This is a genomic window from Sphingomonas sp. 2SG (genome assembly GCF_005503285.1).
GTDB classification, from domain to species: Bacteria; Pseudomonadota; Alphaproteobacteria; order Sphingomonadales; family Sphingomonadaceae; genus Sphingomonas; species Sphingomonas taxi.
Genome location: NZ_SCMZ01000016.1, coordinates 1 through 57671 on the forward strand (window position 1 = coordinate 1; position 57671 = coordinate 57671).

Here is a 57671-nt window from a genome sequence, read left to right on the forward strand (position 1 = left end):
CCGCCACGACGCCGCGCGCATCGGCGCGAGCGCGCCGCGCAGCAGCCCCGCCGCCGGCGTCGCCCCCGCGGCAGCGAGCGGCGGCGCGGCGAATGCGATCGCGATCAACCCGCCATAGGCTGCCGCGCGCAGCAACGGCCACGGCTCGATCGTCAGGTCCGGCACCACCGGCAACGCGCCCGCCAGCGCCTTGCCGAGCAGCGGCACCGCGGCGATGCCGATCGCCAGCCCCCCGGCGATCCCCACCAGCGCCGCCGCGCCTATCTCGATCGCATAGAGGCGGGCGACGTCGGCGGTGGTCGCGCCGAGCACCTTGAGCGTCGCGATGCCGCCGCGCCGTCCGGCGAGGAACGAGGCGACGCCGTTGCCGACGCCGATCCCGGCGATCGCCAGCGCGGCGAGCCCGACCAGCGTCAGGAACTCGCCCATCCGGTCGACGAAGCGCGACGCCCCCGGCGAGGCGCGCTCGCGCGTCTTGCTTTCCCAGCCGGCGGTGGCGAAACGCGCCTCGAACGCTTTGGCGATCCGCCCCGGATCGCTGCCGGCAGACAGCCGCAGGCGATAGCGCGTCTCATAGAGGCTGCCCGGCTGGACCAATTGCGTCGCCGGCAGCGTCGCCAGCGCGATGATCGCCACCGGCCCGAGCGTGAACCCCTCGCCGAGCCGATCGGGCTCGTCGGCGATGATCCCGCCGACGGTCAGCCCCGCCGCCCCCACCATGAAGCGCGCACCGGGCCGCAACCGCAGCCGCTCGGCGAGCGCCGGCGCGATCCACGCCTGCCCCGGCGGCGGTGCCCCGACGCGCCGCCCGCCCATCAGCGTCACCCGGCCGTAGAGCGGATAGGCGGCATCGACCGCCTTCAGCTGGATCGGCGCGGCGCGGCCGCCGGCGACCGCATTGGCCTGCATCCGCACCGTCTGAGAGACGACGCCGGCGCGCGTCATCGCCGCGCGCTCGGCATCGCCCGCCGATCGCTGCGACACCGCGAATTCGACGTCGCCGCCGAGGATCACCGCGCCGCGCGCCGCCAGTTCGCGGCCCACCGCATCGGCAAGGCCGCCGATCGCGGCCAGCGCCGCGACGCCGAGCAACAGGCAGACGACGAGCAGCCGCAGCCCGCGGAACCGCCAGTCGAGCTCGCGCCGCGCCAGCCGCCACGCCGAGGCCCAGCCGCTCAAACGATCCGCCCGTCGGCGAGCGTCACCACCCGGTCGCAGCGTTCGGCGAGGCTGCGGTCGTGGGTGATGACCACCAGCGTCGCGCCGATCGCCGCGCGGCGCGCGAACAGCAGGTCCATGATCGCGCCGCCGGTCGCGGTGTCGAGATTGCCGGTCGGCTCGTCGGCGAAGACCAGCGGCGGCCGCGGCCCGAGCGCGCGCGCGATCGCGACGCGCTGCTGCTCGCCGCCCGACAATTGCGAGGGGTAATGATCGAGCCGGTGGCCGAGCCCGACCGCCGCCAGCTCCGCCGCGGCCCGCTCCCATGCGTCCGCCGCGCCGGCCAATTCCATCGGCACCGCGACATTCTCGCGCGCAGTCATCGTCGGCAGCAGGTGGAAGGCCTGCAGCACGATCCCGATCCGCCCGCGGCGGGCACGCGCCAGCGCATCCTCGTCGAGGCGGCCGAAGTCGAGCCCGTCGACCGTCACGCGTCCGCCGCTCGCCCGCTCCAGCCCGGCGAGCACCGCCATCAGCGACGATTTGCCCGACCCCGAGGTACCGAGCAGCGCGACGCTCTCGCCGCGCCCGACGGAGAGGTCGATGCCGCGCAGGATCGCGGTTTCGCCGAGCGTCAGCGTGACATCGCGCGCGTCGATCACCATAGCGGGTTCGGTCATATCGGGAGGACAAGGCCTTGAAGGGGCTGATGATACGCTATGCGGCAGCGGCCGCGCTCGGCCAAGCCCTGATGCTCGCCGGCTGCGACCGGCCGGCGCCCGCGCCGACCGCGACGCCCGTTGCGACGGCAAGTGCGACGGCGCCGCGCCCTGCCGGCCCCGAACGGCTGGTGCTGGCCTTCGGCGACAGCCTCTATGCCGGTTACGGCCTCGACCGTGGCCAGAGCCTGCCCGACGCGGTGCAGGCACGGCTGCGTCGCGACGGGATCAACGCGACGATCGTCAACGCCGGCGTCTCGGGCGACACCACTGCGGCGGGCCGGCAGCGGCTCGGCTTCGTGCTCGACAATCTGCCCCGCAAGCCCGATCTCGTGCTGCTCGGCCTCGGCGGCAACGACGTGCTGCGCCAGCTCCCCGCCGCCGAGACGCGCGCCAACATGACCGCGATGCTCGACGAATTGCACAAGCGCGGCCTGCCGGTGGTGCTCACCGGCATGAAGGCACCGCCCAATCTCGGCGCGGCGTACGTCACCGCCTTCGACCGCATCTGGCCCGATCTGGCGAAGCGCGACCAGGCCGGCCTCTACCCCTTCGTCCTCGACGGCGTGATCGGCGATCCGCAGCTGATGCAGGCCGACCGCGTCCACCCCAATGCGACCGGCGTCGCGCGCATCGCCGACCGCCTCACCCCGCTGGTCGCCGCGGGACTCAAACCCGCTGGCTGACGGAACGCACGCGACGCTGCCGCGCTATAGCGTGAGGAGACCGGTACAGCCTGAGCCGTTCGCCCTGAGCCTGTCGAAGCCTGTCCTGAGCGACGCCGTATGCGGCGTCGAAGGGGGCAGGTGAGTCCCACGGTGCTTCGACAAGCTCAGCATCAACGGATTTCAGGTTACCTTGCCGTATTTCAGCTACGACCCGAAAGGACCCGACATGGCCGACAGCCGCACCGCAACCTTGTACCGCATGGTCCTGCCCGACCACATCTGCCCGTTCGGCGTCCGCGCCAAGCAGATCTTGCAATCCGAAGGCTTCGAGGTCGACGACCAGATCCTGCGTTCGCGCGAGGAGGTCGAGGCGTTTAAGGCCGAGCATGGCGTCGCCACCACGCCGCTGGTGTTCATCGACGGCGAACAGATCGGCGGCAGCGACGATCTCGAACGCTATCTGGCGCAGGTGGACTGACCGGCACCTTCATCCCGTCACCCCGGACTTGATCCGGGGTGACGAACGAGCGCAGTTTCGAATACCATCATCGTCCGAAAGACGGCGAGGATATAGACGTCGATCCCGCCTAGACCTCGAGCGGCGGACCGAAACATCATCCACAACTTTCGCATTGCCCGGTGAGGAACGTCGTCGCCGACCGGCCGTTCGGCAGCACTCCCCAAAGCGAAAGACACCATAGGTCTATGCCGGCCAAAGCCAGCCCTCCCGCCGACGCGCCCCTGCTGGCTCCCGAACCGCCCGTCGCCGATCCGCTCGGCATCGCCGAAACCGCCGCCGCGCTCGCCGAACGCCTTGCCACCGACGACATCCTCTATGCCGTCGCCGACGAACCACGTGGCGTCGCGCTCAGTCATGCGCTCGCACTCGCGATGCCCGACGCCGAAGTGCTGTTCTGCCCGGGCAGCGATGCCTTGCCCGGCGACGCCGCTCCCGCCTCGCCCGGCAACGTCGGCCAGCGCGTGTCGGCGCTGCGCCGCATCCGGCTGCTGCTCGACGCGGCCGAGCGACCGCGCATCGCCTGCATCACCACCGGCGAGGCGCTCGCCCGCGCCTATCCGGCGCCGCAATCCTTCGCCGCCGCGCCGCCCCGCGTCGATGCCGGCGCGTCGATCGATCTCGAGGCACTGTTCGCCAGCCTGACCGAGATCGGCTACACCCCGGACGAGACCGTCGACGAGCCCGGCGAGATCGCGTTGCGCGGCCAAGTGCTCGACGTCTTCCCCGCCGATGCCGGTCTGCCGCTGCGCGTCGAGGCCGGCGACGGTCGCGTCGTCAGCCTGCGCTGCTTCGACCCCGGCGACCAGCGCACCACCGGCGATATCGACACGCGCGAACTCGGCCGCGTCGCCGAACCGCCGCTCGCCGACGAGGGCGTGCCGCTCTGCGATCATGTGCCCGACGCGCGCATCGGCATTGAGCCTGCCGCCGACGCACGCCGCGCACGCTTCCTCGCGCTCGCCGCCGACGCCGCCAAGCGCCGCCCCACCCGCGCGATCGCCGACACGCTCGGCGACGCCCGCTGGCGCAAGGCGGTCGCCGGCCGCGCGATGCCGCCGCTGGAGCGGGCCGGCGACCCGCCGCCGCGCTTCGTCGAGAGCAAGGCGCCGATGCGTGCCTTCGCCAAGGCGGCGCGCGCCGCGATCGACGCCGGCGACCGACTCGCGATCCTCGGCGGCCCGCGCGATCTGCGCTTCCTGCAACGCCGCATCGCCAAGACGCTCAAGCTCCCGGTCGAAGAGGCTGCGTCATGGCCCGCGATCGTCGCCGCCGCGCCGGGCAGCATCCACCTGCTGGCGCTCGCCGCCGATCGCGGCTTCCATCGTGACGGCGTGCTCGCCATTGCCGCCGCCGATCTGCTCGGCAGCCGTGCCGAACGCGACGATCCCTCCACGCCCGTCGCCGACACCGGCCTGTTCGATTATGGCGAGATCCGCCTCGGCGATGTCGTCGTGCACGAGGATCACGGTCTCGCCGTGGTCAGCGGCCTGCAATCCTTGCCCGACGAGGCCGGCGACGCGATCGCGCTGACCTATGCCGACGACGGCGTCCGTCTCGTCCCCGTCGCCGAGGCCGACCGCATCTGGCGCTACGGCGCCGATGCCGAGGCGGTGACGCTCGACAAGCTGGACGGCGCGAGCTGGCTCAAGCGGCGCGGCGCGATCGACGCCGCCATCGCCGAGAGCGCGCGCGGCCTCACCGCGCTCGCCACCGAGCGCGACCGCCGCGCCGCGCCCAAACTCGTTGCCGACATCGCCGCCTACGAACGCTTCGCGGCGGGCTTCGTTTTCACCGAGACGCCCGATCAGGCGCGCGCCATCGCCGCGGTCCGCGACGACCTCGCCTCGGGCAAGCCGATGGACCGGCTGGTCATCGGCGACGTCGGCTATGGCAAGACCGAGGTCGCGCTGCGCGCCGCCGCGATCGCGGCGCTCGCCGGCCATCAGGTCGCGATCGCCGCGCCGACCACCGTGCTCGCGCGCCAGCATCTCGAAAGCTTCGTTGCGCGGTTCGAGGGCACCGGCATCGTCGTCGCCGGCCTGTCGCGCCTCACCGCCGCCGCCGACCGCAAGCGGATCAAGGCGGGGCTCGCCGACGGATCGGTGCACGTCGTCGTCGGCACCGGCGCGGTCGCCGCCAAGGGCATCGCCTACAAGGACCTCGCGCTCGTCATCATCGACGAGGAACAAAGATTCGGCGCCGCCGACAAGACGCGGCTGCGCGATCTCGGCGCCGGCCACGTACTGACGCTCAGCGCCACGCCGATCCCGCGCACGCTCCAGACCGCGCTGATCGGGCTCCAGCAGCTCTCGGTCATCGCCACCCCGCCGGCGCGGCGCCAGCCGATCCGTACCGTCGTCGGCGCGTTCGACGCGACCGTGGTACGCACCGCATTGCTGCGCGAGCGCACCCGCGGCGGCCAGAGCTTCGTCGTCGTGCCGCGGATCGAGGACATGGCTCCGCTCGCCGAGAAGCTCGCCAAATCGGTGCCCGAGCTCGAGATCGTCCAGGCGCACGGCAAGATGCCCGCCGCCGAGATCGACGAGGCGATGGTGCGTTTCGCCGGCGGTGAGGGCGACGTGCTGCTCGCCACCAACATCATCGAGGCGGGACTGGACGTGCCGCGCGCCAATACGATGGTGATCTGGCGCGCCGACCGCTTCGGCCTGTCGCAGCTCCATCAGTTGCGCGGCCGCGTCGGTCGCGGCATCCGCCGCGGCCAGGTGCTGCTGCTCACCGATCCCGAGGCGACGATCGCGCCGCGCACGCTCAAACGGCTCAAGACACTGGAGGCGTTCGACCGGCTCGGCGCCGGCTTCGCGATCAGCGCGCGCGATCTCGACATGCGCGGCGCCGGCGATCTGCTCGGCGAGACGCAGGCCGGGCATATGAAGCTGATCGGCATCGATTTGTACCAGCATCTGCTCGAAAGCGCGCTGCGCACCGCCCGCGGCGAGACGGTGGAGCGCTGGAGTCCCGAACTGCACCTCGGCATCGACGGCTGTCTGCCCGACGACTGGATGCCGGAGGCGGAGCTGCGCGTCACCACCTACGCCCGGCTCGCGCGGATCGAGGACGTCGACGCCCTCGACGCGCTGACCGACGAGCTGGAGGACCGGTTCGGCGACCTCCCCGAGGCGGTGCGGCTGTTGTTCGCCGTCGCCCGCATCCGCGTCGCCGCGCGCGCGGCGGACATCCAGCGGATCGACGCCGGACCCGGCGCGATCGCGCTGACCCCGCGCAAGCCGATCGCCCCGCCGACGGGCTTCACGGAGAAAAACGGCCGCCTGATCATTGCCGAGCGGATCGAAGACGCCCACGCCCGGCTCGAGCGGATCGAGACGCTGCTGGAGGAATGGGGCTGAACATAGCCCCATAACCGGCACCCGGCCCCATTCCGCGCTTATGGCATGGAGCATTGATGTTGCCCCGCGCTTTCCAAACCCACCCCGTCACCCCGGACTCGTTCCGGGGTCCACCCCGCGGCGAGGAGAAAGTCGTGTAAGGGACCATTCTCTTGCGGCTCGGTGGACCCCGGAACGAGTCCGGGGTGACGGGTGAATGAAGGCAGCCGCTCGAACCGCTCGTCGTATCTGCCCACAGGGACACACCCTTGCCTCGCAATACCTCCCACGCCTAACCCCACCGCAATGCCACTTCCCCCCGCCTTCTTCGACCGCGACGTGGCGACCGTCGCCCGCGATCTCATTGGCGCGACCTTGCTGGTCGATGGCGTCGGCGGCACGATCGTCGAGACCGAGGCCTACGACGCCGACGACCCCGCCTCGCACAGCGCGAACGGGCCGACGGCGCGCAATGCGGCGATGTTCGGCCCCGCCGGCCACGCCTATGTCTACCGCAGCTACGGCATCCACTGGTGCCTCAATGTCGTCTGCCACCCGGGCAGCGCGGTGCTGATCCGCGCGCTCGAACCGACCGACGGCATCGCGACGATGATCGCCCGCCGCGGCCTCGCCGATCCGCGCCTGCTCTGTGCCGGACCGGGGCGGCTCTGCCAGGCGCTGGGCGTCGACAAGACGCTCGACGGTGCGGCGCTCGACCTGCCGCCGTTCGCGCTGGCCGCCGCCGGCGCCGCCGTTTCGACCCATGCCGGCACCCGCATCGGCATCACCCGCGCCGTCGAGACGCCATGGCGCTTCTGCGCGATCGGCTCACGCTTCCTCAGCAAGCCGGCGCGCTGATCCCGAGCTTCGGCGCCGAAAGCCAGATGTTGGCGCGCCACGCGGCGCAAACACCCCCAAAAACACTCGCCGCCCTCCTATGAGGTGTTTGGCATGCATAATGCACTGCTACGGGTACAGCCACATCGGGCTGTGTCCTTGGGAAGAACATCATGCTCATCACCACCATCGCCGCCGCGCTCCTGTCGACCACCGCCGCGCCGCAGCCCGCCTCGACGCCCACCGCATCGGCCACCCCCGTCGCGACCGCGGCAGCAGCTGCCGCCGCGACGATGGCGCGCCCGGACTATAATCCGCGCGTCTGCCTGGTCGACGACGTCACCGGCTCGCACATCCGCCGCCGCGAGTGCAAATCGCTCAGCCAGTGGCGCAGCGCCGGCATCGACCCGCTCGCCAAGCGCTGACCCCGTGCAGGCGCGCCGGCCCGACCGCCGGCGCGCCGCCCGCGTTTTCGCGCGGGAGCTTCCATGCCGCACCTGCGTTTGGCGCAGCGACGATCATCATGGGGGTTTCCAACACGTGCATGCCTTGCCCGACCGGCTCGATCCGGGCTCGCCCTATCCGCTGGGCGCTACGTTCGATGGCCTCGGCGTCAATTTCGCGGTCTTCAGCGCCAATGCCGACCGTATCGAGCTTTGCGTCTTCGATCCCTCCGGCAAGCGCGAGCTGCAGCGGATCACGCTGCCCGAATGTACCGACGAGGTGTTCCACGGCTATCTGCCGGATGCCGCGCCCGGCCTGATCTACGGCTATCGCGCGCATGGCCGCTACGAGCCCGAGAACGGCCATCGCTTCAATCCCAACAAATTGCTGCTCGATCCCTATGCGCGGCGGCTGCACGGCCAGATCAAATGGACCGATGCGCTGCACGGCTACAAGGTCGGCCATGCGCGCGAGGACCTGAGCTTCGACAAGCGCGACAGTGCGCCGGCGATGCCCAAGGCGGTGGTGGTCGACGACCATTGGGACTGGTCGCGCGACACCAAGCCCAACACGCCCTGGTCCGAAACCGTGATCTACGAGGCGCACGTCAAGGGCCTGACCAAGCTGATGGAGCTGGTCCCGCCACGCGAACGCGGGACCTATGCCGCGCTCGGCCATCCCGCGGTGATCGCGCATCTCAAGCGGATCGGCGTCACCGCGCTTGAGCTGCTGCCGATCCACAGCTTCACGCAGGACCGCTTCCTGCAGGAAAAGGGCCTGAAGAATTACTGGGGCTATAACACGCTCGGCTTCTTCGCGCCCGAACAGGCCTATATGTCGACTGACAGCCAGGACGAGCTGCGCCGCGCCGTCCACCGCCTGCACAAGGCGGGGATCGAGGTGATCCTCGACGTCGTCTACAACCACACCTGCGAAGGCTCGGAGAAAGGCCCGACGCTGTCGTGGCGCGGGCTCGACAATGCGAGCTATTACCGGCTGGTCAAGGATCAGCCGCGCTATTCGATCAACGACACCGGCACCGGCAACACGCTCAACCTCAGCAAGGCGCGCGTCATCCAGATGGTGACCGATTCGCTGCGCTATTGGGCGACGAGCTTCGGCATCGACGGTTTCCGCTTCGATCTCGGCCTGACGCTCGGCCGCGAGGACGACGGCTTCGACCCCGGCGCCGCCTTCTTCGACGTGGTGCGGCAGGACCCGGTGCTTGGTCGCCTCAAGCTGATGGCGGAGCCGTGGGACGTCGGCCCCGGCGGCTATCAGCTCGGCAATTTCCCGCCCGGTTTCGCCGAGTGGAACGACAAATATCGCGACACCGTCCGCCAGTTCTGGCGCGGCGACGCCGGCCAGCGCGCCGATCTCGCCGCGCGGCTCGCGGGCTCGGGCGACCTGTTCGACCGCCGCTCGCGCCGGCCGTGGGCGAGCATAAATCTGCTGTCCGCGCACGACGGTTTCACCCTCGCCGACACGGTGACGTACGAGGAGCGCCACAACGAGGCCAATGGCGAGGACAATCGCGACGGCCACGACAACAACCATTCGCGCAACTGGGGCCACGAAGGCCCGACCGACGATCCCGCGATCAACGACGCGCGCGGCCGCGTCCAGCGGTCGATGCTGACGACGCTGCTCGCCTCGCTCGGCACGCCGATGCTCGTCGCCGGCGACGAATTCGGGCGGACGCAGCAGGGCAACAACAACGCCTATTGCCAGGACAACGAGATCAGCTGGCTCGACTGGCAGGCCGCGGCGGGCGAGGCCGGGCAGACGCAGATCGACTATGTCGCGCGGCTGGCCGACCTGCGCCGTCGCTATCCGGTGCTGCGCGCCGCGACCTTCCTCTACGGGCAGGATTCGCCAGGCCACGGCATCAACGACGTCGAATGGTGGGATGAGCGTGGGCAACGGCTGAGCCCCGAGGATTGGCAGAACCCCGAGGGTCGCGCACTGATGATGCGCCGCGCCAGCCGCAACGAGGCGGGCGAGGTCGAGGCGGTGTCGCTGCTCATCAACGGTTCGGCCGATCCGGTGACGTTCCACCTACCGCCGCCGCATGCCGGCCGCACCGTGCTGATCGACAGCGCCAAGCCCGAGCAGGGCGAGCTGGCGATCGAGGACAGCTACGAGGTGGCGCCGCAGGGCGCGGTGCTGGTCACCTGGACGCTGACCTTCGAGGAGGATGCGGCATGAGCCGCCGCTGGGGCGCCGAACTGCTCGACGACGGGCGGACGCGCTTCGCGCTCTGGGCGCCGGCGCGCGACGCGGTGACGCTGGAGATCGACGGCGGCGCATCGATCGCGATGACGGCGGAGGACGACGGCTGGTTCGTCGCCACCGCCGACGCCCCGGCCGGCACCCGCTACCGCTTTCGCCTCGACGATCTCGCAGTGCCCGATCCGGCGAGCCGCGCACAATCGGGCGGCGTCCACGGCTGGAGCCTCGTCATCGATCCCGCCTACGCCTGGACGGTCCCCGACTGGCGCGGCCGGCCGTGGGAGGACACGGTGCTGATCGAACTGCACGCCGGCGTGCTCGGCGGCTTCCGCGGCGTCATGGACCAGATCCCGACGCTCGCCGCGCTCGGCATCACCGCGATCGAGCTGATGCCGGTCAACGCCTTCGGCGGTACGCGCAACTGGGGCTATGACGGCGTCCTGCCCTATGCCCCTGCCGAAGCCTATGGCGCGCCCGCCGAGCTCAAGGCGCTGGTCGACGAGGCGCATGCCTTCGGCCTCTCGGTCTTCCTCGACGTCGTCTACAATCACTTCGGCCCCGACGGGAATTACCTGTCGGCCTACGCCCCCAATTTCTTCGATGCCGATGTCCATACGCCCTGGGGCGGCGCGGTCGCGGTCGAGCGCGACGCGGTGCATCGCTTCTTCGTCGACAATGCGCTGATGTGGCTCGGCGACTATCGCATCGACGGGCTGCGCTTCGACGCGGTCCATGCGATCGACAACACCGACTTCCTCGACGCGATGGCGGCGGAGATCCGCGCGGCCTTCCCCGATCGCCACATCCACCTCGTCCTCGAAAACGAGCGCAACGACGCCGAGCGCCTCCACGACGGCGGCTATGACGCACAGTGGAACGACGATTTCCACAACGTCCTCCACGTGCTGCTCACCGGCGAGACCAGCGCCTATTACAGCGACTTCGCCGACAGGCCCGCCGAGCGGCTGGCACGCTGCCTCGCCGAAGGCTTCATCTATCAGGGCGAACCTTCGGCCAATCACGACGGCACACCGCGCGGTACGCCAAGTGCGCATCTGTCGCCGACGCGCTTCGTCGCCTTTCTCCAGAACCACGATCAGGTCGGCAACCGTGCGCTCGGCGAACGGCTGACCGTGCTGACCGATACCGCACGGCTACGCGCGGCGACCGCGCTGCTGCTACTCGGGCCGCAGGTGCCATTGTTGTTCATGGGCGACACTGAAGGCAGCGAAACGCCGTTCCTGTTCTTCACCGATTTCCACGACGACCTCGCCGACGCGGTGCGCGAGGGGCGGCGCAAGGAATTCGCCAAGTTCGACGCCTTCGCCGACCCGGCGGCGCGCGAGCGCATCCCCGATCCCAATGCGCCCGAGACGTTCGAGCGCTCGCGCCCCGAGCCGGGACCCGATGCGCACGGCTGGCGGACGCTGATCCGCGACTTGATCGCGCTGCGCCGGAGCGCGATCGTGCCGCATCTGGCGGGGGCGACGGCGCTGGGGGCGGAGGCGACCGGCGAGGCGGCGGTCACCGCGCGCTGGCGGCTCGGCGACGGCAGCGTGCTGACGATCGCGCTCGATCTCGCCTATCAGCCGGCGCCGCTGCCGGAAGGCGAGGGCGAGCTGGTTCACGCCGAGGGCGAACGCTTCCGCGCGTGGATCGCGAAATGATGGGCGCGCAGAGGCGCGGAGGACGCAGAGGGATCGGGGCCGGCGGCAGCCCTTTTTACGAAGATGATGGTCACGCGAAGACGCGAAGACGCGAAGGTGTCCCGCACGGGCGGGCTCCCGCCCTTCTTCTTCGCGGCTTCGCGCCTTCGCGTGAATCCCTCTCCATCAGGACGGATCACCGGGCCACGACATCGGCCACGCCGCATGACCCACGCCGCGTTCTCCGCGCCTCTGCGCGAACCCATCTCAGTACCCCGGCGAAGGCCGGGGCCCAGTTGGGAGACGCCACGGACAAAGCGCATCGCGTCATAAGCACGACTTTCCCAACTGGGCCCCGGCCTTCGCCGGGGTACAAAGGGGGGATGCGATGACCGATCTCGCCACCGATGCGCAGGCCGCCGGGCTGCAGGCCGAATGGGAGGATGCCGACGGCCGCCGGCAGCGCGTCGACGATGCGGTGCTGCGCGCGATCCTCGATACGCTCGACACGCGCGTCGACGGCGTGCCGTTCGTCACCGGTGACATGGGTCGCCCGGTCGCGACTGGCGCCGAGCCCGGCCCGGCGTGCCTGATGCTCGAGGACGGCACCACCCGCGCGGTCACCATCGCCGCGGACGGCACCATCCCCGGTATCGCCGAGCCCGGCTATCACCGCCTCGAAACCGCGGGCGGCACCATCACGCTCGCCATCGCGCCGCCGCGCTGCATCGCGCCGCCGCCCGGTCATAGCTGGGGGCCGGCGGTCCAGATCCCCGCATTGCGCGGGTCGCGACCGGCACCGTACGGCGACCTCGGCACGCTCGCCGAGGCGGCGCGCGCCTTCGCCGACGCCGGTGCGGACACGCTCGCGATCAGCCCGACGCATGCGCTCTTCCCCGCCGATGCGACGCGATTCAGCCCCTATGCGCCGTCGAGCCGGCTGTTCCACCACGCGCTCCTCGCCGATCCCGCCCTCGCCGGCGTGACGGACGCGGGCCCGGCCGGTGGCGACCTGATCGACTGGCAGACCGGCTGGCCCGAACGCCTCGCACTGCTCCGCACCGCCTTCGATCGCGCGCCGGCCGCGTTGCGCGCGCGCTTCGACGCCGCGCGCGTGGCCCGCCCGGACTGGGACGACCATGCCCGGTTCGACGCGCTGCACGCGCATTTCTTCGCCGCGCAGCAGGCACGCGGCTGGCAGGACTGGCCCGCCGATTATCACGACCCCGCCGGCCCCACGGTCGCCCGTTTCGTCGCCGATCATGCGCCGGACGTCGCCTTTTACGCCTTCCTGCAATGGCTCACCGACGCCAGCCTCGCGCAGGCGCAGGCGGCGGCGCGTGATGCCGGCATGCGGATCGGCCTGATCGCCGACCTCGCGGTTGGCATGGATGCCGGCGGCAGCCACGGCTGGAACCGCCGCGACGATCTGCTGACCGGCCTGTCGATCGGCGCGCCGCCCGATCCGCTCGGGCCGCAGGGGCAGAATTGGGGGATCACCGCGCTCTCCCCCTTCGCGTTGCGCCGGACCGGCTTCGACGGTTTCATCCGCACCGTCCGCGCCGCGCTCTGCCATGCCGGGGGCCTGCGCATCGATCATGCGCTCGGGCTCAAGCGGCTGTGGGTCATCCCCGACGGCGGCAAGGCGAGCGACGGCGCCTATCTGGCGATGCCCTTCGCCGACCTGCTGCGTATCCTCGCGCTCGAATCGCATCGCGCCGGGGCGATCGTCATCGGCGAGGATCTCGGCACCGTGCCGCCGGGCTTCCGCGACACGATGGCGAAGCGCGGCATGCTCGGCATGCGCGTCCTCCCCTTCGAGCGCGACGACACGGGCTTCACGCCCTCCACCGGGTGGGACGCGCAGGCGGTGGCGATGACCGGCACGCATGACACCGCGACGCTCGCGGGCTGGTGGACGGGCCGCGACATCACCTGGAACCACAAATTGAAGCGCAGCGCGCGCGACGAGCCGTCCGACCGCCTGCGCCGCATCGGCGAGAAGAAGGCGCTGTGGACCGCCTGTACCACGGCGGGCGTCGCCGCCGGCCCGGTCCCCAACGACGCCGCACCGGCGATCGACGCCGCGATCGCCTTCACGCGTCAGGCACCCTGCCCGCTCACCATCGTCCCGCTCGAAGACCTCGTCGGCATCGCCGAACAGCCCAACCTGCCCGGCACCACCGACGAACATCCCAACTGGCGCCGCCGCATGCCCGACACGACCGAGGCGCTGCTCGCCCGGCCCGAGGTCGCACGCCGCGCCGCCCTCCTTTCAGCAAAGAGTCCCGCATGACGCCCCGCGCCACCTATCGCATGCAGTTCCACGCCGGCTTCACCTTCGCCGATGCCGAGGCGCTGGTGCCGTATCTCGACGATCTCGGGATCAGCCATCTCTACGCCTCGCCGATCACCGTCGCCGCCAAGGGCTCGACGCACGGCTATGACGTCGTCGATCCGACCCGCATCAACCCCGAGCTTGGCGGCGAAGACGGCTTCCGCAGCCTCGTCGCCGCGCTCAAGGCGCGGAACATGGGCGTCGTTATCGATATCGTTCCCAACCATATGGGCGTCGCCGGCGGCGGCAACGCCTGGTGGAACGACGTGCTCGCCAACGGACAGGCGAGCGCCTACGCCCGGTTCTTCGATATCGACTGGTCGCAGAGGCTGCTGCTGCCGGTGCTCGGCGACACGCTCGCGGCGACGCTCGCCAACGGCGACCTCGCGGTCGAAGGCGACGCGATCGTCGCTTACGGCGAGCATCGCTTCCCGCTGCGCCCCGACGTGCAGGAAAGCGACCTCGCCACCCTGCTCGACCGCCAGCATTACCGGCTGGCGAGCTGGCGCGTCGCCAACGACGCGCTCAACTGGCGCCGTTTCTTCACCGTCAACGACCTCGCCGGCGTCCGCATCGAGGATCCCGCGGTGTTCGAGGCGACGCACGCGCTGTATTTCCGCCTCTACGACGAGGGGCTGATCGACGGCGTCCGCGTGGATCACGTCGACGGCCTGACCGACCCGATCGGCTATTGCCGCACGTTGCGCGAGCGGCTCGGCCCCGACGCGTGGATCGTCATCGAGAAGATCCTCGGTGCGGGCGAGGGCCAGCCGCTCGGCTGGGGCGTCAACGGCACCAGCGGCTACGACTTCATGGAGCAGGTCGCGACGCTGATCCACGATCCGCTCGGCGCACTGCCGCTCGAGGAATTGTGGCAGGAGGTCAGCGGCCGCTATCAGGGGTTCGAGGCGGAGGAGTTCGAGGCGCGGCAGGATCTGCTCGCATGGCAATTCTCCGGCCAGCTCGACGCCTGCGTCGCCGCCTTCGTCGCGCTGAACGACGACGAGGCGGTCACCCCGGCGATGCTGCGCCGCGCGATCGAGCGGCTGCTCTGGGTGTTCCCGGTCTATCGCACCTATGGCACCGGCAGCGCCGCCGCGCCGCAGGACGCGGCGATCCGCGGCCTCGTCCGCGAGCGCGTGTCGTGGCTGATCCCGCCCGGCGAAGCGCATGTCGTCGACCGCATCCTCGCTTGGCTCGCCGGCGAGGGGCCGCAGGGGGCTTCGGGCGATGCCGCCGACGCGGTGCGCCGCTTCCAGCAACTGTCGGCGCCGATCGCCGCGAAATCGGTCGAGGATACCGCCTTCTACCGTTCGGGCCGATTGCTGTCGCGCAACGACGTCGGCTTCGATGCGACGATACTCGGCGTGCCCGTCGACGCCTTCCACCGGATCATGGCCGATCGCGCCCGCGACGTACCGGCTGCGATGCTGACCACCGCGACGCACGACCACAAGCGCGGCGAGGACGTCCGCGCCCGGCTCGCGGTGCTGAGCACGATCCCCGACGCATGGCGCGCGCGGGTCGAGGCGTGGGAGGCGCTGTCATGGGGCTGGGATCACGACGTCGACGGCGGCGATCGCTACATGCTGCTCCAGACGATCGTCGGCGCCTGGCCCGAGGACGGCGCGGCCGGCGACTTCGCCGACCGGCTCAAGGCATGGCAGCAGAAGGCGCTACGCGAGGCCAAGCTCCGCTCGTCGTGGGAAGCGCCCGACGAGGACTATGAGGCCGCCGCCGCCGCGCTGATCGACGCCTATCTCGCCGATCCGCGCTTCGTCGCCGAGATCACCGCCTTCGTCGCGAAGCTGGCGCCCGCGGCCCGCGCCAACACGCTCGTCCAGACTTTGCTGCGCTATACGGCGCCGGGCGTGCCCGACCTCTATCAGGGCACCGAACTCGCCGACCTCAGCCTCGTCGATCCCGACAACCGCCGCCCGGTCGATTATGCCGCGCGCGCCGCGTTGCTCGGCGGCGATGCGGTCCCGGCCAAGCTGCGGCTGATCGCCGACCTGCTCGCCCGCCGCCGCGCCGATCCGGCGCTGTTCGCCGACGGCGACTATCGGCCCGCCACGGTCGAGGGCAGCGACCGCATCCTCGCCTTCAACCGCAGCACCGGCGGCCGCAGCCTGCACGTCGCCGCGCTCATCCGCGGCACCGCGGTGCCCGACGCGACGATCCGATTCGCCGACGGTGACACCCGCAGCGCGGCGGAAATCTTCGCGCAAGACGCGATCTGGTATCGAATTGCCTGATTATGATGACATTAACTAAGTATTTGATCCAAATCAGTTGTTATAGGTTGTTTCACCGCGTCGCCTCCGGCACGGAGGCATGAAGATAGACAAGAGAGGACTGGGAGCCATGCCGCAAGCGCGCCTTGTAGACTTCTGGGCCAGAGCAATCGCCGCGCGCTCGCCGGTGATGCTGGAACAATTGCGCGGGGTGGCGCGCGATCTGATTGCCGCCCGCAGCGCGCTTCGATCGGTGATGCCGGCCGAATTCGTCAACAACCCGCCGATCGACCTGCTGTACGCGCTGTTCGCCGCCGACGATCAAGCGATGATGGTGCCGCCGCTGATCACCGCCACGGGCGTTTCCGGCCCGGTCGCCCGCCGTTGGCTCGACGTCCTCGTCGATCGCGGTCTCGTGATGGAGCGCGACGGCAGGGTCACGCTGACCGAGGCGGGCTTCGTGATGGCCGCCGAAGCGTGTCAGGCGATCATTGAGTCGCGGACGGGCGCCGCGGGGGCGACTCTGAATTGAAGCGCAGCGCGTCGGCACGGCGCGTCACCGTGTCGAGCGCCTGCTCCAGCTCGGCGGCGGCCAGCGTCTCGTCGGCCGCCACGGCCAGTTCCAGGGCCTGCGAAATGAGGTGCCGCGCCTCGTCGAGACGGACGGCGTTGTCGATATCCATGCGCGAACCTCCGCTCCGATCGACACTCGTGCCGCGCGGTGGTGGATGCAACCAAGCCCGCTAAAAATCAAATGACAATCGTCTCCCTCGGCGGACCGCGAGTCCCCCGATGGAGCGACGTCTCCGGAAATGCCGTCCGGGCTTAATGCCCGACGGCATCCTTGACGGCATCGACCGCCTTGGCGAGCAGTCCCTTCTCGGCCTCTTCCGCCTCGGCCTTGGTCTTGAAGGCGGCACCCTCCGGCTCCGCCGGGGGCGCGTAGACCGAGAACAGTTTGAGCACGCCCGACCCCTTGTTGACGATATTGTGCTGCGCGCCCTTCGGCACCACCACCAAGTGGTTGGGCGTCGCTTTGGTCGAATGGCCGTCGATCACCACCTGCGCCTCGCCATCGACGATGAAGGTCGTCTGGTCGGCGGGATGCGTCTCCATGCCGATCTCCTCGCCGGCAGGGATCGCCATCAATACGATCTGCACCTTGGCGTCGCGATAGACCTCTTTCTGCCAAAGGTCGTTGCGGCCGGCGAGTTCGACCATGTCCTTGTTGAAGATCGCCATTGCCGATTCGCTCCCATCCATGCGTTCGCAGCATTGGACGAACGAGCGCCCGGCACGTTCCGCTTAATCCCACACCAGCCGCCAAAAGGCGCGCCACGCACGCCACGGTGCAGGCACGCGAAGCACCTCTGCGGACGCCGGACCGAGGTCGGCACGCCGCGTCGCATAGATGGCGGCCAGATGATGATGCACCCGTCGTGCCCGCTTGCACTGCGCCCGCCGCGCCATGTGCAATTCGTGCAACTCCCGGCGGCGCAAGTATTCGGCTTCAGGATTCATGGTCCGCGCCTCTCTCCTCTCTGTTGATCAGGCTAGAGTGTGGCGCGGAACCGACAACAGGATTTCAAACCGATATCGGTATCGAAGCAGCTTCGGCTTGGGAGCCGACTTTACTAGCATAGATTAAATCGCACCTCGGTCCGACACGGACGATGTCGTGCAGCGAAGTGCCAGTAGAGGAATAGGCCATGAACGTCGAAGTGATCTCGAAGGCGACCGGCGCCGTGAACGAAGTCGCGGGCAACAGCGTCGATCTCGACGCACCGAGCATCGTCCGCCTCGATCTCACGCGTGCCCAGATCGCCGGGATGGATCGCCAGGGTCAGGATCTCGTCGTCCGCCTCGTTGACGGTCAGACCGTACGGATCGCCGATTTCTACCCCGCCAATGCGACGGTGGCGAACGACCTCGTCCTGCGCGAGCCCGACGGCCACCTCTGGGTGGCGCGTGGCAGCGGCGGCGTCCCGCGCTTCGCATCGCTACGCGACCTCGCCGACCTCACCGCCGTCGCCGGCGAGGGCGGGTCGTCGCTGGCGCTGCCCGCGATGCTGCTCGGCGGCGCCGCGGCGGCCGGCGGCATCGTCGCGATCGCCGGCGGCGGCGGCGCTGACGCCAGCGCCGCCGGCAGCGGCACGCCGACGCCGGATCCGGGCACCGGGACCGGTGTCGGCACCGGCACGCCCGACACCACGCCCCCCGCCATACCCGTCGCCGCCGTCCGCGGCGACGGCGCCGCGATCACCGGTCGTGGCGAAGCCGGCGCCACCATCACCGTCCGCGACGCCGCCGGCACCGTGATCGCCACCACCGTGGTCGCCGCCGACGGCAGCTATACCGTCGTCATCGCCCCGGCGCGGATCGACAACGAGCGGCTCACCGTCACCCAGACCGACACCGCCGGCAACGTCTCCCCCACCCTCGTCATCCAGGCGCCCGACCTCACCGCCCCGGTCGCGCCCACCGCCGCGGTCGATGCCACCGGCGCGACCGTCAGCGGCCGCGGCGAGGCCGGCGCCACCGTCACCGTCCGCGACGCCGCCGGCACCGTGCTCGGCACCGCGCTCGTCGCGGCCGACGGCAGCTACACCGTTACGCTGTCGACGCCGCAGGCCAATGGCGGCGCATTGAGCGTCAGCCAGAGCGACGCCGCCGGCAACGTCTCGCCGACCGTCGCGGTCGCCGCGCCCGACATCACCGCCCCCGCCGCACCGACCGTCGCGGTCGACGGCACCGGCACCGTCGTCACCGGCACCGGCGAGCCGGGCGCCCGCGTCACGATCACCGATCCCGCCGGCACCATACTCGCCACCGTCACAGTCGCCGCCGACGGCAGCTACAGCGCGACGCTCGCCACCGCACAGGTCAACGGCGAGCGGCTCGACGCGCGCCAGACCGACGCCGCCGGCAACGCCTCGGGCACCGCCAGCACCGTCGCCCCCGATCTCACCGCCCCGGCCCAGCCGACCGCGACGATCACCGGCGACGGCACCTCGGTCAGCGGCGCCGGCGAGGCGGGCGCACGCATCACCATCGTCAACGCCGCCGGCACCGTGCTCGGCACCGCGCTGGTCGGTGCCGACGGCACCTACCTCGTCGCGCTGACCCCGGCGCAGGCCAATGGCGAGGCGCTGACGGTGCGCGAGAGCGATGCCGCCGGCAATCAGGCGACACCGCTCGCACTCACCGCGCCCGACATCACGCCGCCCGCCGCTCCGGCCGCCACGCTCGACGCGACCGGCACCACCGTGACCGGCACCGGCGAGCCCGGCGCCACGATCGTCGTGCGGGACGCCGCCGGCACCGCGCTCGGTACGACGACGGTCGGCGCGCAGGGCGCCTATGCGGTCGTCCTCGCCACCCCGCAGATCGACAGCCAGAGCCTCGCGGTCACCCAGACCGACGCCGCCGGCAACGCCTCGCCGGCGACGCCACTCACCGCGCCCGACCTCACCGCGCCCGCCGCGCCGACCATCACGATCGCCGCCGACGGCGCGAGCGTCAGCGGCGTCGGCGAGCCGGGCGCCGCCGTCACCATCCGCGATCCGCTCGGCACGGTGATCGCCACCGCCACCGTCGCCGCCGACGGCACCTATGCCGCCACCTTGTCCACGCCGCAGATCGATGGCGAGGTGCTGAGCGTCCGCCAGGCCGATGCTGCCGGCAACCTGTCGCCCGTCGCCACCGCGACCGCGCCCGATCTGGTCGTCGACGTCCCGCCCGCCGCGCCGACCGCGGCGGTGACCGGCGACGGCATCGCGGTCACCGGCGTCGCCGCCGGCGGCGCGACGATCACGCTCTATGACGCCAACGGCGTCGCGATCGGCACCGGCACCGCCGCCGCCGACGGCAGCTACAGCGTCGCGCTGACCCCGGCGCGGCTCGACGGCGAGACGATCCGCGTCACCCAGGCGGACGCCACCGGTGCGGTGTCGCCGCCCGCGACCGCGATCGCCCCCGATCTCACCGCCCCCGCCGCGCCGACCGCGACGATCGACGCCACCGGCCAGATCGTCACCGGCACCGCCGAGGCGGGCGCGACGGTCACCGTCCGCGACGCCGGCGGCGCCGCGATCGGCACCGCCACCGCCAATACGTCCGGCGAATATGCCGTTCAGCTCGCCACGCCGCAGGCGAACGGCGGCACGCTCGCCGTCACCCAGGCGGACGGCGCGGGCAATGTGTCCGCCGCGACCGGCATCGCCGCCCCCGACACCACTGCGCCCGTCGCGCCCTCCGCCATCGTCGCGCCCGACGGCAACAGCGTCACCGGCATCGGCGAGGCCGGTGCGACCGTCACGGTCCGCGACGAAACCGGCAATCCGCTCGGCACCGCGCTCGTCGCGCCGGACGGCAGCTACACCGTCACGCTGACCGCGCAGCAGGGCGACGGCCAGACCGTCACCGTCACTCAGGCGGATCCGACCGGCAACGCCTCGCCCGCGACGACGATCACCACACCCGACTTCACCGCGCCCGGCGCACCGACCGCGTCCGTCGCCGCCGGCGGCAGCACCGTGATCGGTATCGGCGAACCCGGTGCGACCGTCACCGTCACCGCCGCCGACGGCACCGTGCTCGGCAGCGACACCGTCGCAGCCAACGGTGGCTATGCCGTCACGCTCGCCACCCCGCAGGCGAACGGCGAGGCGCTCACCGTCGTCCAGACCGATCCGGCCGGCAACGCCTCGCCCCCGCTCGCCTTCACCGCGCCCGACCTCACCCCGCCGGCGGCTCCCGCCGCGACGCTCGATGCCAGCGGCAGCATCGTCACCGGCACCGGCGAGATCGGCGCGACGGTCAGCGTCCGCGACGGCGCGGGTGCGCTGCTCGGTACCGCGATCGTCACCGCGCAGGGCAATTATTCGGTCACGCTCGCCACCCCGCAGGTCGACCGCCAGACGCTCGTCGTCGGCCAGAGCGACGCGGCCGGCAACGCCTCGCCCACCGTCGCGCTGACCGCGCCCGACATCACCGCACCGCTCGCCCCCACCGCGACGGTCGGCGGCGATGGCCTGTCGGTCACCGGCACCGGCGAGGCCGGCGCGACCATCTCGATCCGCAATCCCGTCGGGCTCGAGATCGGCACCGCCATCGTCGCTGCCGACGGAAGCTACACCGCGACGCTGTCGTCGGCGCAGGTCGATGGCGAGGTGCTCACCGTCCGCCAGACCGACCCGGCGAACAACGTGTCGCCGGTGGTCAGCGCCACCGCGCCGGACCTCGCCCCCGGCGTCGTCCCGATGCCGCCGTCGGCGACGGTGACCGGCGACGGCACCGCGGTGACCGGCCGCGCGATGGGCGCCGCGACGATCACCGTCTACAGCGCCACCGGCACCGTCATCGCCACCGGCATCGCCGCGGCCGACGGCAGCTACAGCGTCGCCCTCGCCACCCCGCGCGTCAACGGCGAGACCGTCTTCGTCACTCAGAGCGACGCGATCGGCGCTTCGCCGCCGACCACGGCGATCGCGCCCGACCTCACCGCCCCGGCGGCACCGACCGCGACGCTCGATCCGAGCGGCGCCGTCGTCACCGGCACCGGCGAGGCCGGCGCGACGATCGTCGTGCGCGACCTCAACGGCACGTCGCTCGGCACTGCCACCGTCACCACCGCCGGCAGCTATGCGGTCACGCTGTCTGCGCCGCAGGTCGATGGCCAAGTGCTCGCCGTCACCCAGGCGGACCGCACCGGCAACGTCTCGCCCGCGATCCCGCTGGTCGCGCCGGACTTCACCGCGCCGCTCGCCCCGGTCGCCAGCGTCGCCGTCGACGGCACCTTCGTCAGCGGCACCGGCGAGCCCGGCACGATCGCCATGGTCCGCGATGCCGCCGGCACGCTGCTCGGCACCGGCACCGTCGACACCACCGGCGGCTTCAACGTGCCGCTCGCCACCGCGCAGGTCGACGGCGAGAGCATCCGGGTGACGCTCACCGACGCGACCGGCAACGTCTCGCCGACCGTCACCGTCACCGCGCCCGATTTCACCGCCCCCGCCGCGCCGACGCTCGCGATCAACGGCGACGGCACCGTCGTGACCGGGACCGGCGAGGCCGGCGCGGTGGTGACGATCACCAACGCCGCCGGCGCCGCGCTCGGCACCGCGACGGTCGCGGCGGACGGCAGCTTCACCGTCACGCTCACCCCGCAGCAGAACAACGGCGGCACGCTGACCGCGACGCAGGCGGATGCCGCGAGCAACGTCTCGCTTCCCGGCACCGTCACCGCGCCCGACCTGATCGCGCCGGCCGCGCCCTCCGCGACCGTCTCCCCCGACGGCACCACCGTCACCGGCACCGGCGAGGCCGGCGCGCGGATCGTCGTCACCGATCCCGCCGGTGCGCCGATCGGCGTCACCGTCGTCGCCGCCGACGGCAGCTACGCCGTCACCCTCTCCACCCCGCAGGCCAATGGCGAGCGGCTGCTCGCCACCCAGACCGACGGCGGCGGCAACGTCTCGCCGCCGATCGCGGCGCTCGCCCCCGACATCACGCCGCCCGCCGCGCCGACGCTTGCCATCGCCGGAGACGGCACGCTCGCCAGCGGCATCGGCGAGGCCAATGCGACCGTCACCGTCACCGGCCCCGGCGGCTTCGTCGCCACCGTGACCGCCGACTCCGCCGGCAATTTCAGCGTCCCCCTCTCGCCGGCACGGCTGAACGGCGAAGGCTTCACCGCGATCCAGGTCGACGGCGGCGGCAACGCCTCCCCCGTCGCGACCGCGACCGCCCCCGACACCACGGCACCGCTTGCCCCCACCGGCACGGTCGCCGGCGACGGCGCGAGCATCACCGGCTTCGGCGAGGCCGGCGCGACCGTCACCGCCACCGGCGTTGCCGGCACGGTGCTCGGCACCGCGGTGGTCGCGGCGGACGGCAGCTTCACGATCCCGCTCGCCACCGCGCAGATCGACGGCGAACCGCTCACCATCCGGCAGGCCGACCCCACCGGCAACACGTCGCCGGGCTTCGCGCTCACCGCGCCGGACCTCGTCGCCCCCGCCGCCCCCACCGCGACCGTCGCGGCCGGCGGCGCCAGCGTCAGCGGCTTCGGGGAAGCCGGCGCAACCATCGTCGTCACCGCTCCGGGCGGCACCGAACTGGGCCGCACCGTCGCCGCCGCCGACGGCAGCTACACCGTGGCGCTCTCCACCGCGCAGACCAACGGCGAGCTGCTCGGCGTCCGCCAGAGCGACGGCGGCGGCGTTTCGCCGGTCACCGCTACGATCGCCCCCGATACCACGCCCCCCGCCGCGCCGGTCGCGACGGTGACGGCGGACGGCGTCTTGGTCACCGGCACCGGCGAACCCGGCGCCACCGTGACCGTCCTCGGCGCAGGCAACGTGCCGCTCGGCACCGCGGTGGTCGACCCGGATCGCAGCTATACGGTACAGCTCACCCAGCCGCAGACCGGCGGCCAGACGCTGACCGTCACGCAGAGCGACACCAGCGGCAACGTCTCGATCCCCACCACCGCCGGCGCACCGCTGCTGGCCGGACCGGCCCCGCTCACCGCCACCGTATCGCCCGACGGCACCACCGTGACCGGTACCGGCGCCGCCGGCGCCGCGATCACCGTCACGCTCAACGGCACCGCGCTCGGCACGGTCACCGCGGCCGGCGACGGCAGCTACACGATCGGCCTGTCCACCCCGCAGCGCAACGGCGAGACGCTCACCGTCGTGCAGGCGATCGCCAACGGCCCCGCCACGTCGGTCCTGGCGCTCGCCCCCGACATCACCGCGCCCGCCGCGCCGACCGCCACGGTGATCGCCGCCGGCAGTCAGGTGACCGGCACCGGCGAGCCCGGCGCGACGGTGACGATCCGTGCCGGCGGCGTCGACCTCGGCACCGCGCTGGTCACCACCTCGGGCAGCTATCTGGTCACCCTCGCCACGCCGCAGCGCAACGGCGAGACGCTGACCGCGGTCCAGACCGACGCGGCGCGCAACGTCTCGGCCGGGATCACCGTCGTCGCGCCCGACATCACCGCGCCCGCGGCGCCCGCCGCGCTGGCGGTCAACCCGACCGGCACGACGCTCACCGGCACCGGCGAAATCGGCGCCCGCGTCGAGGTGCGCAGCGGCACGAGCCTCCTCGGCCAAGGCGTCGTCGGCGCCGACGGCAGCTTCACCGTCACGCTGACCACGCCGCAGGTCGCCGGCGCGACGCTGGCGGTGACCCTGGCCGATGCCGCCGGCAACGTCTCGGGCGCCGCGACGGTCGTCGCGCCGTTCGATATCCAGGCGTTCGGCAACGCCGCGACGGCGACGATCGACCTGCTGCCGGTGGTCGCCGCCGCGCCGACCGCGATCGGCAGCGCCAACTACCTCGCCTTGGTCTCCGCCGGCGTGCTCAACCTGCAGGCGCAGGTGCTCGGCACGCCCAGCGTCCGCTTCACGGTGCAGGACGGCCACAACCTCGCCGCCAGCTTCACCTATGACGCGACGCTCAACATCGGCGTCACCAGCGGCTATAGCGTCGTCGTCCAGCGCTTCGACGGCACGCAATGGGTTGCAGTCAACGGCGCTCCGGGCGGCTCTCTGCTCGAACTCGGCCTGCTGAACGGCAACCTCACCGCCAGCCAGACGCTCACGCCCGGCGAATATCGCGCCTTCCTCACCTATCAAAGCGGGCTCGGCGTCGGCGTCGGCCTGCTCGGCAACCTCGCGGTCAGCGGCACCGACATCGACTATACCGATGTCGGCGGGGTGCGCCCGGTCGCGGCGACCGGCAACGTCATCACCGATCCCGGTGTCGGCGGTGCGGTCGACGTGGTCTCGCCCGGCACGCACGTGACCAGCGTCACCAACACCGTCACCGGCGCGACCGTCGCCGTCACCGCGGACGGCACCGTCGTCGACGGGGAATGGGGTACGCTGGTGATCAACCTCGACGGCAGCTACAGCTACACGCCCGATGCGAATGCGGCGGCGATCGGCCATACCGACGTCTTCAGCTATGCGATCATCGACCCGAGCGACAATGAGGTGGAGCGCGCCAATCTGTCGATCACCGTCGGCAGCGGCGCGATCACCGGCGCCCCGGTCGCCGTCGCCGATGTCGCGGTGGCGCCGGTCACTTATGCCAACGTCGTCGAGGCGGCGGCGCCGATCACCTACAGCTTCACCGCGACCCCCGCGGTGCAGGTGCCGCTGTTGCCGGTCGCGGTCGGCTCGCACGGCGAGCGGACCGACACGTTCTCGGTCGCGCCCAACACCGATGCGGACATCACCATCCGCGCCTCCACGGTAGGCCTGCTCAGCGTCGCCCCCACCTATACGCTGACGCTGACCAATCTCACCGCCGGCACCACCCAGACGATCACCAACTTGGCGCTCGTCGGCGTCGGCAGCGCCAGCACCAGCTTCACGCTCAACGACCTGCCGGCGGGCAATTACCGCTATACGCTCGCCGCCGACGCGCTGGTCGGCACGCGGTTCGACACCAGCGTCACGCTGGACCGCACGACGACGCTGCTCGACCGCCATGTCGTCGTCAGCCCGGCAGCGGTGGAGGGCAGCCTGCTCGCCAACGACGACGCCCATTCGAGCTTCGTCGCGGTCCGCGTCGCCACCGGCAGCACCTTTACGGAGGTCGGCAACACCCCGCTCGTCATCAACGGCGCGCACGGCACGCTGACCGTCGATGAGGTCGGCCATTACGTCTACCAGCCGAGTACGACGCTGGCCTATTCGACCACCGACCTGACCGACTCGTTCACCTACCAGTTGGTGCAGCCCAACGGAGTCGCCGCAACCACGACTCTGACCGTCACGATCGACGTGCCGGGCGACAATGCCTCGGCGATGGTCCATTACGCGGTCGCACCCGTCTACAGTATCGAACCCGATGTGGTTTCACTGGATACGCACGCGGTGACCGCCGATGCCCATCTCGCCACCGCACCCGCGGTCGCCGCGACGGGCGATGGCGCGGCGATCGGGCTTGCCACCTACGAGCTTTTCGAAGGGCGCGGCGAACTGGAGGATGTGCTCTCGCACTATCTCGCCACGCAGCAGAATGGCATCCACGCCGATGCGTCGGGCGCCGATCACAGCGCGGCAGTGGTACCGGTCGCCGCCGCGGTGGTCGCCGACCCGCTCGACTATCTCGCGACGCTGGATGATCAGACGCATCATGCAACTACTGTCAATCATGTTGTTTAAGCACCTCAAACTGCATCTAAAGTATTGATGACAAAGGGCTGAATTCTACTCTTTGTTAAGCAACCGGGCCTCTTTTGCACGGCAAGAGAGGACCCGGTTGCGATGCGTTTTCCGAGACGGTTACCCAGACTATTGGCTGCGACGGGCGCGGTGATGACCGTCGCCCTCGCCGGCAGCGGCATGGCCGCGGATGCTCCCGTCCCGGTCACGCTGGAAAGCGCCGCGCGCGACGCCGTCGCCTGGCATCCCTCGGTGATCGAGGCCGCCGGCACGCTCGCCGCCAGCGGCGAGGAGGTCGCCGCGGCCCGCGCCGGCTATCTGCCGACGGTCAGCGCCGGGCTCGGCAGCGGCTATGACAGCCGCGTGTCGAGCACCTGGTCGCCGCGCCCGCAATTCAGCGCGTCGCAGATGCTCTACGACTTCGGCAAGGTGTCGAGCGACGTCGCCGCCGCCCGCGCCGGCACCCGCGCCAGCCGCGCCGAGATGCTGCTCGCGGTCGACACGTTGGTCCGCAACACCGCTTATGCGATCATCGAACTGCAGCGCGCCACCGCGCAGCGGGCCATCGCCCGCGATCAGGCCGATCGCATCCGCCAGATCAGCGCACTCGTCGGCCAGCGCTCGACGATGGGCGCCGCCACCCGGTCGGACGCCTTGCAGGCGCAGGCCCGCGTCGAGGCGGCCGAAGCCAGCCTCACCCAGGTCGAGGCGGAGGAGCGGCGCTGGACCAGCAACCTCGCCTTCCTGCTCGGCCATCCCGCGCCCGCCGGCGTGTCGGCCGACGTACCCGGCTGGCTGATGCAGGGCTGCGCCGGCCCCGCGCCGTCGTGGCAGAGCGTGCCCGCGGTCGCCGCCGCCGATGCCGAGACCGAGCGCGCCGCCGCCAACCTGCGCCGCAGCCGCGCCGACCGCTATCCGACGCTGTCGTTCGGCGGCGATGCCTCGACCGACGTCAATTCGCCGTTCGGCGACCGCAGCATCTACAATTTCGGCCTGCGCGTCACGAGCAACATTTTCGCCGGCGGCCTCACCAAGGCGCGGGTGCGCAGCGCCGCCTATCGCCTCGACGCCGCCGAGGCGAGCGCGCGGCGCGTCCGCAACGAGAGCAGCCAGCAGCTCGCCGAGGCGCAGCAGCAGATCGACAGCCTCTCGCGCCTCGCCACCACGCTGGCCTCGCGCGAGGACAATATGCGCGAGACCGGCCGCCTCTACCGCATTCAGTATCTCGAAATGGGAACCCGCACCTTGGTCGATCTGCTCAACGCCGAACAGGAGCTGCAACAGGTGCGCTTCGACGCGGTCAACACCACCCAGAACCTGCGCCGCCTGCAGATCGACTGCCTCTACGTCTCGGGCCGGATGCGCGACGCCTTCGGCCTGTCTGGCACCTCGGTACGCGGGGTGACGCTTTGACCGCGGCGATCGCTCCGGCGGCGCCCGTCGCCGTCGACGGCTGGCTCGAACTGCTCGCCCGCGTCGCCCGCCACTATCGCCTGCCCGTCTCCGAACAGCGTGCGCGCCTCGCCGCGCAATGGGATCTCGGCGGCGACGAGGACGCGCGCATCCTCGCGCTCGCCCGCGCCACCGGTCTCACCGTCCGCTTCTCGACGCCGCAGGAGGTCAAGCTCAGCGGCTGGCGCCTGCCGATGATCGTCCGCCTCGCCGACGGCGAGATCGCCCTGATCGACGGCATCGACGGCGACGATCAGGCGCGGCTGGTGCTGCCCGGCGACCGCGGCGGCCAGACCCGCCTGTCGCTGGCCGAGCTGCGCGCCGCCGCCACCGGCTTCGTCGTACCGCGGCCGTCGCGCTCCTCGCCCGACGCGCGCGTCGACACCTATATCCGCCCGTTCGAGGATCACTGGCTGCGCCAGATTCTGATGCGCGACGCTCCCGCCTACGGCCATGTGATGGTCGCCTCGGTCGTCACCAACCTGCTCGGCCTCGCCGGCGTGCTGTTCTCGATGCAGGTCTACGACCGCGTCGTGCCCGCGGCGTCGATCCCGACGCTGACCATCCTGTTCGTCGGCGTGCTCGTCTCGATCGCCTTCGATTTCGCCTTGCGGCGGCTGCGCACCAACATCGTCGACGTGCTCGGCAAGCGCGCCGATCTGCGCATCTCCGACCGGGTCTTCGGCCACGCGCTGCGCGTCCGCAACCAGTCGCGCCCGGCCTCGACCGGCACCTTCATCGCCCAGCTCCGCGACCTCGACCAGGTCCGCGACATGCTCACCTCGACGACGATCGCCACCGTCGCCGACCTTCCTTTCTTCCTGATGTTCCTCGGCCTGCTCTGGTACATCGGCGGCCTGCTCGCGCTGGTGCCGGTCGTCGCGCTCGTCCTGCTCCTTCTCCCCGGCCTGCTCGCCCAGCGCCGCCTGCGCATGCTGGCGACCGAATCGATGCGCGAATCTTCGCTGCGCAACGCGATGCTGGTCGAGGCGGTACAGGGCATCGAGGACATCAAGGCGCTCCAGGCGGAGGACCGCTTCCACCAGCAGTGGAACCACTACAATGCCGTCGCCGGCGAGGCGCAATTGCGCCTGCGCGGTCTCACCAACGGCCTGTCGGTGTGGACGCAGAGCGTGCAGAACGGCGTCTATGCCGCGATCATCTTCGTCGGCGCGCCGCTCGTCATCTCGGGCAGCATCACCACCGGTGTGCTCGTCGCCACCTCGATCCTCGGCTCGCGGATGATGGCGCCGATGGCGCAGGTCACGCAACTTCTCGGCCGCTGGCAGCACGCCAAGGTCGCGATGGGCAGCCTCAACCAGATCATGGCTCTGCCGGTCGACAGCGCCGATGCCGACCATCGCATCCCGCTGCCCGCGGTCACCGGCGCCTTCACCCTGCGCTCGGCGGTGTTCACCTACGCCGATCCCAACGCGCCGCCCGCGCTCACCGTCGCCGGGCTGGAGATCGCCGCGGGCGAACGGATCGCGCTGCTTGGCCGCAACGGTGCCGGCAAGTCGACCCTGCTCCAAGGCCTGTCGGGCATGCTGCAACCCGTCTCGGGCGAGGTGCTGCTCGACGGTCTCGCGCTGCATCAGATCGATCCCGCCGACGTCCGCCGCGACGTCGGACTGCTCACCCAGTCGAGCCGGCTGTTCCACGGCACGCTGCGGGAGAACCTGACCCTCGGCGCCCCGTCGGCATCCGATACCGAGATCATGGCGGTGCTCGCCATGGTCGGGGCCGACGCGATGCTCCGCCGGATGCGCGACGGCCTCGGCCATGTCGTGCAGGAGGGCGGGCGTGGCCTGTCGGGCGGGCAGGTGCAGGCGCTGCTGCTCGCGCGGCTGCTGCTCCGCCAGCCGATGGTCGCGCTGCTCGACGAGCCCACTGCGGCGATGGACGAGGCGACCGAACGCCACTTCATCCAGCGACTCGGCGAATGGGGCCGCGACCGGACGCTCGTCGTCGCCACCCACCGGATGCGGATGCTCGATATCGTCGACCGGATCATCATCATCGACCAGGGCGGCGTCATCCTCGACGGCCCGCGCGACCAGATCCTCGCCACGATGCGTGGCACAAGGAGTGCAGCGGCATGATCAGCATCACCGCCGACGACGACCATCTGTTCGGCGGCGACGGCGAGGCCGCGCGCCTCACCGCGACCCGCCTGATCTGGCTGCTCGCCGCCCTGTTCGTCGCCGCGCTCGGCTGGGCCTGGTTCGCCAGCCTCGACGAGGTCGCGACCGGCGAGGCGCGCGTCGTGCCGACCAGCCGCGAACAGGTGCTGCAATCGCTCGAGGGCGGCATCCTCGCCAAATTGCTCGTCCATCAGGACGATATCGTCAAACCGGGCCAGTTGCTCGCGCAGCTCGACCCGACGCAGGCGGGCTCCACCGTCGAGGAAAGCGCCGCGAAATACCGCGCCGCGCTCGCCAGCGCCGGCCGGCTGCAGGCCGAGGCCAACGATACGCCGCTGCGCTTCTCCCCCGAGCTCGACCGCTTTCCCGAGCTCAAGGCGGCGGAAACCAGCCTCTACGAGACCCGCCGCCGCAGCCTGCAATCCTCGATTCAGTTGATCGACCAGAGCCTCGCGCTGATCGGCCGCGAAGTGTCGATCGGCCAGTCGCTGATCACCGTCGGCGCGGCGAGCAACGTCGAGGTGCTGCGCCTGCAACGCCAGCGCGCCGAGCTCGAACTCAAGAAGGCCGACCTGCGCTCGCAATATATGGTCGAGGCGCGGCAGGACCTCGCCAAGGTCATGGAACAGGTCGACTCGCTCGGCCCCGTCGTCCGCGGCCGCTCCGACACGCTGAGCCGCCTCACGCTGCGCTCGCCCGTGCGCGGCGTGGTCAAGAACATCGAGGTGTCGACGATCGGCGGCGTCATTCCGCCCAACGGCAAGGTCATGGAGATCGTGCCGCTCGACGAACGCCTGCTGATCGAGGCGCGCATCCAGCCGCGCGACATCGCCTTCATCCGTCCCGGCCAGGCCGCCAAGGTCAAGGTCACGGCCTATGACTATTCGATCTACGGCGGCCTCGACGGCGTCGTCACCACCATCTCGCCCGACACGATCCGCGACGAGGTGAAGCCCGACGTGCTCTATTATCGCGTCTTCGTCCGCACCAAATCCGATTCGCTGACCAACAAGGCGGGTCGTCGCTTTCCGATCACCCCCGGCATGGTCGCCACCGTCGACATCCACACCGGCAGCAAGACCGTGCTGCAATATCTGCTCAAACCCCTCAACCGTGCGCAGGAGGCGCTGCGCGAACGATGAGCCCGCCCCTCGACCACGCCGCCCTCGCCGGCGCCACCCCGCTCGACGGCGGTGACGCCACCGCGACCTTCTCGCCCGTGCTGCTCGCCCGCGCACGTCAGGCCCGTCAGCTGCGGGCGCGGATGAGCCACTTCCTGCCGCGCGACCTGCTCGTCGATCCCGCCTGGGACATGATGATCGACCTGTTCGTCGCCGCCGGCACCGGCGAGCGGCTGTACGTCAAGGACCTGACGCTGATGTCCGGCGAGAGCACGACCAGCGCGATGCGCCGCATCGACCGGTTGCAGGAGGCCGAACTGCTGTCGCGCCACCCCGACCCGACCGATCATCGCCGCGTCCGCGTCCGGCTGACCGGCAAGGGCTATACCGCGATGGCGGCGATGCTCGAACATCTGTTCGACACGCCCGACGGGACCGAGGCCCCCGCCGATCCGCGCACCTTCCGCCCCGGCCCGGTGCGGCGCTAGGTGGATCGGACGGCATGACCCAGCCCCCCGCCCCCGGCCATCTCGCCGACCTGCAAACCGCCTTCGAGGATGGCCGCCTCTCCGGCGTCGACGGCAGCGCGCGCGATTGCCCGTTCGATCACAGCTCGGTGCTGATCCTCGCCGCCTGGCACGCCGGCTTCTCGCATGGCCGGCTCCAGGCGCGCGATATGCCCTCGCCGCCGCCGCAATGGCCGCCACATTGAGGTTAACCGTTCGTCTTATTTAACCTATTTAAGTGGTTAATGGGTGGAACGGCGACAAATGGGTGGAGTTGGACGCGGATGATCGATCCTGCCGACTCTGTCTTCGCCTTCGAGGAGGGGGATCACCTCACGCGCATCCACCTCAAGCTCGCGCTCGAGGACATCGGCTTCGTCGTGTGCGAGGAGGACGAGACGATCCACCTGCTGCACAAAGCGGAATGCGAAAATCGGGATGGCGCCGCCCAGCGCTGACGGCGCGTTATCCGACGCGACCGATCGGACTACCGAGGTTCGAGCGATCTCCACTTTGAGGCCGTCACCCCGGACCCGTTCCGGGGTCCACCAGTCCGCAAGAGAAGGTATCACCTCAAGCCTTTCTCCTCGCCGCAGAGTAGACCCCGGAACCAGTCCGGGGTGACGGGATGAGCTAGGCAAGGTCAGGTCAAACACAAACGACCATAAGCAACCACAACCCGGTCAGGCGTCGATCGCCTCCTCGTCCAGCCGCGCCGCATTCTCCTGGATGAAGGCGAAGCGGTGCGCCGGATTGTTGCCCATCAGCCGGTCGACGAGGTCCTTCACCCCGGCGCGCTCCTCATATTCCTGCGGCAGGGTGATGCGGATCATGCCGCGCGTCTTGGGGTCCATCGTCGTCTCGCGAAGCTGGCCGGGGTTCATCTCGCCCAGCCCCTTGAACCGCGCCACCTCGACCTTCTTGCCCTTGAACGCGGTCTTCTCCAGCTCGGCGCGATGCGCATCGTCGCGCGCGTACAGCGACTTGGCGCCGACCGTCAGCCGGTAGAGCGGCGGCTGCGCCAGATACAGATGCCCGCGCCGCACCAGATCGGGCATCTCCTGGAAGAAGAAGGTCATCAGCAACGTCGCGATATGCGCACCGTCGACGTCGGCGTCGGTCATGATGACGACGCGCTCGTAGCGGAGCTGGCTCGCGTCGCAATCCTTGCGCGTGCCGCAGCCCAGCGCCTGGATCAGATCGGCGATCTCCTGATTGGCGACGATCTTGGCGCTGGTCGCGCTGGCGACGTTGAGGATCTTGCCGCGGATCGGCAGGATCGCCTGCGTCTTGCGGTCGCGCGCCTGTTTCGCCGAGCCGCCCGCCGAATCGCCCTCGACGATGAACAGCTCGGTACCCTCGTTGCCGTCGTTGGCGCAGTCGGTAAGCTTTCCGGGCAGGCGCAGCTTGCGCGCGCTGGTCGCGGTCTTGCGCTTGACCTCGCGCTCCTGCTTGCGGCGCAGCCGCTCGTCCATCCGTTCGAGGACATAGCCGAGCAGCGCCTTGCCGCGCTCCATATTATGGCCCAGCCAATGGTCGAAATGGTCGCGTACCGCCTTTTCGACCAGCCCCGCCGCCTCCGGGCTGGTGAGGCGGTCCTTGGTCTGGCTCTGGAATTGCGGATCGCGGATGAAGACGCTGAGCATCAGCTCGCTGCCAACCATCACGTCGTCGGCGGTGATCTCCTTGGCCTTCTTCTGGTGGATCAGCTCGCCGAAGGCGCGCAGGCCGCGCACCAGCGCCTGCCGCAGCCCCTGTTCGTGCGTGCCGCCGTCGGGGGTCGGGATCGTGTTGCAATACCAGCTGTAGCTGCCGTCGCTCCACAGCGGCCAGGCGACCGCCCATTCGACACGGCCCTGTGCGCCGGGGAAATCCTGATTGCCCGCGAAGAAGTCCGACGTCGCGCACTCGCGCCCGCCGACCTGTTCCTTGAGGTGGTCGGCGAGGCCGCCGGGGAATTGGAACACCGCCTCGGCCGGCGTGTCGGTCCCCTCGACCAGCTCGGGCGCGCAATGCCAGCGGATCTCGACCCCGGCGAACAGATAGGCCTTCGACCGCGCGAGCTGGTAGAGCCGCTTGGGCTTGAACGCGAGTTCCGGCCCGAAGATCTCGGTATCGGGGGTGAAGGCGACCGAGGTGCCGCGCCGGTTGGGTGCCGCACCGACATGCTCCAATGGCCCCTGCGTCACGCCGCGGCTGAACCGCTGGCGATACAATTGCCGCTCGCGCGCCACCTCAACCAGCGTGTCCGACGACAGCGCGTTGACCACCGACACGCCGACGCCGTGCAGACCGCCGCTGGTCGCATAGGCCTTGCCGGCGAACTTGCCGCCCGAGTGCAGCGTCGACAGGATCACCTCGAGCGCGCTCTTGTCGGGAAACTTGGGGTGCGGGTCGACCGGAATGCCGCGGCCATTGTCGGTGATCGTCAGGCGGTTGCCCGGCTCCAGCGTCACCTCGATCCGCGTCGCATGGCCGGCAACCGCCTCGTCCATCGCATTGTCGAGCACTTCGGCGGCGAGATGGTGCAGCGCGCGCTCGTCGGTGCCGCCGACGTACATGCCGGGGCGGCGGCGGACGGGTTCCAGCCCCTCCAGCACCTCGATCGAAGATGCGTCGTAATTGCTCTCGGGCGCCGCGGCGGACGCAAAAAGGTCTTTGGCCATTACCGGGAACCATAAGGGAACATCGTCGCCGATACCAGCGCCCGGCAATAGCGATGCAGCCGCCTCATGTTGCTCGAATATGTCTATGCTGATGCATGAATGCCACACTTTAAGTGAATCAAAATGCTGATGCATATCAACGGCATCCCGCACGTTCCTGAGCTGCTGCAAACACTCCGGGAGAGACTATGCGTACCACCCTGCTGCTCGGCGCCCTCGCCGCCGTCACCTTCGCCACCGCCGCCCAGGCACAGGACGCCGGCGATCCGGCGCCGTTTTCGGGCATCTATGTCGGCGCCGCCGGCGGCTATGACGTTCAGCCCAACGACACCGGTTCGACGATCCTGTTTGACCGCGGCTCGAACGGCAGCTTCGGCGACACGGTGATCGCGAACGGCGGCAACGCCTTCACCCCGGGTTTCTGCAACGGCCGCGCCCGCGCCGCGACGCCGCTGCCCGCCGGCTGCGCTAACGACAAGGACGGCTGGTCCTATTATGGCCGTATAGGCATGGATTCGCAGACCGGCAACATCGTGATCGGTGCGCTCGGCGAGTTCGGCAAGACCGAGATCACCGACAGCGTCAGCGGCTTCTCGACCACGCCGGCCAATTACGTGATGACCCGCGACGTGAAGTGGGAAGCGAGCATCCGTGGCCGCATCGGCTATGCGCCCGGCACGACGCTGTTCTACGGCACCTTCGGTCCGGGCTATGCCAATATCGACCGCAGCTTCACCTCGACCAATACCGCGAACGCCTTCACCCAGTCGGGCAAGCGCAAGCAATTCGGCATCGTCGGCGGTGGCGGCATCGAGCAGAAGCTCGGCGAGCATTTCTCGGTCGGTATGGAATACACCTACCACCAGTATAACGACGACGACGCCCGCGTCCGCGTGGCGCAGGGCAGCGCGCCCGCGACCAACCCGTTCGTCGTCGGCGGCACCACGACCGACTTTCGTCGCTCGGACGAGAAGTTCCGCTGGCATTCGCTGCGCGCGACGGCGGCCTTCCGCTTCTAAGCGCGATCGTCACGCCCGTTCGAAAGGGATCGGCTTCGCAGGAAGCCGGTCCCTTTTTGCTGCATGCATCACGCGGGAGGACCGCGGTCTGTCCTACACGCCGGGCACGTGATATCTCCCGCAGCGACGCTCTTTCTCATCGCCGCACCACGATCATGACAGATTTGGAAACGATGGAAGTCGATCGTTTCCGTTAAGGTGTCCATGTTGTCCATGTCGTCCAACATGGCCGTGGTCCCCCGGCCTCCCGCAAGCCCTATGCGAAGGTCGGTCCCGACACCCCAAGCGAGTACCCCGGCGTAGGCCGGGGCCCAGTTGGGTGAAGCTTTGGAATAACTTACGACGCTTCATCCTAACCGGACCCCAGGCTTCGCGGCACCGCCGCAAACCTCTCCCAGTACTCCCGCGCAGGCGGGAGCCCAGGAGTCACGCACACTATAAGATGTTGTTTCGCTTGGCCCTGGGTCCCCGCCTTCGCGGGAACACGAGAAAGGGACCACGGCCTTTCTCGGCGGGATCGACATCCAGCGGCCGGAGTGAAATCCCTCCCCCGTCAGGAAGTGCCAAGTTGGATTGCCCCCGGCGATTCAAGCCCACGCCACCACCAGCAAAGAAAAAGGCCGCCCCCTCGCGGGAAGCGGCCTCCTTCACACCCAAATCGCGATGGCTCAACGCACCCGCGGGCCACCGAACGGCAGCGGCGGCGGCGGACGCCGGTCGCGGCGCGGCAGCTGCGCCTGATAGGCGTGGCCGCAATGCGCGACGCAATACGGGAAACCGGGGTTCACCTTGTCGCCGCAAAAGTGGAAGTCCGGTTCGCCGGGATGGCCGAGCGGCCATTTGCAGATCCGGTCGTTGAGATCGAGCAGCGTCGTCTTGCCGGCGATCTCGGGCGACGGCTTGGCGGGCACCAGCCGGCGCGGCGGCGCCGGAGTGGAGGGCGGCTGCTGCTCGCCGGGCGACTGGCGGACGAATCCGCCGGGACCGACCGAGCGCAGGATCGGCTGCGGCTCGCGCTTGGGGGCGGCGACGACCTCTTCGTCCTCCTCCTCGTCCGCATCGTCCTCGACGACGTCATCCTCGTCCTCGTCAGCATCGGCCGCGACGACCGGCTCCGGCGCCGGACGCGGGGGAACCGGCGGCGCCGCGACCACCGGTGCCGGCGCGGGTTCGGGCTCGGCCTCGGGCAGCGGCACGTCGGGCACCGGCGCGGCGGCGACCGGCTCGTTCGGCTTCACCGGCGACGGGCGCGACTGGAGGCCCAGGCGGTGAGCCTTGCCGATCACCGCGTTGCGGCTGACGCCGCCCAGCGCCTCGGCGATCTGGCTGGCGGTCTGCCCCGCCTCCCACATCGTCTTGAGCGTGTCGATCCGCTCGTCGGTCCAGGACATTATCACGTTCCTTACACTTGCGCCGGGTTGCGGGCGGCTGCGGCTGCGGTTACCCGCTTCGGCCATGAGCAGCCAGCCCCCAATCGGCGAGATCCAATCGGCAATCCGGTCCGCACCCGGCGTTCCGGTCATCCGGAACGTGAACTGGGGCGGCCTGAAGACCCTCTATGTGAAGGAGGTGCGCCGGTTCTTCAAGGTCCACCTCCAGACGGTGTGGGCGCCATCCATCACCACGTTGCTGTTCCTGATCGTCTTCACCATCGCCACCGGCGCGAAAAGCCCGGTCGTGGTCGGCGGCATCACCGTCCCCTTCGCCGATTTCATCGCCCCCGGCCTCATCATCAGCCAGGGGATGATGGGCCCCGCCTTCGCCAACGCCAGCTTCTCGCTGCTCGTCGGCAAGATCCAGGGGACGATCGTCGATTACCTGCAACCGCCTCTATCGACGTGGGAATTGCTCGCCGCGCTGGTCGGGGGCGCGATGACGCGGGCGTTCATCGTCGGCTTCATCTGCTGGTGCGCAATGGCGCTCTACCCCGGCGTCCACGTCACGCCGACCCACCCGCTGGCGATCCTGTGGTTCGGCCTGCTCGGCGCCGCCTTCCTGTCGTTCCTCGGCGTGCTGACGTCGATCTGGGCGGAGAAGTTCGACCATGCCGCCGCGGTGACCAATTTCGTCATCGCGCCGCTGTCGCTGCTGTCGGGCACCTTCTACTCGGTCGACCGGCTCGCCCCCGCCTTCCGCGCGTTCAGCCACGCCAATCCCTTCTTCTACATCATCTCCGGCTTCCGATACGGCTTCCTCGGCACCGCCGATTCGCCCATCATGGTCGGCAGCATCGCGATCCTCGCGGTGGACATCGCACTGGGGGTCTTATGCTATCAGCTGCTCAAGCGAGGCTGGAAGCTCAAGAACTGATCGCGCTGGCGGCGACGGCGCTGATCGCGCTGACGCCTCTCGTGGCATCGGCGCAGACGCCCCCCGCCGCCGCGGCTGCCCCCGTGGCGGACCCAGCGGTCCGCACCCGCGCCACCGCGCTGATCCCGGTGCTCGCCGGCCGCCCCGGCTACGACGCCCTCTTCACCGCTGCCTTCCGCCAGGCGGTACCGCCTGCGCAATGGACCGCCCTCGCCGCGCAATTGCGCGCCACGCTCGGCGAGCCGCGCCGCGTCGCCCGCCTCGATCCCGCCGGTCGCTGGGCGGCGACGGCAGTGATCGACTATGACCGCGGCACCGCGACGCTGCGCCTGTCGCTCGATCCCGCCGCGCCGCATGCGATCGCCGGCTTGCTGATCACCGGCACCGACTTGCGCGGCGACACGCCTGCCAAGGTGCAGGCCGACCTCGCCGCCTTGCCCGGCATCGCGCAGGTCGGCATCTACGCGCTCGACGGCCCGCAACCCGCGCCGCTCGCCGAAACCCGCGCCGACACCCCCGCCCCGCTCGGCTCGGCGTTCAAGCTCTGGGGCCTCGCCGAGGCGGCGCGGCAGGTCGCGGCGGGGACGCGCCACTGGGACGACGTCGTGACGGTCGGGCCGCCGTCGCTGCCCTCCGGCATCCTCCAAAACTGGCCGCGGGCCACGCCGGTAACGCTCCAGACGCTGGCGACGCTGATGATCTCGATCAGCGACAACACCGCCACCGACACGCTGGTCCGCCTGCTCGGCCGCGGCGAGGTGGATGCGATGGCGGCGCGATACGGCGCCACCGGCCCGGTCCTGACCACCCGCGAAGCCTTCGCGATCAAGGCCAACCCCGCACTCACCGCCGCCTGGACCGCGGCGGATGCCGCCGGTCGGCGCGCGCTGCTGGCGACCGAAGCAACGCGGATCGACGCCGCCCGTCTCGACCCGCTGATGTTCTCCTCGGGTCCGCTGGCCAGCGAGACCGTCGAATGGTTCGCCGCCCCGCGCGACATGGCACGCCTGCTCGCCGATCTCCGCGATGCCGGCCCGGTGGTGCGCGACATCCTGTCGATCAACCACGGCGTCGATCCCGCGACCGCGGCGCGCTTCGCCTATGTCGGCTTCAAGGGCGGCTCAGAACCCGGCGTCATCGCGCTCAACCTGCTGGCGCAGACGAGGACCGGCCGCTGGTATGCGATCTGCGCGAGCTGGCACAGCGCCGACGGCGCGGTCGACGAGCCCCGGCTGATGGCGCTGGTCACGCGCGCGCTGGGGCTATTGGCGTCCTGACATGGCGGCGTCGCGCGCCAGCCACTCGCTGCGCAACATCGCGTAGATCAACGTATCGCGCACGCCGATATGCGTCTGCCATTCGGCGCGCAGCCGTCCCTCGCACGTGAAGCCGATCCGCTCCAGCAGCCGCGCGGAGGCGACGGCGTCGGGATCGATATCGGCGAACAGGCGCCGCGTGCCCTCGCCGAACAGCTGCGCGATCACCGCGCTCACCGATTCGCGCGCCACGCCGCTGCCCCACGTCGCCCGTGCGAACAGATAGCCGATCTCGCTGACCCCGGGCCGCCTCTCGCCGACATAGACGAAGCCGATCGCCGCCGTCTCGCCCGCCCGCACCGCCGCCCAGGCGCGCTGCCCTAGTCGCATGTCCGCGAAATAGGCGCGCAGTTCCTCGACCGACGCGAACGGTCCGCGCGACCACCAATGCATCACCTCGGGGTCCGCCATGGCGGGAAACAGCGCCTCGGCGTCGTCCGGCACCAACGGCCGCAGCGTCAGCCGCGCCGTCGTCAGCGTCGGCGTATCGCTCACCCGGTCAGCGCGTCGACCAGCGCCCGGACCTTCGCCTGCCGCCATTGCGGCAGCGGCGCGACCAGCCAATAGCCGCAGCGCGACGGCTGCGGATCGCCGACCACCGCGACCTTGCCGTTGGCGATGTCGCGCGCCGCGAGCAGTTCGGACACCGTCGCACGGCCGAGCCCCGCCACCGCCGCATCGATCGCAAGACCCGCATCGGCGACGCGAACCAGCGCATGGCCGTCGCCACCGGGGCAGCCCGGCCAGGCGATCAGCGTCTCCGCCGCGCCGGGCGCGGCGATCGTCACCATGCCCTCCGACTCGAGCGCCTCGCCCTCATGCTCGCCCGGCCCTTCGCCCCAGCGGATCGCGAGGTCGAGGTTCGCTTCGGTGAAATCGACCGCATCGTCCGCCGCGATCAGCACGAAGCGCAACTCGCCGTCGCGCTGCGCGACCTCGGCGAGCCGCGGCATCAGCCATTTCTCGGTCAGGTCGCGCGGTGCGGCGATGGTCAGCGATTTGGACGATTGACCGGCCTGCATCGCGCGGACCGCCTCTTCAAACTGGAGGAAACCGTCGCGTAGCGCACCCAGTCCGGCGTCCGCCTCGGGCGTCAGCTCCAGCCCCCGCGTGGTGCGGCGGAACAGTACCACACCCAGCGTATCCTCCAGCGCGCGGATCTGCTGGCCGACCGCGGCGGGAGTCACCGCCAGCTCGTCGGCGGCGCGGGTGAAGCTCAGGTGGCGCGCCGCGGCGTCGAGCACACGCAGCCCGTTGAGCGGCAGATGTGTCCGCTTCACGATTCGACCGCCGACGCGAGCAGCGCGAATTTGGGGATCGCCGCGTCGAAGCAGGCACCGTCCTCGTCGATCATCCTATAGCTGCCCTGCATCACCCCGCTCGGCGTCTGCAACGGGCAGCCCGAGACATAGTCGAAGCTCGCGCCGGGCGCGATCAGCGGCTGCTCGCCGACGACACCCTCGCCCTCCACCGAATGGCGGGCACCACGTCCGTCGATGATCACCCAATGACGGGTCAGCAACTGCACCGCGCGCGCCGATTCATTCTCGATGCGGATATGATAGGCCCAGAACCAGCGGCCACGCCGCGGCTCGGACTGTTCGGGCAGATAGCTTACCGCCACGCGTACCGTCACCCCGTCGGTGGTCGCGGCATGCGGGAAGAATTCCTTCACAGACCGACCTGCCGCAGCGCCTGGTCGAGATCGTCGATCAGGTCCTGCGGATCTTCCAGCCCGACGTTGAGGCGCAGCATGCCCTCGTTGATCCCCATCTCGATCCGCTTGTCCTCGGCGACGCCGGCGTGCGTGGTCGAGGCGGGGTGCGTCATCAGCGAGCGCGAATCGCCGATGTTGTTCGAAATGTCGATCAGCGCCAGCGCGTCGAGCAGCCCGTGCGCCTGTGCGCGATCGGCGACCTCGAAGGCGAAGATCGGGCCGGTCGCCGACATCTGGCTCATCGCCAGGTCGTGCTGCGGATGGCTGGGCAGGCCGGGATGGAGGATGCGCGGCACGCGGCCTTCGAGGAAGCGGCCGACGGTAATCGCGCTCTGCGACTGGCGCTGGATGCGCAGATCGAGCGTCTCCAGCCCCTTGAGCACCACCCAGGCGTTGAACGGCGACAGCGTCGGGCCGGTGTTGCGGGTGAAGGGCAGCAGGGTGTTGTCGATGAAGTCCTTGCTGCCGCACACCGCGCCGGCGAGCACGCGGCCCTGCCCGTCCATCATCTTGGTCGCCGAATAAGCGGTGACGTCGGCGCCGAAGTCCATCGGCCGCTGGAGCGCCGGGGTGGCGAAGGCATTGTCGACGACGCTGACGATGCCGCGCTCGCGCGCGATGCCGCAGACCGCGCGCAGATCGACGACGTCCATCGTCGGATTGGCGGGCGTTTCGAAGAAGAAGACCTTCGTCTCGGGCCGCACCGCGTCGAGGAACGCCTGCGGGTCGCGCGCATCGACCACCGTCGTCGCGATGCCGAACTTGGGCAGCAAGGTATCGGTCAGCCAGCGGCACGAGCCGAAGGCGGCGCGACCGCCGACGAGATGGTCGCCGGACTGCAACTGGCAGAGCAGCGCCGCGGTCATCGCCGCCATACCGGTCGCCATCGTCCGGCACGCCTCGGCACCTTCGAGCAGCGCGATCCGCTGTTCGAGCATCTCGACGGTCGGGTTCTGGAGGCGGGAATAGGTCATCCCCTCCTGCTCGCCGGCGAAACGCGCCGCGGCATCGGCCGCCTTGTCGTAGGTATAGCCCGAGGTGAGGAACAGCGCCTCGCTGGTCTCGCCATATTCGCTGCGCGCGGTGCCGCCACGGATGGCGAGCGTCGCCGGACGCCAGTTGGCGGTGATCGAGCGGTCCTGTCCTGCCTTGCGCTTCATGCGATGCGCTTAGCCGGACGGGTGCGGGCGGTGCAAGCGTTGCGGGCTTCCTACTCCTCCCGAGTCCGGAGAGTTGATCTTGCCAAGCCGCCCCTCCACGAGGACAAGACCGACGTGCGCCTCTTCTCCCGCCCCCTGCCCGCCGCGCTCGCCATCGGCCTCGTCGCGCAGTTGCTGTTCTGCTGGCGGCTGACCACGCCGCACGTGCTCGTCTTCGACGAGGTCCATTACGTCCCCGCGGCGCGGATGCTGCTCGGACTGGTCGGGCCGGTGAACATCGAGCATCCCTTGCTCGGCAAGACGCTGATCGCGCTGGGGATGACGATCTTCGGCGACGGCCCGCTCGGCTGGCGCGCGCTGTCGACCGTCGCGGCGAGCGCGGTGGTGACGGGGGTGTTCGCGATCCTCTGGCTGGTGTTCGGGCGGGTGCGCACCGCGAGCCTCGGCGCGGCGCTGACGCTGCTCAACTTCACCGTCTTCGTGCAGGCGCGGATCGCGATGCTCGACGGGTTCATGGCGGCGTTCGTCGTCACCGGACTGGCCGCGCTGTTATGGGCGATGCGCGCGCGGGGCGCGGCGGTGTGGTGGCGGTGGCTGCTCGGCGCGCTGCTGCTCGGGCTGGCGGTGGGGACGAAATGGACCGCGCTGCCGTATCTGGGCCTTGCCGGCGCGACCTATCTGATCGCGCGCTGGCGGCGGCCGGACCTCTGGCCCGGTCTCCATCCGCTGATCGCATTGCCGCTGCTTGGCGGCGTAGCGATGCTCGCCTATTTCGCCACCTTCTGGCCCGCCTTCCTCTATGCCGATCAGCCGCTGACGTTCGCGCGGCTGCTCCCCTTCCAGCTCGACATGTATCGCCAGCAGACGCAGGTGCTGCCGCCGCACACCTATCAGTCGAGCTGGTGGACGTGGCCGTTCGACTGGCGGCCGGTCTGGTATTTCTACGAGCCGGCGGACGGTGCGCAGCGCGGTATCCTGCTGCTCGGCAATCCGGTGGTGATGTGGGGCGGGCTGGTCGCGGTGGTCGCCGGAATCGCGGCGTGGGTGCGCGACGGCGACGCGCGGACCGGCGGCGTCGCCTTGCTGTGGATCGCCAGCGTCGCGATGTGGGCGCTCATCCCCAAGTCGTTGGGCTTCTATTATTATTACTATCTGTCGAGCATCTGGCTGGCGATGGCGATCGCCGCGGCCTTCGATCACTGGCGGGTGCGCCTGCGCTATTGGGACGAGGCGTTCCTCGCCGCGAGCGCGGTGCTGTTCATCCACTTCTACCCGATCCTGTCCGCCGCGGCGCTGCGCGGGCCGGGGTCGTTCCATGGCTGGATGTGGCTGAAGAGCTGGGTCTGACCTCGAAATTCAGGAGGGAGAAACCGTCGCGTCAGTACCGCCCCCATACGAATTTCGACGACAGCGCGTAATTCCACACCGCGCCCACCAATATGCCGAGCAACGCGGACGCCGCCGCGCCCTCGTTGTGGACGTCGTGGACGAAGGCGGCGATGCCGACGTTCGCGACCAGCCCGACCGAACAGACGACGCAGAACGACACCCAGCCGTCGAGCCATTGCCGCACGCCCTTCAGCCGCCGGTCGCGATAGGTCAGCGCGTTGTTGAGCGCGAAATTGAACGTCATCGCCGCCAGCGCGCCGAGGATCTGCGCGCCGAGGAAGGCCGCGCCGAACAGCATCGCGACGCCGAGCACGCCCATATGCACGCCGACGCCGAGCACGCCGATGCACGAGAACATCGCAAAGCGCACCGGCACGAACCGCCCGAACATGCGGTCGTAGAGCGCGATTAGATATTCCATCGCGACGACGTGATCGAGTTTCGACTCGCCCTCCGTCCGCACCCGGAAGGTATAGGGCAGTTCGGCGAAGCGCAGCGGTTCGGCGCTGGCGGTCATCAAATCGAGCAGGATCTTGAAGCCGATCGCCGACAATTCGGGGGCGAGCCGCCGCGCATGCGCGGTGCGGATCGCGAAGAAGCCGCTCATCGGATCGCTGAGGTCGCCCTTGAGCACCCGGCGCGACAGCCGCGTCGCGAACGCCGATTTGGCGACGCGGTCGCGGTCCCAGTCGCCGGTCCCCCCGCCGTCGACGAAGCGCGAGCCGACCACCACGTCGAGATCGGCATCGGCCTGCAACAGGTCGAGCATCTTGGGCAGCAACGTCTCGTCATGCTGCAGATCGCCGTCGATCACCGCGACCACCGGCGCGGCGGTCGCGCACATCCCCTCGATACAGGCGGACGACAGTCCGCGCCGGCCGATGCGATGGATCACCCGCACCCGCGTATCGACCCGCCCCAGCTCGCGCGCCGCCTCGGCGGTGCCGTCGGGACTGTCGTCGTCGACGAAGATCGCTTCCCAGCGCCGCCCGGCCAGCGCCTGATCGAGCCTGGCGATCAGCGTCGGCACATTGGCGCGTTCGTTGAACGTCGGGATGACGACCGCGATCTCGAGCAGCGCGCTCACAGGACGGCGAGGACGGCGTCCCCCATTGCGGCCGTGCTCATCGTCCCGCCGAGATCGGCGGTGCGCGCGCCGTCGCGGATCGCCTGCGCCACCGCCGCCTCGATCCGGTCCGCCGCCGCGCCGTTCCCGAGAGAATGGCGCAGCATCATCGCCGCCGACAGGATCGCGGCGCAAGGGTTGGCCTTGCCCTGTCCGGCGATATCGGGGGCCGAGCCGTGGATCGGCTCGTACAGCCCCTTGCCCGCATCATCGAGGCTCGCCGAGGGCAGCATGCCGATCGAGCCGGCGCACATCGACGCCTGATCCGACAGGATGTCGCCGAACAGATTGCCGGTGACGATCACGTCGAACTGGCCGGGATTGCGCACGAGCTGCATCGCGGCATTGTCGACGTACATATGCGTCAGCGTCACGTCGGGATAGTCGGCGGCGACCTCGATCACCACGTCGCGCCACAATTGCGAGGTTTCGAGCACGTTCGCCTTGTCGACCGAGCAGAGCTGGCCGCGCCGCTTGCGCGCCGTCTCGAACCCGACGTGGGCGATGCGCCGCACCTCGGTTTCGTCGTAGCTCATGATGTCATAGCCTTCGCGATGACCCGCGGCGGTGGTGCGGCGGCCCTTCTCACCGAAATAGACGTCGCCGTTGAGTTCGCGGACGATGACGAGGTCAATCTGGCGCGCGACGTCGGGCTTCAGCGCCGAGGCGTCCTCGAGCCCCTCGAACAAGGTCGCCGGGCGCAGGTTCGAGAAGAGCGACAGATGCTTGCGCAAGCCGAGGATCGCCTGTTCGGGGCGCAGCGCGCGTTTGAGCGAATCGCAGCTCGGATCGCCGACCGCGCCGAACAGCAACGCATCCGCGCGCCGCGCGACGTCCAGCGTCGCCTCGGGCAGCGGATGGCCGACGCTGTGATAGGCGACGCCGCCGACCGGTGCCTCTTCATAGGTCAGGTCGAGATCGAGCGCGTCGAGCACGCGGCGCGCCTGGGTGATGACTTCGGGGCCGATGCCGTCGCCCGGCAGGAGTGCGATCAATGCCATGGCCGCTGCCTAGCCGCGGCGCCGGGCTTCACGCAACGGCCCTTTTCAGCATCGCGACCAGCCGTTCGCGCGCGACGAGCGGATCGGCGCGGCGATCGGTGAGCAGATCGCGCGCGAGGAAATGGCCGGTGATGGCAAGGCCGGCAAGGATATCGGGCCAGTCCGCCGCGCCGCCTTCGGTCAGGAAGGCTGGCAAAGCGAACAGCCGCGCCTCATAGCCATAGGCCGCGCCGCGGCTGACCGCGCCGCCACTGCGGGGGGAGACGAAGCCGAGATCCTCCTCGCCACCGGTGACGACGCAGGCGGTGAGATCGAGGCCGAAGCCGAGCTCGGCAAGCAGCAGCAATTCGTAGCGGACGAGCGCAGTCGCCCAGCCGCGCGCCGCCGGCGCCGCCTCGACCGCGTCGAGCACCGCGCCGAGCGCGTCGTAGAGCCGCGGATAGGGCTGCGCCTCGGGCAGCGCCGCGGCGGTCAAGGCGGTGACCCAAGCGAGCGCGGCGGCGGGCAAGGGCTCGCCGTGCAGCGCGGCGCGGCTGTGCAGCGGTTCGACGGTGAGCGCGGCGAGCTGTTCGCCGGTGCGCGCACGCCATTCGCCGGCGATCGCATTGGCCGGCTGCAACACGGGGCGCAGATGCCGCGACCGGCCGCCGCGGACATAGCCGGGCTGGACGCCGTCGCCGCGGGTCAGCGCGCGCACCACCGCGCCGTGCTCGCCATGCGCGCGGATCGCGAGAACGATGGCTTCGGCGCGCAGGTGCATCAAGGGGATATAGCTCCCCGGCCCTTTCCCGCCAGAGGCAGGACCGGCGGCACGCTACCGCCGCACCCGCTTTGCCAGCGCCGCGACCCGCGGACGCCGCGCCGCGCGCTTGGCGTGCGCCATCGCCCCATCGAACGCCGCCAGTGCCGCCAGCGTCGCCCGGTTCGCCAACGTCGGACGCAGCAGCAACAGGTCGACGCAAGCCACACCGTCTGTGGCGAACTGGCGCTTGTGCTGGCCCTCGCCCTCGGTGAAGTCGAAGCGCGCGAACCGGTCGGCGAAAAGATCGCGCATCGCCGCCGCATGCAGCACCGTACCGGGCGACAGCTCGCCCCACGCCGGATCATGGCCGACATGATCGTAACGCAACGCAGACCCCTGCGCGGTACAGCACAGATAGGCCGCCGGCACCCCGCCGATCAGCAGCAGCCACGCACGCAGCCCGTCCGCCGCCGCCAGCGCCGACAGATGCGCCACCGCCGCCGGATCCTCGGGCAGGCCGGCGTCGAGCAGGCGTTCCTGATAGGTCGTCGCCGACACGGTTCGTGCCAGCGGGTAGAAGGCCGCGAAGTCCGCCGCGGTCCGATAGGCGTGGATCGCCAGCCCCGCCGCCTCGATCTTCCGCGTCTTGCGCTTCAGCGTCGACCGCGCCGAGCCCGACAGGCCCGCGAGCCACGCCGCATGGCCGATGCCCAGATCGGTATAGAAACGCGTATAGCGCTGGCGCACCATCGCGACACGGCCGCTACGCTCCACCGCGGCGGCGAGCGATGCAGGCAGCGAGGTGATCAGATAGCCGTCACCATCGGTCTCGGGCAGGATCGGCACCTGCCCCGCCAGCACCTCGTCGAGCGACAGCGCCACCCGCACCAGCCGTCGCCGCACCGCTGCCACGGTCCGCGCCCCGATCTGGAACTTGAGCGCCACCACCGTCATACGCCGCGTTCCGCGACCCAATTCGACCACAGTTGCTCGGCCTGCCGCAACCGCCGGCGGAGCGCATTGGCGCCGAGCGGGCGATCGTCCTGCCCCAGCGCCAGCGCGGGACGGTCGGCGAAATGCGCCGTCGGCAGCGCGTCGGTGCGCAATGCCAGCAGCCGGCACAAGGTATCGAAACGCCGGACGTGCACGCCATTGGCGCGCGTGCCGAGCCGGTTGGCGAGCTCGAAGCCATGGCTGACGATCGTCACCGCGGCATGATCCTCCGCCGCGGCATGATCGAGCGCCGCCGCAGTCTCCGCCCCCGACAGCGCGCATAATTGGAAGGTGCGCCACATGCCCGGCGCATCCTCGATCACCGTCACCGGCACCTCGATCAGATGATGGTCGATCGGCGCGATCTGCGCGGGCGGCAGCGCGATCCGGCTCTCCGCCGCCTCGGCGCCATTGTGGCTGCTGTCATAGGCGAAACCCAGGTCTGCGAGCGCGATCAGCGTATCCTCGTTCGCCGCATAGCCGCCGGCGCGAAACGCGATCGGCGCCGGTGCGCCGGCGGCGACGAGCAGTTCGACCGCGCCGCGCAGCAGGTCGCGCTGCTCGGCCAGCGTATATTCGTGCAGCTGGAAGCGGGCGTAATGCGCGCCACGATCGCCGACCCGCGCCGCGGTCCAATTGGGGTGGAGATGGAGCTGCACCTCCTGCCCCGCCGTGAGAATGGTATCGACCATCCGCTTGACCGGCGCGAGGCCGAAGATCAGCGCGGGCATCGGATCGACGAAGAAACACGCCTTCAAACCGTGCTCGGCGAGCAGATCGAGCTGATAGCCCAGCCCCACCCCGGCGGGTTCGATCGACCGCGCATAGATCGTCTCGACGTCGAGCCCGGCGGCGTGATGCCGCCAGGCGAATTCGGTGTCGATCGTGAGGAAGACGCGGGTCACCATGGCCCGGCCATACGGCAGGGACATGAACAATTGGTAGGGCCATCACCGTGCGTGGTAGAAGTCGTACACCTGCTGCGCGACGCCGGCCGACACGCCCGGCGCCTTCTTGAGATCCTCGAGGCTGGCGTTGCGCACCGCGCGGCCGGTGCCGAAATGCATCAGCAGCGCCTTCTTGCGCGCGGGGCCGATGCCCGGCACCTCGTCGAGCGGGCTCGCACCGATCGCCTTCGAGCGCTTGTCGCGATGCGCGCCGATCGCGAACCGATGCACCTCGTCGCGCAGCCGCTGGAGGTAGAAGAGCACCGGCGCGTTGACCGGCAACTGGAACTCGCGCCCGTCGAGCATGTGGAACACCTCGCGCCCGTCGCGGCCGTGATGCGGCCCCTTGGCGACGCCGACCATGCACACGTCCTCGATGCCGAGATCCTCGAGCACCGCCTTGGCGGCATGGAGCTGCGGCTTGCCGCCGTCGATCAGCACCAGATCGGGCCACGTGCCGTCGTCGCGGTCGGGGGCCTCGTCGAGCTGGCGCGCGAAGCGGCGGCGGAACACTTCGCGCATCATGCCGACGTCGCTGTCGGTCGCCGCCTCGTTGCCCTTGATGTTGAACTTGCGATACTGGCCCTTGCGGAAGCCCTCCGGCCCGGCGACGACCATCGCGCCCAGCGCGTTCGTCCCCTGGATATGGCTGTTGTCGTAGACCTCGATGCGGTCGGGCGGCTCTGGCAGGTCGAACAGATCGGCGACCTCGCGCAGCAGCCGCGCCTGCGTCGTGCTCTCGGCCAGCCGCCGTTCGAGCGCCTCGATCGCGTTGCGCTTGGCCTGATCCATCAGCCGCCGCCGGTCGCCGCGCTGCGGCACCGACAGCGCGACCTTGTAGCCGGCGCGCTCGCCGAGCGCCTCGCCGAGCAACGCGCCCTCGGTCAGATCGCGGTCGAGCAGAATCGTCTTGGGCGGCGGCACCTCCTCGTAGAATTGGGTGAGGAAGCTCGCCAGCACCTCGTCCTCGGGCACCTCGTTGGTATGCTGCGGGAAGAAGCTGCGATGCCCCCAATTCTGGCCGCCGCGGATGAAGAACGCCTGGATGCCCATCGTCCCGTCGCGGCAGGCGAGCGCGAAGACGTCGGCGTCCCCGACACCCTCGGCGTTGATCGCCTGCGACCCCTGGACGAAGGTGAGCGCCTTCAGCCGGTCGCGGATCAGCGCGGCCAGTTCGAAATCCATGTTCTCCGCGGCCGCCTGCATCTGCGCGCCGAGCTTGGCCTGCACCTTGGTCGACTTGCCGGCGAGGAAGTCGCGGCAATCGTCGACCAGCTCCTGATATTCGTCCTTGCCCACGCGGCCGACGCACGGCGCCGAGCAGCGCTTGATCTGGTAGAGCAGGCACGGCCGGTCGCGCGTCTTGAAAAAACCGTCGGTGCAGGAGCGCAACAAGAACAGTTTCTGCAAGGCGTTGAGCGTGTTGTTGACGCTGCCCGCGCTGGCGAAGGGGCCGTAGTAATTGCCCGGCGCGCGGCGCGCGCCGCGATGCTTCTGCACGCGCGGGAAATCGTGATCGCCGCGCAGCAGGATGAACGGGAACGATTTATCGTCGCGCAGCAGCACGTTGTAGGCGGGACGATAGCGTTTGATGAGCTGCGCCTCGAGCAGCAGCGCCTCCGCCTCGTTGTTGGTGGTGACGATCGTCATCGACCGCGTCTGCGCGATCATCCGCTGCAACCGCTTGGTCAGCCCCTTGACCTGCGTGTAATTGGCGACGCGCTGCTTGAGCGAGCGCGCTTTGCCGACATAGAGGACGTCACCCTTGGCATCGTGCATGCGGTACACGCCGGAGCGGCTCGGCAGCGTGGCGAGGACGTTGCGGATCGCGGCGATCCCCGCGTCGAGATCCGGCGTATCGGACCCGCGGACGGTGAAGGTGGCGCGTTCTTCGTTGAATCGATCGGGAGGACCGTAACCGGACATGAGCGGCATGTAGGAGTCGCGGCGGTGCGGGGCTAGAGGGTTGCGACGACGCGGGTGTTTCCTCCCACGCCAATGCGAGGAACGGGGGTTACCGCCCCGATGGCAGCGCGCGGCGGCTCTGGACTTTTTTGGCCGGCGCCGACGGCTCCTCGATCGCCGCCAGATCCGCCGCCACCTTTGCGAGCAGGGCCGGGGTCATCTGCCCGCCGCTGAGCGGTGCGAGCTTGCGCAGCGACAGCGACTGGAACTTCGGCAGATTGGGGTCGTCGCTCATTCCCGGCACGTCGCGATCGAGGATCGCCTTCGCGCGCGGCTCGGCGATGAGGTCCGCGATCGGCGTATCGAGCGAATAGCCGCCCGCCGCCGGGGCCGCCGGGGTCGCCGCAGCAACGGGTGCGACCGGCGCGGCAGGCTCCGCCGGCGCGGTCACCGTTTCGTCGGCCGGCAGGTCGAGCGCGAATTTGTCCGCCGCCTGCGCGGCCTGCGAGGATTGCGCCAGCATCAGCGCGGCGAACAGAAGCATCGACATCGGGCCACCTCGATCCGGCTGCGCGAGGGCGCGCCGTACCCCGTTGTAGCAGCCCCGCGCCGGTGCGAAAGGGTCAGGCCTGCGCGAACATCTTGGTGCCGACGATGCCGATCACGGTCAGTGCCATGAAACACGCCTGCACCATGCCGACCTTGTCGCCGAACAGCAGCACGCCGCCGATGATGACGCCGACCGCGCCGCAGCCGGTCCACACCGCATAGGCGGTGCCGGCGGGCAGGCCGCGCATCGCCAGCGCGAGCAGCCCCATGTTGACGAAGGACAAAATGATCGGAACGCTCGACGCCTGCCACGTCGCGAGCGTCGCCGCCCATTTGAGGCTGAGCGCCCAGCAGATTTCGGTGAACACGGCGATGCCCAGGATGAGCCACGACATGGATGTTACTCCTGTACGGGCTCGTGGATGCAGGACGGCGCCGGAAACCCGGGAAGAGACGCGCGTCGAAAGTGTAGATCCTCCCCGGCACGGGGAGGTGGCAGCGCGTCAGCGCTGACGGAGGGGGATTTCCACAAACGCTCCGTGCGTGGGGAGCCCCTTCCACCACCCGCTGGCGCGGGCGGTCCCCCTCCCCGCGAGCGGGGAGGACTTGTCCTTAGTTTACCCGGCTGAGGCCGGCGATCGAGCGATCGATCATCGCCCGGTCCGCCTGCGCGTCGAGCTGCTCGGCGATCAGCACCGCCGCTGCCTTCGACGCCGTCTCCGCGGCCAAGGCACGGACCTCCGCGATCGCGGTCCGCTCGGCGGCAGCGATCTTGTCCTCGGCGCGCTTGGTGCGGCGGGCCATCAGCTCCTCCGCATCATGCTTCGCCTTGGCGATGATCTGATTGGCTTCCTGCTGCGCGTGATGACGCATGGTCACCGAATCCGCCTCAGCCGCCTTGGCCTTGGCCGCATATTCGTTGCGCAGCACCTCGGCCTCGGCACGCAACTTCTTGGCCTCGTCGAGCTGCTGGCGGACCGCGGCAATCTGCTTGTCGAGGCTGGCGGCGATCTTCGCCGGCACCTTCACGATCAGCATGCCGATCAGCACGACGAGCGCGGCGATGCCCACCCAGCCGGTGGTGTTGAAGCCCAGTGCGGTCGCCTCGACGGCATGCTCCGCACCCGGTTCGGAAACGTTGGCGGTCAACTGGCTGCCGTCGCGGACGTTCTGCGGCTGCATCGCTTCGGCCGATGCCGCGTCGGACAGATTGGCGGCGACGAGATTGCTGGCGGAATTAGCCATGCGCATTGCTCCGGCGCACCGCATCCGCGGCGGCATCGATGCTGACGGTCAGACCCGAAACCTTGGCGACCAGCTCCTGCGCGACATCCGCCGCGATCGACTGGAGGTTGAGCATCGCCTGCGCCTTGGCATTGCCGACCGCGAGGTCGTGATGCGCGAGCCGCTCGGCGAGTTCCGCATCGGCGGACCGGATCTGGCTTTCGGCGGCCTTGGCGGCCTGCGCCTTGGCGGCGGTGGTCTCGGCGAGCGCCGCGGCACGCGCCTCGTCCATCTTCAGACGCCATGCCGCCTCAACTTGGTCGGCGGCGAGACGGGCCTGTTCGGCCGCGGCAAGGTCGGCCGCGATCTGGCCTTCACGCGCGTCCACGGTCGCGATGACCCGTGGCACCATCATCTTGCCGATCCCGAAATACAGGATACCGAAGGTGACGAGCAGCCAGAAGATCTGCGAGGCGTAGGTGGCGGCGATCTGCGAAATCTGAGGCATTGAAGACCTTTTGCGCGACCTCGAAAACCGCCGGGCGCGCACGCCCGGCGGACAGGTTCGATGTTAGGCGACGAAGAGCAGGATGATCATCGTCACGAAGGCGAGCAGGCCGAGCAGCTCGGCGCCCGCGAAACCGATGAACAGACGGCCCTGCTGGCTGTCCGCGGCACCCGGGTTGCGCAGCGCACCCTCGAGGAACTTGGCGAACACGTTGCCCACGCCGAGCGAGGCGAGGCCCATGCCGATCGCGGCCAGACCGGCACCGATCATCTTGGCGGCTTCTGCGTCCATGTCAAAACTCCCGTATCAAATCTAAAGGTTGGAACGAAAAACTCAGTGCAGGTTGACGGCGTCGTTGAGATAGACGCTCGTCAGCAGCGCAAAGACATACGCCTGGATGGCGGCGACCAGCAGCTCGAGCAGCGTGATGCCGATCATCAGCAGGAAGCTGGGCAGCGAGATCAGCAGGCCATAGCCGGCGCCGAGGTTGAGACCGCTGATGACGAACGCGGCGAGCACCTTGAGCAGGATATGCCCCGCGGTCATCGCGACGAACAGTCGCAGACCCAGCGAGAAGGGGCGCACCAGAAAGCTCATCAGCTCGACGACGAAGATCAGCGGGATCATCAGCTTCGGCGTGCCGTGCGGCACGAACAGGCTGAAGAAGTGGAAGCCGTGCTTGCCGAAGCCGACGATCAGCACGATCGCGAAGCTGATCACCGCGAGCACACCGGTGACGGTGAGGTGGCTGGTGATGGTGAACGGATGCCAGCCCGGCACGATGCCGACCGGGGTCAGGCCCCAGATGTTGGCGAAGAGGATGAACATGAACAACGAGAAGACGTAGGGGACGAAACGCTTGCCCTGCGGCCCGATATTCGACGTCAGCATGTTCGAGACGAAGCCGGTGAAGCCCTCGACCGCGGCCTGCCAGCGGCCGGGGACGAGCTCGCGCTTCATTCCGCCCAGCATGAACAGCCACAGGCTGGCGAGCGTGATCACCATCCACAACGCCGAGTTGGTGAACGAGATGTCGTATCCCGCGACGACCCAATGCCGACCGAACAAAGGTTCGATCAGGAACTGGTGCATCGGATCGATCTTGCTGCCCGATTCTGCCGCCACTTGGCCCGTTCGCTCCCTAATACGACAAACGCCCGGTTATTCCGGGCGTTCGCCTGCAATCCGAATGATCTGCCTGAACGCGACGGCGATTCCTAGGAACAGCATCACGATCAGCGCCCATGGGGTCGTGCCAAACCAGCGGTCGATACACCAGCCGATCAGCGCACTGCCGACGAGGCTTCCGATCAGGGCCGCGAGCACGCGATTGCCGAGCGAATATCCCGCATCGGCCGTCGGCGCCCCCTGCCCCGTCCGCAACGCTTCGGCATGCCGGGCTTCCTTCAGCCGCTCGTCGAGCGCGGAAAGCCGCGGATCGTCCGCGCTGGTGAAGTCTCGCCCGGTCTCGTCTTCCGCCACGCGCATACCCTCGCCTGTTAATGCCAGCCGGGGGAGAAAACGCGCGGGGCGAGCGATCCCGCCAAGGCGTGGCCCGTTTAGGTGGGGGGTGCCGGGGTGTCAACCGTCTGGTTCCCCGATGGGTTTGGCGAGACATAAGTCCTCCCCGCCAAGGGGAGGACTTACCTTACTTGCAGCGTGGGTCGAGTTCGGGGGTGCCGGTGTTTTCCTTCCACTGGCCGGACGGCGTCTTGTACATCTCGCCCTGGCCGACCTTCGCCACCAGATTGCAGCCGCTGGTGAAGGCGAATTGCTCCACCGTCGCGCCGCTCGCCTGCGCGCTCGCGGTATAGGCGGCCTTGCGCTTGATGTTGATGTCGCGGACCAGCGCCTGCACCGACGCGCCGCCGCTCACCACGCCGAGATAGCCGTCGGGCTGTTCGCCGACCTGCTTCGCCTCGCGCGCGGCGGCATAGGCCGGGTCGCGCTGCGCCATCGCCATCGTCGACAGCCCCAGCAGGGCCACCGCGCCGGCAACGATCAAAAGCTTCGTCTTCATATCAGAATATCCCCGGATTCTGCTGGATCAGCGACTTCGCCTCGCCATCGAGACGATAGACGACCTCCTGCGTGACGCTGATGTTGAGGTTGATCTCGATCGGCTTGTCGGGCGCCGAGACGTTGATGCAGCCACCAAGCGTCGTCGCCGCCAGACCGATCCCGGCCAGCCCCGTCATGCGTCTCAAGGTCGTGATTCGCTGCTCCATCTTCAATCCTGTTTCGGTCATGGCACGATTCCGCTTGCGGGGGGCTGAATGGGGGCGCTCTGGCGCTGCTGCTGCTGCCGTTCGAGCAGCGCGGGCAGGTTGCGCTGGATCAGCCGGCTGGGGTCGTAGAAGGACTGCGCCGAATCGAGCAGCCCGCGGAAGGGCGCCTTGATCCGGATGTTGAACACGAACGGCAGCCGCTGCAGCCGGCGGACGAGGAAGTTGCTCTTCGCCCCCTGCCCCTGCGTCACGCCGGCGAAGCGCACCTCGGTCACCATCTCGCCGGCGAGCGGCCCGTTCATGCCGATCGTCAGGTTGCGATAGCGCAGCGATTTGAGCGCCTGGAAGGCGATATTGCCCCACAGACCCAGATCCTTCTGCGACAGGTCGCCGACATAGGCGAGGCTGCCGCCGCCCTGTCGCACCGCGAGCCGCCCGCCCTCGATCCGGCCGCCCTGCACGTCGAAGATCATCGGCAGTTCGCCGTCGAAGACGCCGGTCGCGGACAGGTTCTTGAAGTCGAACTGTTCGAGGAACTGGTCCGCCGCCGCGCCGTCGATACGGAAGGTCATCCGCCGCGCCGCGGCTTCGGTGAAGTCGAGCGTCGTCGGCAGCAGCGTCATCGTACCGCCGGCGAACGGCCAGCGGCCGCTGTCGATCCGCACGCGCAGATCGGGGAGCAATTGATAGACGATCGTGCCGTCGGTCACCGCGATGCCGGGATTGACCGTCTTGATCGTCGCCACCTGTCCCGGGGCGCTCGCCAGCCCGAGCAGATCGGTGAAGCGCAGCGTCGTGCTGATCCCGGTGACCGGGCCGAAGGCGGCGGCGAGATCGGTGTCCTTCGTCGCGAACGTGCCGGTCGAGCCGACGCCGTCGGGGCTCCACGTGATATGGCCGTCGCCGGTGACGCTGCCGCGCACGTCGGCGACGACGCCGAAGGTCAGCCGGGTGAGCAATTCGGGCTGGAAGTCCTTGGTGAAGGCGATCCCCGGCACGGTCAGATCGGCGCTGCCGCGGCCGCTCGCCAGCGTGTGGCCGATCGCGACATCGGCGACCTTCACGTTCTTCGTCGGCTCGTAGAGCGTCCCGCGCGCGGCGATCGCGCCGTTGACGAGGTCAAGCGTCACGTCGCGCGCCGCCAGCGTCCGGAAGCGCGGATCGGGCGCGGCATCGTCGACCGTCATCGTCGCCGTCAGCCGCAGCGCGCCGCCGCGCAGCGACCAGTCGCCCGCCGCCGCGCCGAGCAGCAGCGGCACGTTGGCGATCTGCCCCGCGCCGCCGCCGAACGTGCCGGCGACACCGCCGCCGGCGATCCGGCCGGTCAGTTGCGCGAGATCGATGCGGGTGATGCGTTCAGGACTGCCCAGCCGCGCGGCGACGCTGTCGAGCACGAAGCCGCCGTCGCCAAGCCGCAATTGGGCGCCGCTTGCCGCAACGGTCAGCGGCGTCTGTCCGAGCCGCCCCGCCAGTCGCACCGCCGGCAGCCGTGCGCCGCCGGCCAGTCGTCCATCCGCCAGCGTCACCATCGCGCCGGCGATCGGGCAGAGCGTCGTGCGCAGCGGATCGAGCACCAGCCCCGCCACCGCCAGCCGCTGGATCGCGACCGGGGTACATGCGGGATTGGCGACCAGCGTCCCGCGTCCGTTCCAGCGCAGATCGACCGGCAGCGCCAGGCCATCGACCCGGCCGTCGCCGAGCGGCCCCGACAGCGCAACCCGCGTGGCGATCCGCGTCGCTCCCCCCGGTGTCGCGGTGAAGACGACCGGCGCCAGCGCCAGCCGTGCGCCGCCGGCGGCATAGGGTGCGATCGTCGCGCGACCGGTGATCGGGGCGCCGGCGCGGGCCTGCGCCAGTGCGACCTGCGCGTCGGGTAGCCCCCCGCCGGCCATGGCGAGCCGCGTATCGATGCGCAGTCGCGTACCGGGCCAGCCGAAGGTCAGCCCCGTACCGCCAGCGATCCGCAGCCGGGCGCCGCTCGTCGATTGCAGCGACGCTGCGGTGACGCGCGCCTGCCCCGCGCCGCCGCTCTGCCGGACCGCCAGCGCCGCCGACCCGCCGAACCCGTTCGCCGCGCCCCGCACCGCCTGCGACACGGCGGCGATCAGCGGCGCGGCCGGCGTTCCCGCGCCCGTCGCGGTCCCGATGCTCGGCAGCCGATCGGCCGCGATCCGCGCGTCGGCGACGCGGACGGTGCCGGCGAAGGCCTGTGCCGCACCGATCCGATAGCGTCCCGCCATCCCCAACGTCCCCGCGGACGCGCCGGCGATCGCCACATTGCTGGCGGTGAGATCCGCGGTCCCGCCGGTCGCCTGCGCCGCCCCGTCGAAGGTCACGTCGCCACGCAGCCCGGCGACCCGGGCACCGGCACCGCGGACCGGCCCGCTCGCCAGCCGCGCGCTGCCGCGCCAGCCGTCGAGCGCCGGCGTCAGCACCACGTCGATATCCGCCCCGCCGCGCCGCACGTCGACGCCGGCGCAGCGCCCGGCGGCGACCTGAACCGGCCCCCGCAATCGCGGCGCACCGGCGGTCACCCCGACCGTGAGCGCCGCGCGCAGCCCGTCCGCGCCGCAGCCGCCCTGCGCCAGCCGATCGCTCACCACCGCCGCGGTGCCGGCAAAGCCGCCGTCCAGCCGTCCGCGCCCGGCGATGCGCAGCCCCGCGACGCCGAGCGGCGTCTCCAGCCGCATCCGTGCATCCGCGATGTCGACATCCAGCGCCGGCAGCGCGAAGCCTTTGCCCGACGACGGCGGGATCAATTTGTCGATCTCGCCCAGCGACAGCCGTCCGTCGATCATCCGCCCGCGCAACCGCACGTGTCCGGCGCGCACCGCGTCGAGGCTGGCGCCGCCGAAGCCGATCCGCGTCCGCGTCTCCAGCCAGTCGGCGACGAGATCGGGATCGCGGGGATCGCCGATCACCACGTTGGTCAACCGCTGCCGTCCGAACCCCAGATCGCGCACGTCGTAGCGCGCGACGACGCCGCGCCTGGCGAGTTCGCCGTCGATGACCCGGCTGGCGATCGGCTTGCGCTCGACCCACAGACCGATCAGCGCGACGAGGAGGACGAGCGCGGCACCGAGCGCGATCCGCCGCCGTCGGCTCCACGACGCGAAGCGGCGTTGCCGCGCGGGCGCATCGTTCAACTCGTCCACGCCCTCGCCCATCGTCGCCCCTCATAGGCGGGGGCGATGCATCCGCGCAATTGCGCCCATGCCGGACCGACGATAGCCTCCGCCGCGATGGCCGCTCCCCCTTCCCCGCCGGGTGACACCGCCGGCCACCGCGAACGGCTGCGCGGGCGGCTGCTCGCCGGTGGCG

At 70.1% G+C, this 57671-nt stretch carries 49 protein-coding genes (1 of these 49 running past the window's edge); 22 read left to right on the forward strand and 27 right to left on the reverse strand.

The window, feature by feature from the left end; genetic code table 11:
• Positions 1-1179, reverse strand: a 1179-nt coding sequence (locus FFS23_RS08595; protein WP_137898279.1) for an FtsX-like permease family protein, incomplete at its 3' end; no start/stop codon positions are given.
• Positions 1176-1838, reverse strand: a complete 663-nt coding sequence (locus FFS23_RS08600) for an ABC transporter ATP-binding protein (protein WP_249340596.1) — start codon at positions 1836-1838, stop codon at positions 1176-1178. The genes FFS23_RS08600 and FFS23_RS08595, both read right to left, overlap by 4 nt.
• A gap of 17 nt (positions 1839-1855) precedes the next feature.
• Between FFS23_RS08600 and FFS23_RS08605 the strand changes: the two genes are divergently transcribed.
• From FFS23_RS08605 to FFS23_RS08650, 10 genes are all read left to right on the forward strand, one after another.
• Positions 1856-2563, forward strand: a complete 708-nt coding sequence (locus FFS23_RS08605; protein WP_249340597.1) for an arylesterase — start codon at positions 1856-1858, stop codon at positions 2561-2563.
• A gap of 208 nt (positions 2564-2771) precedes the next feature.
• Positions 2772-3023 (forward strand): glutaredoxin domain-containing protein, encoded by a 252-nt coding sequence (locus FFS23_RS08610; protein WP_137898280.1) that lies wholly within the window; start codon positions 2772-2774, stop codon positions 3021-3023.
• A 227-nt stretch (positions 3024-3250) separates the two neighbouring features.
• Positions 3251-6430, forward strand: coding sequence for a helicase-related protein (locus FFS23_RS08615; RefSeq protein ID WP_137898281.1), 3180 nt, complete (start codon positions 3251-3253; stop codon positions 6428-6430).
• Positions 6431-6715: 285 nt separating this feature from the next.
• On the forward strand, positions 6716-7267 hold the full coding sequence (locus FFS23_RS08620; RefSeq protein WP_137898282.1) for a DNA-3-methyladenine glycosylase: 552 nt from the start codon (positions 6716-6718) through the stop codon (positions 7265-7267).
• A 152-nt stretch (positions 7268-7419) separates the two neighbouring features.
• Positions 7420-7671, forward strand: coding sequence for a hypothetical protein (locus tag FFS23_RS08625; RefSeq protein WP_038662473.1), 252 nt, complete (start codon positions 7420-7422; stop codon positions 7669-7671).
• A gap of 115 nt (positions 7672-7786) precedes the next feature.
• A complete protein-coding gene (gene glgX / locus FFS23_RS08630) occupies positions 7787-9898 on the forward strand; it encodes a glycogen debranching protein GlgX (protein ID WP_249340598.1) in 2112 nt (703 codons plus the stop codon).
• A complete protein-coding gene (gene treZ / locus FFS23_RS08635; protein WP_137898283.1) occupies positions 9895-11589 on the forward strand; it encodes a malto-oligosyltrehalose trehalohydrolase in 1695 nt (564 codons plus the stop codon). The genes glgX and treZ overlap by 4 nt, the downstream gene beginning before the upstream one ends.
• Positions 11590-11956: 367 nt before the next feature.
• The gene (gene malQ / locus FFS23_RS08640; protein WP_137898284.1) at positions 11957-13864 is read left to right on the forward strand and encodes a 4-alpha-glucanotransferase; all 1908 of its coding nucleotides are present in this window, start codon (positions 11957-11959) and stop codon (positions 13862-13864) included.
• Positions 13861-16161: a malto-oligosyltrehalose synthase gene (gene treY / locus FFS23_RS08645; protein ID WP_137898285.1), complete on the forward strand. Its 2301-nt coding sequence runs from the start codon at positions 13861-13863 to the stop codon at positions 16159-16161. Before malQ ends, treY begins: the two co-directional genes overlap by 4 nt.
• A 79-nt stretch (positions 16162-16240) precedes the next feature.
• A complete protein-coding gene (locus FFS23_RS08650; RefSeq protein ID WP_137898286.1) occupies positions 16241-16672 on the forward strand; it encodes a helix-turn-helix domain-containing protein in 432 nt (143 codons plus the stop codon).
• On the opposite strand, the gene FFS23_RS08655 is transcribed toward FFS23_RS08650, so the two are convergent.
• The 3 genes from FFS23_RS08655 to FFS23_RS08665 all read right to left on the reverse strand — a co-directional run bounded on the left by FFS23_RS08655 (position 16629) and on the right by FFS23_RS08665 (position 17661).
• Positions 16629-16823 (reverse strand): hypothetical protein, encoded by a 195-nt coding sequence (locus tag FFS23_RS08655; RefSeq protein ID WP_038662491.1) that lies wholly within the window; start codon positions 16821-16823, stop codon positions 16629-16631. The two genes, FFS23_RS08650 and FFS23_RS08655, sit on opposite strands and share 44 nt — an antisense overlap.
• A gap of 142 nt (positions 16824-16965) precedes the next feature.
• Positions 16966-17382, reverse strand: a complete 417-nt coding sequence (locus FFS23_RS08660; protein WP_137898287.1) for a cupin domain-containing protein — start codon at positions 17380-17382, stop codon at positions 16966-16968.
• Positions 17383-17445: 63 nt separating this feature from the next.
• Positions 17446-17661 carry a hypothetical protein gene (locus tag FFS23_RS08665; RefSeq protein ID WP_137898288.1) on the reverse strand — a complete coding sequence of 72 codons (216 nt, stop codon included), beginning with the start codon at positions 17659-17661 and terminating at the stop codon, positions 17446-17448.
• Between the two features lie 188 nt (positions 17662-17849).
• Here FFS23_RS08665 and FFS23_RS08670 point away from each other — a divergent pair, with 188 nt between their 5' ends.
• From FFS23_RS08670 to FFS23_RS20070, 7 genes are all read left to right on the forward strand, one after another.
• The gene (locus FFS23_RS08670; RefSeq protein ID WP_137898289.1) at positions 17850-26327 is read left to right on the forward strand and encodes a BapA/Bap/LapF family large adhesin; all 8478 of its coding nucleotides are present in this window, start codon (positions 17850-17852) and stop codon (positions 26325-26327) included.
• A 153-nt stretch (positions 26328-26480) separates the two neighbouring features.
• Positions 26481-27740: a TolC family protein gene (locus tag FFS23_RS08675; RefSeq protein WP_137898290.1), complete on the forward strand. Its 1260-nt coding sequence runs from the start codon at positions 26481-26483 to the stop codon at positions 27738-27740.
• Positions 27737-29881, forward strand: a complete 2145-nt coding sequence (locus FFS23_RS08680; protein ID WP_137898291.1) for a type I secretion system permease/ATPase — start codon at positions 27737-27739, stop codon at positions 29879-29881. The genes FFS23_RS08675 and FFS23_RS08680 overlap by 4 nt, the downstream gene beginning before the upstream one ends.
• Positions 29878-31065: an HlyD family type I secretion periplasmic adaptor subunit gene (locus FFS23_RS08685; protein WP_137898292.1), complete on the forward strand. Its 1188-nt coding sequence runs from the start codon at positions 29878-29880 to the stop codon at positions 31063-31065. The genes FFS23_RS08680 and FFS23_RS08685 overlap by 4 nt, the downstream gene beginning before the upstream one ends.
• Complete coding sequence (locus FFS23_RS08690) at positions 31062-31532, forward strand: MarR family winged helix-turn-helix transcriptional regulator (protein WP_052075607.1); 471 nt, start codon at positions 31062-31064, stop codon at positions 31530-31532. The genes FFS23_RS08685 and FFS23_RS08690 overlap by 4 nt, the downstream gene beginning before the upstream one ends.
• Positions 31533-31546: 14 nt before the next feature.
• Positions 31547-31756: a hypothetical protein gene (locus tag FFS23_RS08695; protein ID WP_038662501.1), complete on the forward strand. Its 210-nt coding sequence runs from the start codon at positions 31547-31549 to the stop codon at positions 31754-31756.
• A 78-nt stretch (positions 31757-31834) separates the two neighbouring features.
• A complete protein-coding gene (locus tag FFS23_RS20070; RefSeq protein WP_171009432.1) occupies positions 31835-32008 on the forward strand; it encodes a hypothetical protein in 174 nt (57 codons plus the stop codon).
• A 225-nt stretch (positions 32009-32233) separates the two neighbouring features.
• Here the strand turns inward: FFS23_RS20070 and parE are convergent, their stop codons facing one another.
• A complete protein-coding gene (gene parE, locus FFS23_RS08700; protein ID WP_137898293.1) occupies positions 32234-34216 on the reverse strand; it encodes a DNA topoisomerase IV subunit B in 1983 nt (660 codons plus the stop codon).
• Between the two features lie 188 nt (positions 34217-34404).
• Between parE and FFS23_RS08705 the strand changes: the two genes are divergently transcribed.
• Entirely contained in the window at positions 34405-35235 is an 831-nt protein-coding gene (locus FFS23_RS08705) for an outer membrane beta-barrel protein (protein ID WP_137898294.1), read from the forward strand.
• Between the two features lie 668 nt (positions 35236-35903).
• On the opposite strand, the gene FFS23_RS08710 is transcribed toward FFS23_RS08705, so the two are convergent.
• Complete coding sequence (locus FFS23_RS08710; protein WP_137898295.1) at positions 35904-36626, reverse strand: GcrA family cell cycle regulator; 723 nt, start codon at positions 36624-36626, stop codon at positions 35904-35906.
• 64 nt (positions 36627-36690) lie between these two features.
• On the opposite strand from FFS23_RS08710, the gene FFS23_RS08715 reads away from it, so the two are divergent.
• Complete coding sequence (locus FFS23_RS08715) at positions 36691-37545, forward strand: ABC transporter permease (protein ID WP_038662513.1); 855 nt, start codon at positions 36691-36693, stop codon at positions 37543-37545.
• Positions 37503-38822 (forward strand): serine hydrolase, encoded by a 1320-nt coding sequence (locus FFS23_RS08720; RefSeq protein ID WP_137898296.1) that lies wholly within the window; start codon positions 37503-37505, stop codon positions 38820-38822. The genes FFS23_RS08715 and FFS23_RS08720 overlap by 43 nt, the downstream gene beginning before the upstream one ends.
• Here the strand turns inward: FFS23_RS08720 and FFS23_RS08725 are convergent.
• Genes FFS23_RS08725 through FFS23_RS08740 form a run of 4 tightly spaced genes read right to left on the reverse strand, consistent with a single transcriptional unit; the run spans position 38808 to position 41738 of the window.
• A complete protein-coding gene (locus FFS23_RS08725; RefSeq protein ID WP_249340599.1) occupies positions 38808-39356 on the reverse strand; it encodes a GNAT family N-acetyltransferase in 549 nt (182 codons plus the stop codon). The two genes, FFS23_RS08720 and FFS23_RS08725, sit on opposite strands and share 15 nt — an antisense overlap.
• Positions 39353-40141 carry a LysR family transcriptional regulator gene (locus tag FFS23_RS08730; protein ID WP_038662521.1) on the reverse strand — a complete coding sequence of 263 codons (789 nt, stop codon included), beginning with the start codon at positions 40139-40141 and terminating at the stop codon, positions 39353-39355. The genes FFS23_RS08725 and FFS23_RS08730 overlap by 4 nt, the downstream gene beginning before the upstream one ends.
• Positions 40138-40536, reverse strand: a complete 399-nt coding sequence (gene apaG, locus FFS23_RS08735; RefSeq protein WP_038662524.1) for a Co2+/Mg2+ efflux facilitator ApaG/CorD — start codon at positions 40534-40536, stop codon at positions 40138-40140. Before apaG ends, FFS23_RS08730 begins: the two co-directional genes overlap by 4 nt.
• Complete coding sequence (locus FFS23_RS08740) at positions 40533-41738, reverse strand: trans-sulfuration enzyme family protein (protein WP_137898298.1); 1206 nt, start codon at positions 41736-41738, stop codon at positions 40533-40535. The genes apaG and FFS23_RS08740 overlap by 4 nt, the downstream gene beginning before the upstream one ends.
• Positions 41739-41852: 114 nt before the next feature.
• Between FFS23_RS08740 and FFS23_RS08745 the strand changes: the two genes are divergently transcribed.
• On the forward strand, positions 41853-43085 hold the full coding sequence (locus FFS23_RS08745) for a phospholipid carrier-dependent glycosyltransferase (protein WP_137898299.1): 1233 nt from the start codon (positions 41853-41855) through the stop codon (positions 43083-43085).
• Between the two features lie 31 nt (positions 43086-43116).
• On the opposite strand, the gene FFS23_RS08750 is transcribed toward FFS23_RS08745, so the two are convergent.
• The 16 genes from FFS23_RS08750 to FFS23_RS08825 all read right to left on the reverse strand — a co-directional run bounded on the left by FFS23_RS08750 (position 43117) and on the right by FFS23_RS08825 (position 57505).
• Positions 43117-44214 (reverse strand): glycosyltransferase family 2 protein, encoded by a 1098-nt coding sequence (locus FFS23_RS08750; RefSeq protein WP_137898300.1) that lies wholly within the window; start codon positions 44212-44214, stop codon positions 43117-43119.
• The gene (leuB, locus tag FFS23_RS08755) at positions 44211-45254 is read right to left on the reverse strand and encodes a 3-isopropylmalate dehydrogenase (protein WP_137898301.1); all 1044 of its coding nucleotides are present in this window, start codon (positions 45252-45254) and stop codon (positions 44211-44213) included. The genes FFS23_RS08750 and leuB overlap by 4 nt, the downstream gene beginning before the upstream one ends.
• A gap of 28 nt (positions 45255-45282) precedes the next feature.
• Positions 45283-46014 carry a DNA repair protein RecO gene (gene recO, locus FFS23_RS08760; protein WP_137898302.1) on the reverse strand — a complete coding sequence of 244 codons (732 nt, stop codon included), beginning with the start codon at positions 46012-46014 and terminating at the stop codon, positions 45283-45285.
• Positions 46015-46068: 54 nt separating this feature from the next.
• Positions 46069-46950, reverse strand: coding sequence for a GNAT family N-acetyltransferase (locus FFS23_RS08765; RefSeq protein ID WP_137898303.1), 882 nt, complete (start codon positions 46948-46950; stop codon positions 46069-46071).
• Positions 46947-47897 carry a polysaccharide deacetylase family protein gene (locus tag FFS23_RS08770; protein WP_137898304.1) on the reverse strand — a complete coding sequence of 317 codons (951 nt, stop codon included), beginning with the start codon at positions 47895-47897 and terminating at the stop codon, positions 46947-46949. The genes FFS23_RS08765 and FFS23_RS08770 overlap by 4 nt, the downstream gene beginning before the upstream one ends.
• A 42-nt stretch (positions 47898-47939) precedes the next feature.
• Complete coding sequence (gene uvrC / locus FFS23_RS08775) at positions 47940-49862, reverse strand: excinuclease ABC subunit UvrC (protein WP_038662545.1); 1923 nt, start codon at positions 49860-49862, stop codon at positions 47940-47942.
• Between the two features lie 88 nt (positions 49863-49950).
• Positions 49951-50391, reverse strand: a complete 441-nt coding sequence (locus tag FFS23_RS08780; protein ID WP_137898305.1) for a hypothetical protein — start codon at positions 50389-50391, stop codon at positions 49951-49953.
• A gap of 73 nt (positions 50392-50464) precedes the next feature.
• Positions 50465-50785, reverse strand: a complete 321-nt coding sequence (locus FFS23_RS08785; protein ID WP_137898306.1) for a DMT family transporter — start codon at positions 50783-50785, stop codon at positions 50465-50467.
• A 217-nt stretch (positions 50786-51002) separates the two neighbouring features.
• Positions 51003-51635: a F0F1 ATP synthase subunit B family protein gene (locus tag FFS23_RS08790; RefSeq protein WP_137898307.1), complete on the reverse strand. Its 633-nt coding sequence runs from the start codon at positions 51633-51635 to the stop codon at positions 51003-51005.
• Positions 51628-52122: a F0F1 ATP synthase subunit B family protein gene (locus tag FFS23_RS08795; RefSeq protein WP_137898308.1), complete on the reverse strand. Its 495-nt coding sequence runs from the start codon at positions 52120-52122 to the stop codon at positions 51628-51630. The genes FFS23_RS08790 and FFS23_RS08795 overlap by 8 nt, the downstream gene beginning before the upstream one ends.
• A 63-nt stretch (positions 52123-52185) precedes the next feature.
• Positions 52186-52413: a F0F1 ATP synthase subunit C gene (locus FFS23_RS08800; RefSeq protein WP_038662560.1), complete on the reverse strand. Its 228-nt coding sequence runs from the start codon at positions 52411-52413 to the stop codon at positions 52186-52188.
• A 42-nt stretch (positions 52414-52455) separates the two neighbouring features.
• Positions 52456-53247 (reverse strand): F0F1 ATP synthase subunit A, encoded by a 792-nt coding sequence (locus FFS23_RS08805; RefSeq protein ID WP_038662562.1) that lies wholly within the window; start codon positions 53245-53247, stop codon positions 52456-52458.
• 36 nt (positions 53248-53283) lie between these two features.
• Positions 53284-53610, reverse strand: a complete 327-nt coding sequence (locus FFS23_RS08810) for an AtpZ/AtpI family protein (RefSeq protein ID WP_038662565.1) — start codon at positions 53608-53610, stop codon at positions 53284-53286.
• Positions 53611-53770: 160 nt separating this feature from the next.
• A complete protein-coding gene (locus tag FFS23_RS08815) occupies positions 53771-54142 on the reverse strand; it encodes a YdbL family probable chaperone protein (protein WP_038662568.1) in 372 nt (123 codons plus the stop codon).
• A 1-nt stretch (position 54143) separates the two neighbouring features.
• Positions 54144-54320, reverse strand: coding sequence for a YnbE family lipoprotein (locus FFS23_RS08820; RefSeq protein WP_171009435.1), 177 nt, complete (start codon positions 54318-54320; stop codon positions 54144-54146).
• Positions 54321-54367: 47 nt separating this feature from the next.
• Positions 54368-57505, reverse strand: coding sequence for an intermembrane phospholipid transport YdbH family protein (locus FFS23_RS08825; RefSeq protein WP_249340600.1), 3138 nt, complete (start codon positions 57503-57505; stop codon positions 54368-54370).
• 87 nt (positions 57506-57592) lie between these two features.
• Between FFS23_RS08825 and radC the strand changes: the two genes are divergently transcribed.
• Positions 57593-57671 carry the start of a RadC family protein gene (radC, locus tag FFS23_RS08830; protein ID WP_137898310.1) on the forward strand. It continues 614 nt past the right edge of the window, so 79 of the gene's 693 nt are visible here — the first part of the coding sequence; the start codon lies at positions 57593-57595; its stop codon lies off the right edge, out of view.

What these genes read in the sequence shown, in the direction of transcription:
- parE (WP_137898293.1), bottom strand. Translation starts at nt 34,216, where the DNA reads ATGGCCAAAGACCTTTTTGCGTCCGCCGCGGCGCCCGAGAGCAATTAC.
- uvrC (WP_038662545.1), bottom strand. Translation starts at nt 49,862, where the DNA reads ATGTCCGGTTACGGTCCTCCCGATCGATTCAACGAAGAACGCGCCACC.
- FFS23_RS08650 (WP_137898286.1), top strand. Translation starts at nt 16,241, where the DNA reads ATGAAGATAGACAAGAGAGGACTGGGAGCCATGCCGCAAGCGCGCCTT.
- FFS23_RS08625 (WP_038662473.1), top strand. Translation starts at nt 7,420, where the DNA reads ATGCTCATCACCACCATCGCCGCCGCGCTCCTGTCGACCACCGCCGCG.
- FFS23_RS08655 (WP_038662491.1), bottom strand. Translation starts at nt 16,823, where the DNA reads ATGGATATCGACAACGCCGTCCGTCTCGACGAGGCGCGGCACCTCATT.
- FFS23_RS08685 (WP_137898292.1), top strand. Translation starts at nt 29,878, where the DNA reads ATGATCAGCATCACCGCCGACGACGACCATCTGTTCGGCGGCGACGGC.
- recO (WP_137898302.1), bottom strand. Translation starts at nt 46,014, where the DNA reads ATGCACCTGCGCGCCGAAGCCATCGTTCTCGCGATCCGCGCGCATGGC.
- FFS23_RS08770 (WP_137898304.1), bottom strand. Translation starts at nt 47,897, where the DNA reads ATGGTGACCCGCGTCTTCCTCACGATCGACACCGAATTCGCCTGGCGG.
- malQ (WP_137898284.1), top strand. Translation starts at nt 11,957, where the DNA reads ATGACCGATCTCGCCACCGATGCGCAGGCCGCCGGGCTGCAGGCCGAA.
- leuB (WP_137898301.1), bottom strand. Translation starts at nt 45,254, where the DNA reads ATGGCATTGATCGCACTCCTGCCGGGCGACGGCATCGGCCCCGAAGTC.
- FFS23_RS08790 (WP_137898307.1), bottom strand. Translation starts at nt 51,635, where the DNA reads ATGGCTAATTCCGCCAGCAATCTCGTCGCCGCCAATCTGTCCGACGCG.
- treZ (WP_137898283.1), top strand. Translation starts at nt 9,895, where the DNA reads ATGAGCCGCCGCTGGGGCGCCGAACTGCTCGACGACGGGCGGACGCGC.
- FFS23_RS08765 (WP_137898303.1), bottom strand. Translation starts at nt 46,950, where the DNA reads ATGACGGTGGTGGCGCTCAAGTTCCAGATCGGGGCGCGGACCGTGGCA.
- FFS23_RS08675 (WP_137898290.1), top strand. Translation starts at nt 26,481, where the DNA reads ATGACCGTCGCCCTCGCCGGCAGCGGCATGGCCGCGGATGCTCCCGTC.
- FFS23_RS08660 (WP_137898287.1), bottom strand. Translation starts at nt 17,382, where the DNA reads ATGGCGATCTTCAACAAGGACATGGTCGAACTCGCCGGCCGCAACGAC.
- FFS23_RS08615 (WP_137898281.1), top strand. Translation starts at nt 3,251, where the DNA reads ATGCCGGCCAAAGCCAGCCCTCCCGCCGACGCGCCCCTGCTGGCTCCC.
- FFS23_RS08795 (WP_137898308.1), bottom strand. Translation starts at nt 52,122, where the DNA reads ATGCCTCAGATTTCGCAGATCGCCGCCACCTACGCCTCGCAGATCTTC.
- FFS23_RS08740 (WP_137898298.1), bottom strand. Translation starts at nt 41,738, where the DNA reads ATGAAGCGCAAGGCAGGACAGGACCGCTCGATCACCGCCAACTGGCGT.
- FFS23_RS20070 (WP_171009432.1), top strand. Translation starts at nt 31,835, where the DNA reads ATGATCGATCCTGCCGACTCTGTCTTCGCCTTCGAGGAGGGGGATCAC.
- FFS23_RS08600 (WP_249340596.1), bottom strand. Translation starts at nt 1,838, where the DNA reads ATGACCGAACCCGCTATGGTGATCGACGCGCGCGATGTCACGCTGACG.
- FFS23_RS08695 (WP_038662501.1), top strand. Translation starts at nt 31,547, where the DNA reads ATGACCCAGCCCCCCGCCCCCGGCCATCTCGCCGACCTGCAAACCGCC.
- FFS23_RS08710 (WP_137898295.1), bottom strand. Translation starts at nt 36,626, where the DNA reads ATGTCCTGGACCGACGAGCGGATCGACACGCTCAAGACGATGTGGGAG.
- FFS23_RS08815 (WP_038662568.1), bottom strand. Translation starts at nt 54,142, where the DNA reads ATGAAGACGAAGCTTTTGATCGTTGCCGGCGCGGTGGCCCTGCTGGGG.
- FFS23_RS08670 (WP_137898289.1), top strand. Translation starts at nt 17,850, where the DNA reads ATGAACGTCGAAGTGATCTCGAAGGCGACCGGCGCCGTGAACGAAGTC.
- FFS23_RS08820 (WP_171009435.1), bottom strand. Translation starts at nt 54,320, where the DNA reads ATGACGGGGCTGGCCGGGATCGGTCTGGCGGCGACGACGCTTGGTGGC.
- FFS23_RS08715 (WP_038662513.1), top strand. Translation starts at nt 36,691, where the DNA reads ATGAGCAGCCAGCCCCCAATCGGCGAGATCCAATCGGCAATCCGGTCC.
- FFS23_RS08800 (WP_038662560.1), bottom strand. Translation starts at nt 52,413, where the DNA reads ATGGACGCAGAAGCCGCCAAGATGATCGGTGCCGGTCTGGCCGCGATC.
- FFS23_RS08780 (WP_137898305.1), bottom strand. Translation starts at nt 50,391, where the DNA reads ATGTCGATGCTTCTGTTCGCCGCGCTGATGCTGGCGCAATCCTCGCAG.
- FFS23_RS08620 (WP_137898282.1), top strand. Translation starts at nt 6,716, where the DNA reads ATGCCACTTCCCCCCGCCTTCTTCGACCGCGACGTGGCGACCGTCGCC.
- FFS23_RS08785 (WP_137898306.1), bottom strand. Translation starts at nt 50,785, where the DNA reads ATGTCGTGGCTCATCCTGGGCATCGCCGTGTTCACCGAAATCTGCTGG.
- FFS23_RS08810 (WP_038662565.1), bottom strand. Translation starts at nt 53,610, where the DNA reads ATGCGCGTGGCGGAAGACGAGACCGGGCGAGACTTCACCAGCGCGGAC.
- FFS23_RS08720 (WP_137898296.1), top strand. Translation starts at nt 37,503, where the DNA reads ATGCTATCAGCTGCTCAAGCGAGGCTGGAAGCTCAAGAACTGATCGCG.
- FFS23_RS08705 (WP_137898294.1), top strand. Translation starts at nt 34,405, where the DNA reads ATGCGTACCACCCTGCTGCTCGGCGCCCTCGCCGCCGTCACCTTCGCC.
- FFS23_RS08610 (WP_137898280.1), top strand. Translation starts at nt 2,772, where the DNA reads ATGGCCGACAGCCGCACCGCAACCTTGTACCGCATGGTCCTGCCCGAC.
- FFS23_RS08665 (WP_137898288.1), bottom strand. Translation starts at nt 17,661, where the DNA reads ATGAATCCTGAAGCCGAATACTTGCGCCGCCGGGAGTTGCACGAATTG.
- treY (WP_137898285.1), top strand. Translation starts at nt 13,861, where the DNA reads ATGACGCCCCGCGCCACCTATCGCATGCAGTTCCACGCCGGCTTCACC.
- FFS23_RS08690 (WP_052075607.1), top strand. Translation starts at nt 31,062, where the DNA reads ATGAGCCCGCCCCTCGACCACGCCGCCCTCGCCGGCGCCACCCCGCTC.